The sequence below is a fragment of the Methylobacterium indicum genome (genome assembly GCF_017347565.1).
GTDB lineage: Bacteria > Pseudomonadota > Alphaproteobacteria > Rhizobiales > Beijerinckiaceae > Methylobacterium > Methylobacterium indicum.
The window spans coordinates 6282537-6339095 of the sequence record NZ_AP024145.1 but is presented as its reverse complement, the minus strand read 5'-3'; the positions used below and the strand labels follow the sequence as shown (position 1 = coordinate 6339095).

Sequence of the window (56559 nt, the reverse complement as noted above, 5' to 3'; positions counted from 1 at the left end):
GACCCTGCGCGGCCTTCTGCCGGAGGGCGGCCTGGGCGATCTCGGCACACTGACCCTCAAGGGCTGAGAGGTCCCGGTCGATCTTCAAGGCCTAACCCGCTCCGCAACATTTCAGGCGAGCGGACGTTCTCCCGCCGATGCGCGGCCGGTCCCGGCGGCGCCGGCGGTGCGGCGGCGGATCAGGGCCGCCGACGGTGGGTCGGCCGAGGTGCCGGCTCCCGAGGAGCGAGGTCACCCGGATGGCGGACGAAGCAGGCGACGTCAGGGCGCAGGTCGCGAATGCGCGGGCCGAGGATGTCGGCCGGGGCGTCGCCCGGGTCGGTGCATCGGTGCTCCAGAGTCTCGGCCTCCAGGAAGGCCAGCCGATCGAGATCATCGGCAAGCGCCACACCACGGCGCTCGCCATCACGCTCGGACAGGAGGACGAGGGCCTCAGCATCATCCGCCTCGACGGACTCCAGCGCGTCAATGCCGGCGTCGGCTCCGGCGATCACGTCGAGATCCGCAAGGCCGAGGTGCGACCCGCGACCCGGGTGGTGCTGGCCCCGGCCCAGAAGAACCTGCGCCTGCAGGGCTCGGGCGAGGCCCTGCGCCGGACCTTCTACCGCCGGCCCCTCGTCGCCGGCGACGTGATCTCGACCTCCGTGCCCTCGCGCTTCAAGAGCGAGGAGGTGCCGGAGGAACTGCGGCAGATGTTCAACATGCCGGCCTACGGCCTGCAGGAGATCCGCCTCGTCGTCGTCTCGACCCAGCCCGCCCGCGGCATCGTGCAGATCACCGCCGAGACAGAGGTCGAGCTGCGGCCGCTCTACGAGGAGCCGAAGGAGGTCCGCCGGGCCGACGTCACCTACGACGACATCGGGGGCTTAGGGACCACCGTCGACCAGGTGCGGGAGATGGTCGAGCTGCCGCTCCGCCACCCCGAGCTCTTCCAGCGCCTCGGCATCGATCCGCCGAAGGGCGTCCTGCTCTACGGGCCCCCCGGTACCGGCAAGACCCTGCTCGCCCGGGCGGTGGCGAACGAGACCGAGGCGCAGTTCTTCCACATCGCCGGCCCCGAGATCATGGGCAGCCAGTACGGCGAATCCGAGCAGCGCCTGCGCCAGATTTTTTCCGAGGCGCAGCGCAATGCGCCGGCGATCATCTTCATCGACGAGATCGATTCGATCGCCCCGAAGCGCGAGGAGGTCCGCGGCGAGGTAGAGCGGCGCATCGTGGCCCAGCTGCTGACCCTGATGGACGGGCTGGAGCCGCGCCAGAACATCGTGGTGATCGGCGCCACCAACCGGCGCGACGCCATCGACGAGGCCCTGCGCCGGCCCGGTCGCTTCGACCGCGAGATCATCATCGGCGTGCCCGACGAGCCGGGCCGGCGCGAGGTCTTGACCATCCACACCCGCGGCATGCCGCTGGGCGACAATGTCGATCTCGACGAGATCGCCCGGACCACCTACGGCTTCGTCGGCGCCGACCTCTCGGCGCTGGCCCGCGAGGCGGCGATGGACGCGCTGCGCCGCGTCCTGCCGCAGATCAACCTCAAGGAGGGCATCCCGCCCGAGATCCTGGAGACGCTCCAGGTCTGCCGCGAGGATTTTTTGAATGCGCTCAAGCGCGTTCAGCCCTCGGCCCTGCGCGAGATCATGATCCAGGTCCCGAACGTCACCTGGGACGATGTCGGGGGCTTGGGCGACGTGCAGACCAGGCTCCGCGAGGGCGTCGAGCTGCCCTTGCGTAACCCGCAGGCCTTCCGCCGCATCGGCATCCGCCCGGCCAAGGGATTTTTGCTGTTCGGCCCGCCCGGTACCGGCAAGACCCTGCTCGCCAAGGCGGTGGCCCGGGAGGCGCAGGCGAACTTCGTCGCCACCAAGTCCTCCGACCTCCTCTCGAAGTGGTACGGTGAATCCGAGCAGCAGGTCTCGCGGCTGTTCGCCCGTGCCCGTCAGGTCGCCCCGACGGTGATCTTCATCGACGAGATCGATTCGCTGGCGCCCGTGCGCGGCGGCGGCCTCGGCGAGCCGGCCGTGACCGAGCGGGTGGTCAACACCCTCCTTGCCGAGATGGACGGCCTGGAAGATCTGCAGGGCGTGGTGGTGATGGCCGCCACCAACCGGCCGAACCTCGTCGATCCCGCGCTCCTGCGCCCGGGCCGCTTCGACGAGCTGATCTACGTGCCGGTGCCGGGCATCGCCGGGCGGCGCCACATCCTGGGCATCCACACCCGCGCGATGCCGCTATCCGACGACGTCGACCTCGACGGGCTCGCCGAGCGCACCGCCCGCTTCACCGGGGCCGATCTCGAGGACCTGACCCGCCGCGCCGGCCTGATGGCTTTGCGCGAGAACCTGACGAGCGAGCGGGTCACGCAGGCCCATTTCGACGCGGCGCTGCGCGAGACCCGCGCTTCGGTGACGCCGGAGATGGAGCAGGATTACGAGACCCTGCAGCGGACCCTCAAGCAGGAGGGGCCGCAGCGCCAGCCGATCGGCTTCATGCCGCTGCGCCAGGCGGCGGAATAGCCAAGTCGGTCTTCGGCCGGCCTGTGGCGCGGATGCACCATGGGCCGGCCGGCGATTGTTTCCGCCCTGTTTTCGCCACAGCCCGGCGGCCAACCCGTTCGACGTTAACCGAACGGGAGGGGACGATGACCCGACTGACCGCGCCGCGGCGCCTGCTGACACCGCTCGTGACGGCGGCCACGCTTCTGACCCTGGCCGCGCCGGCCCAGGCCATCAGCCTGCTCGACCGCGGGCCGATCGCCGACTTCCTGACGGTCTTCCGCCAGCAGGGCGTGCCGCGGCAGACCATCGGCTGGAACAGCCCCTACAAGCCCGGCACGGTGGTGATCTCGACCAGCCAGCGCCGGCTCTACTACATCCTGCCGAACCAGGAGGCGGTCCAGTACGGCGTCGGCGTCGGCCGCGAGGGCTTTTCCTGGTCCGGCACCAAGACCGTGACGATGAAGAAGGAATGGCCGGCCTGGCGCCCGCCCGAGCAGATGATCAAGCGCCGCCCCGACCTGCCGCGCTACATGGCCGGCGGCAACGACAACCCGCTCGGGGCGCGGGCGCTCTATCTCGGCTCCTCGCTCTACCGCATCCACGGCTCGAACGAGCCGGAGACCATCGGCGCGGCGGTGTCCTCGGGCTGCATCCGCATGACCAACCGGGACGTGATCGACCTGTACGACCGCGTGAAGGTGGGGACGAAGGTGGTGGTGCTGCCGTAGGGGTTGTTGGGTTGTCGTGGAGCGAAGCGGCTGGATCGGCGCGAACGCCGACAAAGCCGCTTCGCTCCAGGCGGGAGGCGCGGCGGCCTACACCGCCACCACCTTCCCCGGATTCATGATGTTGTCCGGGTCGATCGCCCGCTTCAGCACCCGCATCAGGTTCAGAGCCTCCGGCCCGTGCTCCTGCTCCATGAAGCGCATCTTCTTCTGGCCGATGCCGTGCTCGCCGGTGCAGGTGCCCTCCATGGCGATGGCACGGGCGACGAGGCGCTCGATGAAGCCGGTGACGCGGGCGATCTCGTCGGGATCGTCCATCATCACGAGCGGCGAAGTGTGGAAGTTGCCGTCTCCCACATGGCCCGCGATCGGCGCCGTGATGCCGGTCGCGACGATGTCGCGCTTGGTCTCGTCGACGCATTCGGCGAGCCGCGAGATCGGCACGCAGACGTCGGTGGCGATGACGCGCGCGCCCGGCCGCATGCCGACCGCCGCCCAGTAGACGTCGTGGCGGGCCTGCCAGAGGCGGGTGCGGTCCTCCGGCTTCGTCGCCCACTCGTAGGGCCCGCCTTCGAACTCCGCGGCGATCTCGCCGAAGCGCTCGGCCTGCTCGCGCACGCTGGCGTCGGAACCGTGGAACTCGACCAGCAGGAGCGGGGTCTCGGGCAGGGTGAGCTTCGAATAGGCGTTGCAGGCCGCGACCTGGACCTCGTCGAGGAGCTCGATGCGCGCCACCGGCAGGCCGGACTGGATCGTCACGATGACGGCGTCGCAGGCCGCCTTGATGCTCGGGAACGGGCAGACGCCGGCGGAGATCGCCTCCGGGATGCCGGCGAGCTTGAGGGTGAGCTCGGTGATGATGCCGAAGGTGCCCTCCGAGCCGACCATCAGCCGGGTCAGATCGTAGCCGGCCGACGTCTTGCGGGCGCGCGGGCTGGTGCGGACGATGTCGCCGTTCGGCATCACGGCGGTGAGGGACAACACGTTGTCCTTCATCGTGCCGTAGCGCACCGCGTTGGTGCCCGATGCCCGGGTCGCCGCCATGCCGCCCAGCGAGGCATCGGCACCGGGATCGATCGGGAAGAACAGGCCCTGGTCGCGCAGGTGCTCGTTCACCGCCTTGCGGGTCACGCCGGGCTGGACCACGCAATCCAGGTCCTCGGCATGGACCGCCAGGACCTTGTTCATCCCGTTCATGTCGATCGAGATGCCGCCATACGGCGCGTTGACGTGCCCCTCGAGCGACGTGCCGGTGCCGAAGGCGACGACCGGCATCTTGTGGGCGGCGCAGACGCGTACGATCGCCTGCACGTCCTCGGTGCTCTCGGCATAGACCACCGCGTCCGGCGGCTGGTTGGCGACCCAGGTCAGGGTGCTGGCATGCTGCTCGCGCACCGCCTGCGAGGTGACGACGCGGTTGCCGAACTGGGCGGTCAGCTCGCGGATCACCGCCTCGACGGTCTCCGGCGACGGGCGCTCGCGCGAGGGGGCGGGGCTCAGGGCGTTCATGGCGATCTCGACTCCCGAAACGATCTGGCGGGCGCCGTGCGCGAAGCGGGTCCCGGCCTCTTGTCGGCCATCCTATCAGGCCGCATCCACCCGGCATATCCGCGGGGGCGGTCACGGAGAAGTGCGCTGCGGGGCTGGCTCCTTGCCCCAAGGTGCAAGGCATGCGGGGGTGCATCCCGGGTCCGAGCATGGTACGTGCCTGGGCGCCCTTGTCATCCCGCGTGCGCCATCGGGAGCCCCACAATGGCAGACGACCGCCCCGCCTCGATCTTCTTCTTCGCGCCGTTCGTGTCGTCTACGATGGTGATCGAGCCGGGATGGATCGATTACAACGGCCACCTCAACATGGCGTATTACCACGTCCTGTTCGACCGGGCGGTGGACGAGGCGTTCGGCGTAGTCGGTCTCGGACCCGACTATCTGGAGAGCGGGCGCGGCACGACCTTCGCGGCCGAGGTCCATGTCCGCTACCGCCGCGAACTGGTGCTCGACGACCCGATCCGGGTGACGCTGCAACTCATCGCCTTCGACGAGAAACGGCTGCACTTCTATTCCGAGATCCGCCACGCGGCCGAGGGCTGGGTCGCCGCCTCGTCGGAAAACCTCTCCCTCCACGTCGATCCGGCGACGCGGCGCGTCGCGCCGTTTCCGGAGGACATCCAGGCCAACCTCGCGGTCATGCTCGGCTCGCATGCCCGGCTGCCGCGACCTGACGATCTCGGCCGGGTGATCGGCATCCCGACCCGCGGCCACCACCGGCCGGACACCATGGCTTTCGCGGCCGGCGGCGCCCGCGTCCGTCACTGACGGCGCGAGGACTCTCCGGCGCGGGACCTGTCCCTCAGCGCCGTACGCCGATCGGGGGCAGGGGGGCCGGCGGCAGGCTCTGCTGGCGCTGGATCTGGCCCTGGATCTGGTTGGTCTCGAAGCGGTTCTGCTGCTGGATGCCGCGGATCTCGCTGTTGCTCTCAATGGAGCGGTTGATCCCCTCGACCCGCTGCTGGGCACGGTTCCCCGGGGCCTGGTTCTGGGCCAGGGCCGGAAGCGGCGCCGCGAGCGCGGCGGCGAGGATCAGGAAACTGTGGGCGCGCATCGGTGTCCTCTTTTGCAGGAGTGTGACCTGTCAGGTGGGGACGACGCGGCGTCTCCTGCAAGGTTCCGCGCCGGACGCTCCGCCCGACGAGCCCCGTCCGCCTAGGCACTCATGCGTCCCCCGCCCTCGACGCCGTTCGCGTTTTGGTCCAGTGATGCCGGCATGACTCGCGATACCGCCGCCGGGACCGGCTCCACCTCGATCTCCGCCCGCGCCCGCGCCGCGGTGGTGCCCCAGGGCGTTTCCTACCTCGACGGGCTGAACCCGGAGCAGCGCCGCGCCGTCGAGGTGACGGACGGGCCGATCCTGGTGCTGGCCGGCGCCGGCACCGGCAAGACCCGGGTGCTGACGACCCGGATCGCCCACCTGATCGCCACCGGCCGCGCCCGCCCCTTCGACATCCTGTCGGTGACCTTCACCAACAAGGCCGCCCGGGAGATGAAGGAGCGCATCGGCGCGCTGATCGGTCCGGCCGGCGAGGGGATGCCGTGGCTCGGCACCTTCCATGCCATCGGCACCAAGATCCTGCGCCGCCACGCCGAATTGGTGGGCCTGCGCTCCGACTTCACGATCCTCGGCACCGACGACCAGCTGCGGCTCTTGAAGCAGGTCATCGCGGCCGCCGACCTCGACGAGAAGCGCTGGCCGGCCCGCAGCCTCGCCGGCACCATCGACGGCTGGAAGAACCGCGGCCTTTCCCCCGAGCAGGTGCCGGCGGGCGAGGCCTCGGCCTTCGGCTTCGGCAAGGGCGGGGGGCTCTACGCCGCTTACCAGGAACGGCTGAAGGCGCTCAACGCCGTCGATTTCGGCGACCTGCTGCTTCTCTGCCTGAAGCTGTGGCGCGAGAATCCGGACATTCTCACCAATTACCAGCAGCGCTTCCGCTACATCCTGGTCGACGAGTACCAGGACACCAACGTCGCGCAGTATCTCTGGCTGCGCCTCCTGGCCCAGGGACACCGCAACGTCGCCTGCGTCGGCGACGACGACCAGTCGATCTACGGCTGGCGCGGCGCCGAGGTCGACAACATCCTGCGCTTCGAGCACGATTTCCCCGGTGCCCTGGTGGTGCGACTGGAGAACAACTACCGCTCGACCGGCCATATCCTGGCCGCCGCCTCGGTGCTGATCGCCCATAACGAGGGCCGGCTCGGCAAGACCCTGCGCACCGACAGCCCGGAGGGCGAGAAGGTCACGGTCACGGGCGCCTGGGATTCGGAGGAGGAGGCGCGCCTCGTCTGCGAGGAGATCGAGAGCCTGCAGGCCAAGGGCCACAAGCTGTCGGAGATCGCCGTCCTGGTGCGGATCTCGGCCCAGATGCGTGAGATCGAGGATCGCTTCGTCCAGCTCGGCCTGCCCTACCGCGTGGTCGGCGGCCCGCGCTTCTACGAGCGGGCCGAGATCCGGGACGCGCTGGCCTACTTGCGCATCGTCGCCAATGGCTCCGACGACCTCGCCTTCGAGCGGATCTTCAACACGCCGAAGCGCGGCTTGGGCGACGCGACGCTCCAGGCCCTGCACGGCCTGGCGCGGCGCGCCAACGTGCCCCTGCTCCAGGCCGCCCGGATGATGAGCGAGACGGAGGAGCTGAAGCCCAAGCCCCGTTCGACCGTGCGCGCCCTGTGCCAGAGCTTTGCCCGCTGGGCCAAGCTCCTGGAGGACCAGCCGCACACGGAGGTGGCGCAGACGATCCTGGAGGAATCCGGCTACACCGAGATGTGGCAGAAGGAGCGCACCGCCGATGCCGCCGGGCGGCTCGAGAACCTGAAGGAACTCGTGCGCTCGATGGAGGAATTCCCGGACCTCGCCGGGTTCCTCGAACACGTCTCCCTGGTGATGGACGTCAACGAGGCCGAGGGCGGCGACCGGGTGAGCCTGATGACGCTCCACGCCGCCAAGGGGCTCGAATTCGACACCGTCTTCCTGCCCGGCTGGGAGAACGGGTTGATGCCCAACCAGCGCGCCCTCGACGAGAGCGGGCGGGCGGGCCTGGAGGAGGAACGGCGGCTGGCCCATGTCGGCCTCACCCGGGCGCGCAAGCGGGCCAAGGTGTCGTTCGCGGTCAACCGCCGCATCCACGGCCTGTGGTCCTCGACCGTGCCGAGCCGTTTCATCGACGAGTTGCCCGAGGCGAGCGTCGACGTGCTCGACGCGCCGGCGAGCTTTTCGCAGGGGCCGTCGCGCTTCGACCGTCAGGCCCCGGCCTTCGGCTCGTCCTATTCCACCCCGGGCTGGCAGCGGGCGCAGGCCCAGACCGCCGGCCAGGACCGCTACGGACAGGGAGGTTTTGGCGGGGGAGGGCGCAACGCCGCCCCCGGTCGGCGCGGGCCGCAGCAGATCGAGGGCACGCTGGTGGCGAAATCCACCGGCACCCCCTCGGCGTTTGAGGTCGGGGCGCGGATCTTCCACACTAAATTCGGGCCCGGCTCGGTGTCCGCGGTCGACGGCAACAAGCTCACCGTTGACTTCGACAAGGCCGGCCGAAAGATGGTCCTCGACAGCTTCGTCCAGCCGGCCTGAGGCCGGGAGGCGAGGCTCTCTCCCTCGCGAGGCAGACGGGAGCGGCAATCAGGTGGCGACCTCGACCGGTCCCCGGATCGACCCGATCCGCCCCCCTTGCGTCAGCCGCGCCGCCGCTGTGTGGTTTTCATCACAATCCGATGCGCCGTGCGGTTCGTTCTCCGTTTCGCAGCGGCATGGTGCGGCGCGACAATTGCCCGTTCATCATCCTCTGCTTACCCTGACGGTCGAAACAGGCGGACTTGTCCACCGCCTGCGTCACCTCCGACCGGAACCGTCGCGGCCTCCCGAGGCTTAGAGTCGTTACAAGAACATAGGAGATCTGGGACACGAGAGGGCACACGATAGTCGGCACCGCAAGTCCAGTGGGAGTGTTGATCCGTGAAGAGACGACGCGCACGACTTGAACTGGTTGATGACCGCCCGATCCGAGTGCACCGCACTCGCTTCGAGGAGGAGCGCAACCCGCCACCGATCCAGCCGATGACGGCCCGCCAGGCCGAATATCTGGACGCCCTCGGGTCCCATCCACAAGTCATCGTCCTCGGCCCCGCCGGCACCGGCAAGACCTACATCGCCGGCACCCGCGCCGCCGACCTGCTGCGCCAGCGCCGGGTCGCCAAGGTGGTCATCACCCGGCCGAACGTGCCCTCCGGCCGTTCCCTCGGCTTCTTCCCCGGCAGCATCGAAGAGAAGATCGCGCCCTGGGTCGCGCCGCTCACCGAGACCATGAAGGAGCGCATGGGCGACGGCGCCTTCGAGATCGCCGTCAAGGCCGGCGACATCGAGGTCGTTCCCTTCGAGGTGATGCGCGGCCGCACCTTCAAGAACTGCCTGGTGATCCTCGACGAGGCCCAGAACACCACCCCGGCCGAGATCAAGATGTTCCTGACCCGGATCGGCGACGATACCCAGGTCATCATCAACGGCGACGTCTCGCAGACCGATCTGCGCGAGACCTCGGGCCTGCGCACCGTGATCCATCTCGTGAAGAGCCGGATGATGCCGATCCCCATCGTGGAGTTCGGTCTCGACGACATTGTGCGCTCCGGCATCTGCGCCGAGTGGGTGCGGGCCTTCGAGGAAGCGCGGGTGTGATCCAAGCAGCCTGCCCGGTCGCCAGGATCGGGCAGGCTTCTTCGTGACGACGGACCGCCGGGCCGGCCGATCCAGCCCGCCCACGCGGCGTTTCCCGCCTCACACCCGCCGCAGCCGCACCCCGAACAGCCGCAAGGCGACCAGCAGCGTCGCCGCGTAGGCGACGAGCCCGGCCACACCGAGCACCGTCAGCACCGCGAGGTCGCGGAAGCGCGGCAGGGCCGGCATCAGGCCGTCGATCAGCGGCAGGCCGCCCAGCGTGCAGCCGGCGAGCACGATGCACGCGGCGAGCACCCCGCAGGCGGTGACGATCAGCGTGCGGCTCGGCGCGGTCCAGCTGCGGCCATAGGCGAGGCAGAACAGGATCAGCACGTTCACCCACACACCGGCGGCGGTGGCGAGCGCGAGACCCATCACCCCGAGCGGTCCGGTGAGCATCACCTTCAAGCCCACATTGACCGCGACCGCGGTCAGGGAGGCGACGACCGGCGTGCGGGTGTCCTGGCGGGCGTAGAAGCTCGCCACGATGCTGCGGATCAGCACTGCCGCCGGGAGCGCCAGGCCGTAGGCGGCCAGCACCGCCCCCGACCGGGCGGCGGCCTCCGCATCGAACGCGCCGCGCTGGAACAAGGCCGTCATGATCAGGTCCGGCACCAGCAGGAACGCGACCGCGAACGGCGCCGAGAGGGCGAGCGAGAAGCCGGTGGCGCGGTTCTGCGCCGCATGTGCCCCGTCCTGGTCGCCCGCGGCGACGCGCCGGCTCATCTCCGGCAGCAGCACGGTGCCGGCGGCGATGCCGATGACCCCGAAGGGCAGCTGGTAGAGCCGGTCGGCGTAGTACAGCGCCGAGACCGCGCCGGTCGGCAGGAAGGAGGCGATGATCGTGTCGGCGAACATCGCGATCTGCACCCCGGCCGAGCCGATCACCGCCGGCCCCAGCATGGCAAAGAACCGGCGCATCCCGGTATCCCGCAGGGTCGGGCGCACCAGCGACGGGGCGAGCCCGGCCCGGCGCGCATCGGCCCAGACCAGCAGGAACTGCAGCACCCCCGACACCGCGACGCCCCAGGCGGCGGCGTAGCCGGCATTCGGGAACAGGAAGGCGAGGGCGAGGGCCGCCAGCAGCGAGACGTTGAGCAGCACCGGCGCGGCGGCGGCGGCGGCGAAGCGCCGGCGGGCATTGAGGATGCCCGACAGCAGCGTCACCAGGGTGATGAACAGCAGGTACGGGAAGGTGATGCGGGTCAGCGTCACCGCGAGCGCGAACTTGTCCGGCTCGTCGACGAAGCCAGGGGCGAGTGCCCGCACGATCACCGGCATCAGCGGCAGGGCGAGCGCCAGCAGCGCCACCTGCACCAGCAGCATCAGGGTGAAGACCCGGTCGGCGAAGGCCCGCGCCGCGCCGGTCTCCCCACTACCGTCGAGGGAGGCGTAGGTCGGCACGAAGGCGACGTTGAACGCCCCCTCGCCGAAGATGGCCCGGAAGTGGTTCGGCAGCCGGAAGGCCACCACGAAGGCGTCGGCGATCGGGCCGGCGCCCATCACGGCGGCCATGACCACGTCGCGCAGGAAGCCGGTGGCGCGGGAGACCAGCGTCCAGCCGCCGACCGAGAGGATGCTGCGAATCATGCGGCGGTCCATAGCACAGGGCTGCCGCGAGAAGCGCGACCGGACGGCCTAGGGCATCACGCAATACTCCCCCCGCGCCGCCGCCGCCACACCGGGCGGCGACGGGGAGTTTCGCCGGAGACGGTCAGGCGGCGCCGGAATAGCGGGCGCGCCGGTTGCCGCGGCGGTCGTCGCGGACCAAGCGGTCGTGGCCGACCGCCGCCGGGCCGATGCGCTCGGCCACGACGTAGAGCGGACGCCGCTTCACCTCCGCGAAGATGCGCCCGATATATTCCCCAATGATGCCGAGCGACATCAGCTGCACGCCGGAGAAGAACATCACCGAGACGATCAGCGAGGCATAGCCCGGCACGTCGGGCCCGCGCAGCAGCGTGTCGGCGACGAAGTAGAGCGCCGCCAGCAGGGCCACGGCCGCGATCGTGCCGCCGAGATAGGTCCAGACCCGCAGCGGCACGGTCGAGAACGAGGTGATGCCGTCGAAGGCGAAGCGGAACAGCTTGCGAAAGCTCCATTTCGAGCTGCCGTGCTGGCGTTCCTCGACCTGGTAGGGCACCCCGACCGAGCGGAAGCCGATCCAGGAATACAGGCCCTTCGAGAACCGGGCCCGCTCGGGTAGCGAGCGCAGCACCTCGACGCCCTTGCGGTCGATGAGCCGGAAGTCGCCGGCGCCCTCCGGCAGCGGCATCTCGCCGAAGCGGGCGAAGAGCCGGTAGAACAGGCGGGCGAAGCCGCGCCGCATCGCGCTCTCGTCGTCCCGGTCGGTGCGCTGCGCGTAGACCATGACGTTGCCCTCCCGCCAGCGCTCCCAGAAGGTCGCGATCAGCTCGGGCGGGTGCTGCAGGTCGGCATCCATGATCACCACGGCGCGGCCCTCGGCGTGGTCGAGCCCGGCCGCGATGGCGATCTCCTTGCCGAAGTTGCGGCTGAACGAGACCGCGCCGATGCGGGGTTCGGCGGCGTGATGGGCCGCCACCACGGCGGCGGTGTCGTCGTGGCTGCCGTCGTCGACGAACACGACCTCCCAGGCCGGCGTCAGCCGCTCCAGCACCGGCGTCAGCCGGGCGAGGAGCGGGGCGACGTTGGCGCTCTCGTTGAAGACCGGTATGACGACGCTCAGGTCGACCGGCGCGGGATGTGCGAACAGCTCCACGGCGCTGTCCCTCGTTTCGGTGTCGTGCCGCGGCGCGAGCCGGCGGCAATCGGTCATCGGGCCGGTGCAGGGCACCGGCGGTTCATGCGCGAGATCTAAGCCATGCTTCCTGAACGGCACCCGGTCGTGCTCTGCGCCGACGATTACGGCCTGAGCCCGGGCGTCAGCCGGGGCATCCTCGACCTGGCGCGGAAGGGGCGCATATCAGCCACCGGGTCGATGACCAACATCCCGGCCTTCCGCGAGGCGGCCGCCCCGCTGCGGGAGCTCGCCGGTACGGTCGGGCTCGGCCTCCACCTGACCCTGACGGCGGGGGCGCCGCTCGGTGCGATGCCGCGTCTGACGCCGGACGGGCGCCTGCCGCCGCTCGGCCGGATTCTCGCCCTGAGCCTGTCGGGACGCCTGCACGCGGCGGAGATCCGGCCCGAGATCGAGCGCCAGATCGACGCCTTCGCCGCCGCGATGGGCCGGCTGCCGGATTTCGTCGACGGGCACCAGCACGTCCACGTCCTGCCCGGCGTGCGCAGCTCGCTGCTCGCGGCACTTGCGGCGCGGGGCTGGCGCGGCTGGCTTCGCGATCCCGGCGATCGTCCGGCGGCGATCCTCGCCCGCCCGCAGGCCCGCAAGGCGGCCGTCGTCGCGGGGCTCGGGCTCCGCCTTGCCGCGGCGACCCGGCGGGCGGGGTTCGCCACCAATCGCGGCTTCTCCGGCTTCTCGGACTTCGCCGAGGGCGACGGGTTCGCGGACGCCTTCGAGCGGAGCTTCCGGGCGCTGGGGCCCGCCCCGGTGGTGATGTGCCACCCGGGCGAGATCGACGAGGGGCTGCGGGCCCTCGACCCGGTGGTGGCGAGCCGGCCGCGCGAACTCGCCTATCTCGGCTCCGACCGCTTCGCGGCGTTCCTGGAGCGGGAGGGCCTGCGGCTCGTGCCGGGGCCCGCGACATAGAAAAGCCCCCTCGCCCGGGCGGGGAGGGGGCTCTCGACTTTCGACGATCAGGCGCAGATCAGGCGATCGCCTCGCCGTACATCTTCTCGATGTGCTCCCAGTTCACCAGGTTCTCGATGAACGCCTTGAGGTAGTCGGGACGGCGGTTGCGGTAATCGATGTAGTAGGAGTGCTCCCACACGTCGACGCCGAGGATCGGCTTGGCGCCGTGCACCAGCGGGTTCTCGCCGTTGGGGGTCTTCATGATCTCGAGCTTGCCGTTCTTCACGGCGAGCCAGGCCCAGCCGGAGCCGAACTGCGATACGCCGGCCTGGATGAAATCGGCCTTGAACTTGTCGGTGCCGCCGAGGTCCTCGGCGATCTTCTTCTCAAGCGCGCCCGGGATCGCGCCGCCGCCATTCGGCTTCATCCACTGCCAGAAGTGGATGTGGTTGTAGTGCTGGCCGGCATTGTTGAACAGCGGCTGGTTCTGGCCGTAGGAGGCCTTCACCACCTCCTCGACGCTCTTGCCGGCGAGCTCCGAGCCCTCGAGCAGCTTGTTGCCGGTGTCGACGTAGGCCTTGTGATGCTTGTCGTGGTGGAACTCCAGGGTCTCCTTCGACATGTAGGGCTGCAGCGCGTCGTAGGCGTAGGGGAGTTCGGGCAGCGTGAAGGCCATGGCGTGTCTCCGGATCGCTCGGGTCCTCGCGGCGCTCCCCGGGGGAGCCGCCGCGTCACCCGCGTCTACCTAAGTCGGCCGCGCGCCGGCGGCAACGCCGGCCGTCCATCCGGGCGCCGCCGTCCCGGGCTTTGGACGCCTCGGGCCGGTCCCGGGTGCCGCTCAAGCGTGGCGATTTTGCAAATGCGGCCCGCACCTTTAAGTCTGTCGCTTGGGCGGACGGGGCCACGGCTCCGGACCGCCCGTTCGGCCGTCTCCGACAGGCCCGCCGAGATCACCCGCTACCTCCGAGAGTCCGATGATCGTTGCGTTGACCGTGCTCGCCCTCCTGATGCTGCTCGGCGGCCTCGCCGCGATGGTCCAGGGCATCCCGTTCATTCGGCTCGAGGTCGGCTGGACCATGGTGATCGCCGGCACCGTCGGGGCGAGCGGCGGCGCGGTGCTGCTCGGCATCGCCGCCATGGTCGCCCGGCTCGGACGCATCGAGCGCGCGCTCCTCACGGCCCGTCCGGCCGCCCCGCTCGCCGGGGCGCCGGCTTTCCCCGATCCCGGCACCGCGCCCGTCCGCCCGCCCCGCAGCGAGCCGGTGATGCCCCCGATCCCGACCGTGACGCTGCCGGCGCAGGACGCGCGGACCTCCCACGACGAGGCGCTCGTCGCCCCCGAGCGGGTCGCCGGCCCCGCGGCGCGTTCGTCCGAGCCGACGGGCCTCGGCAACGCCGCCGCGCTCGCGGCCGGCGCGGCCGCGGTCGGGTTCGCCGCCGGCGAACTCCGCCTGCATCGGGCCGAGGATGCCGATCCGGTTCCGCCGCACGAGCCCCGACAGGCCGAGCATCACCAGCCCGCTCCGACATATGCCGTGCCGCAGGAGCCTGCCGCGGCCGCGCCGGAGCCGTACTCGTCCGAGGTTCACTTGCCGGAGCCGATCGTCGAGGCCGCGCCGCCGCCCGCGGAAGCCGAACGGCAAGACCCCGAACCTCACTTGCCCGAATCTCACCTGCCCGAACCTCACCTGCCCGCTCGTTCCGAGCCGGAGCCGGTCGTGGAGGAGACGCCCGCCGAGCCGGCTCCGGCCCCCGAGCCCGTCGCCGAGGAGCCCCCGCGGGAAGAGCCCGTCCCCGAGCCGCCTGCCCCCGAGGAGCCGGCCGGCAAGGCCGTGATCGGGACCTACGATGCCGGCGACAACACCTACACGATGTATGCCGACGGTACGATCGATGCCGAGACGCCGGCCGGACGCTTCCACTTCGCGTCGATCGAGGAGCTGAAGGCGTTCCGCAGTGCCGGCGGCGAGGGGGCAGCCCGCAGCGCGTGACGGGTCAGCCCCGCCCGCTCACAGCCCCGCCCGCTCAGAGGGCTGCCAGCGGGTTGAGCGCGGCGTTGCGGGCGGGCAGCGGCGCCAGCATGGTCAGCGCGAAGCCGCCCGGCGCGTAGTCGGTCGCGACCTCGGCCTGGACCTGGGTCGTCAGGACCCGCTGCAGCAGCCGCGAGCCGAAACCCTGGCGCGTCGGCGGCGCCACTGCGGGGCCGCCGGATTCCTGCCACCGGAAACGCAGCCGCGGCCGGTCCGTCCCGGGCTCCACGCTCCAGCGGATCCGCACCCGCCCGGCCCGGTTCGACAGGGCGCCGTACTTGGCGGCGTTGGTGGTCAGTTCGTGAATCGCCATGCCGATCGGCACCGCGATCTCGGAGGGCAGGTCGACCGCCGGCCCGTCGAGCTCCACCCGCCCGCCGGTGCCCGGCTGCATCGCGCCGTCGGCATAGGGGCGCAGCTCGTTCTCCAGCAGGTTGCGCAGGGAGGCGGTCTGCCAGACGTCCTCGGTCAGCACCGAGTGGGTGTGGGCGAGCGACATGATGCGGCCGACGAAGGCTTCGTAGAAGCTGTCGATGCTCGACGCGGTGCGGGCGGTCGACCCGACGATCGCCTGGACGGTGGCGAGCGTGTTCTTCACCCGGTGGTGCAGCTCGCGGATCAGCAGCGACTGGCGCTCCTCGGCGAGCCGCCGGTCGGTGATGTCGGCGACGACGCCGATCAGGCGGCTCGGCAGGCCCGCCGGCCCGTCGCGCTCGAAGCGGCCGGCCATCTCGATGGTGCGCCAGACCGTGTCGGCCTCGGCGCTGCCGCGGCGGCGGATGCGGGTCGTCGCGTGCAGGACTCCGTCGCTGTGGAGCGCCGCCGTCACGGCCTGGCGGAAGGCCGCCTTGTCCTCCGGGTGGACCACCGTACGAAAGAATTCGCGCATGCTGATGGTGCCGTCCTGCGGCCGGCGACCGAAGATCTCCCACATGCGCTCGTTTTCCCAGAGCGACTGGTCGGCCAGCACGTGCCACTCGAAGATGCCGAGCGCCGCGACCGTGGTCGCGACCCGCAGCCGCTGCTCGCGGTCGTGGAGGGCGCGCCGCGCCTCCTCGCGGGCGGTCACGTCCTGGACGATGCCGACCATGCCGGCGAGCGCCCCGTCCGGCCCCGGGATCGCGCGGCCGCGGGCCGAGATCCAGGCCTCCTGGCCGTCCGACGCCCGGCGGTACCGCAGCTCGACCGCGTAGGGGCTCGCCTTGGCGACGGCGTCCTCGACGGTCGCGCGGAGCCGGTCGAGATCGTCGCGGGCGATCGCCTCCCGCAGGACGGCCCAGGTCGGCGTCGCTCCGGCCGGGAGGCCGAGGATTGCGGCGGCCCGGTCCGACAGGACGACGCGGCCGTCCGCCGGGCTCCAGCTCCACTCGCCGAGGCCCGCCGAGGCGAGCGCCAGATGCGCCTGCTCCCGGAGAGGATCCAGCCGGAATGCGGGGGCTTCCGCAAGGGCGTCGACCGAGACGATCCGGAATGCCTGCCGCTCGGGTCCGCTGCGCAGCCTGAGGCGGACCGTCGACCCGTCCGCCCGGTGCCAGACCGTCTCTCGGGTCTCCCCATCCGCCGGATCGCCGCCCCCCTCGCCGAGCACTCGGCCGATCAGGTTCTCCGGCGCAACGCCGAGCAGGGCGGCCAGCGCCGGGTTGGCGGCCGCGATGCGCCCGTCCGAGCCGTTCACGCAGGCAAGGCCGACCGGTGCGCCCTCGAAGGCGAAACGGGAGAGTTCGTCCGGCAGGCCGGGGGCGGCGTCGGGCCTCTGGTCCAAGGCGGCGCATTCCTGATGGTCGTGGAGACGGACGGGTCTCCCCGCACCCCGCCTCCTGCGCGAGGTCCCGGGTCGTGAGGCTCCGCCCGGCCCGGCTTGGCGGTTTCGTGGAAAAACATGCCCCTCCGCGCGTCCGGCGGCAAGGTCGAACGTCGGCGTCGCCCCGGCGGTGCGGTAAAGCACGTACCGGTCGAGATCCGCGTCCGAAACGCCGCGCGCCTCAGCGTGCCGGCATGTACCGGATCGCGGCGAGCAGAATGCCGACCAGCGCCACCAGCATGGCGCCGAGCTTGATCGTCATCCGTTGTTCGAGAAGCTTCATATCCGCACGGACGGCTGCGAACTCGGTCTTCATCTCCGACCGGACGGCCGCAAACTCGGTCTTCATTTCAGAGCGAACGGCCGCGAACTCGTTCCGGGTCTCGAGCTTGAATGCCGCGATCTCCGTCCGGACGGCTGCGAACTCGTTCCGGGTTTCGGCTTTGAACGCCGCGACTTCCGACCGGATGGCCGCGAACTCCGCCTTCAGTTCGGAGCGGACGGCCGCGAACTCGTTCCGGGTCTCGACCCGGAACGCCGCCATCTCGGAGCGGATCGCGGCGAACTCGGCATGCGCCGAGCCTTCGAGACTCTGCAGGTCTGCCCGGGTCGGCAGACCGCCCTGGACCGCCTCGGCGAAGACCTCCGACAGCCCCTCCGCCTGTTCGGCGGAGAGGTGCGCCCGCTCGCGCAGGGCGCGGGCGAATTTGAGGGTGTCGAAGGCGACCGCGGTCATGCCGCGATCGTAGCATGGGCCGATGCGCCGCGACAGCGATCGGCCCGGCCGCTCACACCCGCACGAAGGTCAGGTAGGTCGGGCGGCGCCCCTCGGCGGTGGTCTTGGCCTCGTAGCGGGTGCCCGGCCATTCCGGCCACGGGGTGGTCCAGTCGCTGCTGCGGGTCGCGGTCCAGCGCAGGGCGGTGCACGCGGCGGCCCGCACCAGGGTCCAGCCGACGTAATCGTCGATGTCGGAGGCGAAGCGGAACTCGCCGCCGGGCTTGAGCACCCGGGCGATCTCGGTCAGCGATTCCTCCGAGACGAAGCGGCGCTTGCGCTGCCGGCGCTTCGGCCAGGGATCGGGATAGAGCAGGAACACCCGCCCGATGCTGGCATCCGGCAGCCGGGGCAGCAGCTCCATCGCGTCCCGGTCCCAGAACCGGACGGTGTCGAGCTCCTCCTCGTCGACGGTGCGCAGAAGCTTCACCACGCCGTTGACGAAGGGTTCGCAGCCGATGATGCCGGTGCCGGGATTGAGACGGGCCTGCGCGGCGAGGTGCTCGCCGCCGCCGAAGCCGATCTCGAGCCAGGTCTCGGCGACCGGACGCGGGAAGAGGGCGGCGGGGTCGAGGGGGCCGGCCTCGGGCAGGCGCAGGCGCGGCAGGAGGTCGGCGAGGCGCTCCTCCTGGCCCGGGCGCAGGCGCTTGCCCTTGCGCCGGCCGTAGAAGGCGCGGGCCCGCTCGGGGCTCGCGTCGGTATCGTGGTCGTCCATGGTGTCCCGGTGCCGAGGATGGGGCGTGTGGACGTCCCGCTAGAGCATTGTCCGACGAGGTGGCAACCGGTTCGTCGACGACAAGGCCGCAAACATCGAACGAAAGCGGCGCACGACCGCGATGCGATCGTGCGCCGCTTTCGTGCTGGGGGATTGGTTCAGGCGAGGGCGCTCTTGAGCTGGCCGACGAGGTCGGTCCGCTCCCAGGAGAAGCCGCCATCGGCCTCGGGCTCGCGGCCGAAATGACCGTAGGCCGAGGTGCGGGCGTAGATCGGCTTGTTGAGGCCGAGATGGGTGCGGATGCCGCGGGGCGACAGGTCGACGAGCTGCCCCAGGACCGATTCGAGCTTGGCCTCGTCGACTTCGCCGGTGCCGTGCAGGTCGACGTAGATCGACAGCGGCTTGGCGACGCCGATGGCGTAGGCGAGCTGGATCGTGGCCTTGCGGGCGAGGCCGGCGGCGACGACGTTCTTGGCGAGATAGCGGGCCGCGTAGGCCGCCGAGCGGTCGACCTTCGTCGGATCCTTGCCCGAGAAGGCGCCGCCGCCGTGCGGCGCCGCACCGCCATAGGTGTCCACGATGATCTTGCGGCCGGTCAGGCCGGCATCGCCGTCGGGGCCGCCGATCACGAACTTGCCGGTCGGGTTGACGTGCCACACCGTGCCGTCGGTGACCCAGCTCTCGGGCAGGGCCGCGCGGATGTAGGGCTCGACGATGGCACGCACGCCGGCCGAATCGAGCGACTCGTCGAGGTGCTGGGTCGAGAGGACGATCTGCGTCGCCTCGACCGGGCGGCCGTCGACGTAGCGCACGGTGACCTGGCTCTTGGCGTCCGGCCCGAGCTTGGCCGCGTCGCCGGACTTCGCCTTGCGGGCGTCGGCGAGGTCCTTGAGGATCTTGTGGGCGTAGTAGATCGGCGCCGGCATCAGGGCGGGCGTCTCGTCGGACGCGTAGCCGAACATGATGCCCTGGTCGCCCGCGCCCTCGTCCTTGTTGCCCGCGGCATCGACGCCCTGGGCGATGTCGGCGGACTGGGCGTGCAGGTAGATGGCGACGTCGTTGTTCTTCCAGTGGAAGCCGTCCTGCTCGTAGCCGATGTCCTTCACGGCCGCGCGGGTCAGCTCCTCCAGGTCCTTGAAGGTCACGGTGTCGGGGCCGCGCACCTCGCCGGCGATCACGATCCGGTTGGTCGTCGCCAGGGTCTCGACGCCGAGGCGGGCCTCCGGCATCTCGGCCAGATAGGCGTCGACGACGGTGTCGGAGATGCGGTCGCAGACCTTGTCCGGGTGACCCTCGGAGACCGACTCGCTGGTGAACAGGTAGTTGGAACGCGGCATAGGATGCGAAGCCCTCAAGGTCCCGTCGAGCGCGGCGCACCGACCGACCCTGCTCGACATATCGATCAGCGGGGTTCTGGCAGCCGGAATCCCGAACGTCAATCCGATGGACCGGAGTCGTTCGCTTTATCGAACGGTTGTTGCCCGGACAGAGCCTGATCGACGGCGCGCACGAGGCTGCCGAGGGTCTGGCGGCGCTCCTCGTCCAGGTGGGCATCGGCCGCCCGGGCGACGGCCTGCGCGAAATCGGTCCACCCGGCCTGGATCTCCAGGCGCGCCTGCGGACGGTCGCCGAACCCGGGGGAGGGCAGATCGCGCCCCGGCATGTCCTCGAAGAAGAACCCGACCGGCACACCGATGATCCGCGCCACCACGTCGAGGTCGGTCGCACTCAGGCGGTTGGCGCCCTTGAGGTATTTGCCGAGCTGGGACAGGGACACGCCCAGAGGCGCGGCCAGGGCCTCGCGGCTGAGGCCGGCGCGCAGGCGGCGTTCCTCGATGAGGCTGCCGATATGGACGTCGCGGTGATCCGCGGGTTTCCCGGCCATCTCGCGGCTCGCAGGTCTGCCCGCGTGTCGCGGCGCGGCATGGAAGGCGACGGGCGATTGTTGATTCCCGACCGTTGCGATCGGGTAAATGCCCGCATTTTGATCGAACGTTTCATCCGTCATAGCGGATGACGGTGGGTGAACCGGACCCTCGCCGCCCGCACCCATACGCGACCTTAACCGTTCCGGACGAAACCCCGGGAGGACGCCGCCGCGTCCTTCGAACCGGTCCTCGTTCCCGATGGTCTCATCACCCGACCTCGCGCCCCTGCTTCCCTGCGATCACGCGGGCGATCGTCCTGTCGCGCGGTCGGGCGCGGGGGGACCGCCGGCCGGCGACGGGGATCGGGCGGGCGGCATCCGGAGGCAGGAGGGCGGGGCCCGCCGGGCGTCGCACCGTCGCGCGGTCCGCGAGCGATGATGTCGGTCCTCGACATCGCCTTGCGCCTGGGCGCCGCGGTCCTCGCGGGCGGCCTCGTCGGGGTCAACCGCGAGATGCACTCCAAGCCCGTGGGCGTGCGGACGCTGGGTCTCGTCGCCCTCGGCGCGGCCCTCGTGACCATGGCCGGGTCGGGCTTTGCCGGGGACGGGACCGACGCCAATGCCAGCCGGGCGATTCAGGGCACCATCACGGGCATCGGCTTTCTCGGCGCCGGCGTGATCCTGAAGGGGGAGGGAAACCAGGTCCACGGCCTCACCACCGCTGCATCGATCTGGGTGACGGCGGCCCTGGGCATCCTGTGCGGCCTCGGTGCCTACCTGCCGCTCGCTCTCGGCACCGTCTTCCTTCTCCTGACCCTTCTGGTCGGCGGTGTCGTCGATCGGGCCATCGATGCCCGCCGCCGCGCCGCGACGCGGCACCGCCCCGACGGCGATGCGACCGCCGGAGACCGATGACCGGAATCGCCCGGAGGGGGAGGCGTCGGGGGACGGGGAGCGGGCTCGAGGTCAGCACGAGGGACGCGACCAGAATCCGACGGCCCGAGGCGTCGCGTACGCTGGCAGGCCAACGTCAACCTTTGTCGCCGTAGTTCTCGCTCTCGATCATCTCAGCAACAGTATCCCGAACATAATCTCGGATCGCGTCCATTTTAAGCGCCCTCCGTCCCAGTCGTCGAAGACGGCATTGCACCCGAATATTTCGACATGGAAGAGCGACGTTGCGTCATCTTACGCAGGAGTTCGATGTCATAGGCTGCCGACCGTAGCGCAAAAAGTTCCCTGCGAGAGGGGTCGATGTCGTCGTCGAAGTCTCGATCGAGTGCCGTGCCGGGGGCGGTCCGGTCGGCTCGGCGGCGATCGTGCCGACGGCGGCCCCGACCCGGATCCGCGAGGGCCCGAACCTCACTCCGGATGGCGTTACGGGCCTGCCGCCATGCCGCAGGACGCGTCGGCCGGCGAACTTCGCAACGCGCCGAACGTAGTCCCCCGGACCATCGCGAGACGTCGAACCGACCGGTTTCGCTCAGACGACGAGAGACAGGATCATGGCCTACGACACCGATATCCCGCCCCACCTCTCGGCGCAGCGCGCCGACCCACCGGCGCCCGTCGACGCGGACAAGCCGAATACCGCCATGCTGAAGGGCGACATCGATTCGGGTCGCAGCGGCGACAAGGTCGAGGTGTTCGATCCCGGCATGGCGATGCTCGGGACCTGCGAGGAGGCGGGCGGCAACGCCCTGTCGCCGAAGGACATCGCCCGTGCGCGCTTCGCCGAGATCAAGGAGCGCTGGCGCCTGTCGCCGCGCAAGCCGGGCTACGCCCATGACCGCGCCGACCCGACGCTCGCCCTGTATATCGGCTTCATCGGCGTCGCGGGGGTCGGGCTTTCGGCTGCGATCTGGCTCGTCAGGGCCGGGGCCTGAGGAGAGCGACGGTATCATGGGCCGCGACGCGCCGGCGCGTCGCGGCAAGGTGTGAGATCCCGACGGAGTGCCGCCGGGATCGGTCCTGCGTCAGGCGCGCCGGAACGCCAGGGCGGCACGGAACGGCGCCGCGACGAGAGTGCACAGCGCGCCGACCGTGAGCACGAGGGCGACGGAGAGGAGCGCTCCGAAGATACCGATGAACCGCACGCTGCTGCCTCGCTGAGCTGGCTTGAGGCCGGGTCGGATCCGCGGCCGGGTCGACGGGCAGGAGGCGCCGCAATCAAGGCAGGAGTGAGGACTCGACGCCACGCTCAAGCTGAATTCGCCTGCGACGTGAAAGCCCGGTTCCCGTCTGTACGAGTGTGGACGGAGAGCAGGGCGGACGCGACGCCTCCCGCGAGGCGAAGTCATGCCGGGCGGCGCATCGCCGATCGATGTCGCCGGAAAAAGCACGCCCGCCGGAGGGTTAGGACCTCGGCGGGCGAACCGTCGTCGGCGAGTGGGGAACCAGCCTTCGGGAGAGAAACGTGGTTCGAGCGGGGCAGTTCCCCGCCGGCCGCGCTACTCCCCGGCGGCGCTCTTGGCCGCCTTCGCCGCGGGTTTCTTGGCCGCGGCCGTCTTAGCCGCGGCCGTCTTGGTCGCCGCTGCCTTGGTGGCCGTACTCTTGGTCACCGTCTTGCGGGCGGCGGGCTTGGCCTTCGCGTCGCCGTCCTCCGCAGCCGCGACCTCCGCCGAGTCGTTCCCGGCCGCCTTGGCGGACTTTCCGCTCGCCTTGGTTGCCGTTTTGCCGGCCGCCTTAGCCGGCGCCTTGGCCGGCGCCTTGCGGGCGCTCGCCTTCTTCTTCGTCCCGCCGCCGGCCTCGCGGCGGGCCGCGATCAGGCGCAACGCCTCCTCGAGGGTCACCGCCTCGGCCGAGGCGCCCTTGGGCAGCGTGGCGTTGATTTCGCCGTCGGTGACGTAAGCGCCGTAGCGGCCGGCCTTGACGGTGACCGGCTTGCCGCTGTCCGGCGCGGTGCCGATCAGGCGGCCGGGATCCTGCGCCGGGCGCCCGCCGCCCTGCTCCTTCTGGACGATCAGGTCGATGGCGCGGTTGGCGCCGACCTCCAGCACGTCGTCGTCCTTGCCGAGATTGGCGTAGGTCTTGCCGTGCTGAACGTAGGGTCCGTAGCGGCCGATATTGGCGAGGATCGGCTCGCCGGTCTCCGGGTGACGCGCCACCTCGCGCGGCAGCGAGAGGAGCTTCAACGCCTTCTCGAGATCCACTGCCGACGGCGCGAGACCGCGGGGCAGGGAGGAGCGTTTGGGCTTCTCGGCTCCCTTCTCGGTCGAGGCCTCGCCGAGCTGCACGAAGGGGCCGAAGCGGCCGTCGCGGAGCGTCACCGGCAGTCCGGTCTCGGGATCGTCGCCGAGCACCCGCACGCCGGGCTGGCCGCCCTCGCCGGAGCCCTCGCCGTCGCCGTCGAGGCCGGTCGCGTTGAGCTGGCGGGTGTACTTGCACTCCGGGTAGTTCGAGCAGCCGACGAAGGCGCCGAACTTGCCGAGCTTGAGCGAGAGCTGGCCGCTGGCGCAGTTCGGGCAGGCACGGGGATTGCCCCCATCGGCCTTGGCCGGAAAAATGTGCTCGGCGAGAAGCCCGTTCAGCGCTTCCAGCACCTCCGTGGTGCGCAGCTCCTTGGTGCCGGCGATCGCCGCGGAAAAGTCGCGCCAGAAGTCGCGGAGCACCGACCGCCAGTCGATCTCGGCGTTCGAGACCCGGTCGAGCTGCGTCTCCAGGTCGGCGGTGAAATCGTACTCGACGTAGCGGCGGAAGAAGCTCTCCAGGAAGCCGGTGACGATCCGGCCCTTGTCCTCCGGCACCAAGCGCTTCTTGTCGATCTTGACGTATTCGCGGTCACGCAGGACCTGAAGCACCGCAGCGTAGGTCGAGGGCCGGCCGATGCCGAGCTCCTCCATCCGCTTGACCAGGCTCGCCTCGGAATAGCGCGGCGGCGGCTCGGTGAAGTGCTGGGTCGCGGCGATGCGCTCGCGGGCGAGGCCGTCCCCGGCCTTCATCGGCGGCAGGCGGCGGGATTCCTCGTCCTCCTCGTCGTCCTTGCCCTCCTGGTAGAGGGTGAGGAAGCCGTCGAACTTCACCACCTGGCCGGTGGCGCGCAACTCGATGCGGCGCGGGCCGACCTGGCCGGCGATCTCAACCGGGGTGCGCTCCAGCTCCGCCGATTCCATCTGGCTCGCCACGGTGCGGATCCAGATCAGCTCGTAGAGCTTGGCCTGCTCGGGCTCGAGGAAGCGCGCGACCTCCTTCGGCAGCCGGGCGAGGTCGGTGGGGCGCACCGCCTCGTGGGCTTCCTGGGCGTTCTTGGCCTTGACGCTGTACTTGCGGGGCGCGCCGGGCACGTAGGCGTCGCCGTACTCGGCACCGATCACTTGGCGCGCCTGGGCCACCGCTTCGGGAGCCATGTCGACGCCGTCGGTCCGCATGTAGGTGATGAGGCCGACGGTCTCGCCGCCGATCTCGATGCCCTCGTAGAGCCGCTGCGCGACCCGCATGGTCTGGGCCGGGGCGAGGCCGAGCTTGCGCGAGGCCTCCTGCTGCAGGGTGGAGGTGGTGAAGGGCGGCTGCGGGTGGCGCTTGGCGGGCTTGGCCTCGACCGAGGCGACCGTGAAGGTGGCAAGCTCCAGGTCGCGCCGGAACGCCTCGGCCTCCTCCGCCGTGCCGACGTCGAGGCGCTGGATCCGCTTGCCGTCGGCGCCCACCAGCCGGGCCTCGAACACCGCACCGCTCTCGGTCTTCAGCGTCGCGACGATCGACCAGTATTCGCGCGGCTTGAAGGTCTCGATCTCGCGCTCGCGGTCGCAGACGAGGCGGAGCGCCACCGACTGAACCCGGCCAGCCGAACGGGCGCCCGGGAGCTTGCGCCACAGCACCGGCGAGAGGTTGAAGCCGACGAGGTAATCGAGCGCGCGGCGCGCCAGGTAGGCGTCGACGAGAGCCTGATCGATCGCCCGCGGCTGGGCCATCGCGGTCGCCACCGCGTCCTTGGTGATGGCGTTGAACGTCACGCGCTCGACCGCGACGTCCTTGAGCACCTTCTTGGCCTGGAGCGCTTCGAGGACGTGCCAGGAGATCGCCTCACCCTCCCGATCCGGGTCGGTCGCGAGGATCAGCGTGTCGGCGCCCTTCACCGCCTTGGCGATCTCGGCGACGCGTTTCGCCCCGCGATCCTCCAGCTCCCACAGCATATGGAAGTCCTGCTCGGGATCGACCGAGCCGTCTTTCGCCGGAAGATCCCGGATATGCCCGAACGAGGCCAGCACCTCGTAGTCGCTGCCGAGATACTTATTGATCGTTTTGGCTTTGGCCGGCGACTCGACGACGACGACTTTCATGGACGGGCTGCCTCTTCGAAGAGCACACCGCGGCAGATCGGGCTTCAACTTGTGCGGGGCGGCCGGCACGGGTTTTAGCGCGGCGAAGCGGACAAGTGGGTGATGACGCGGCGGTTGTCAAATACCGCCAATGGTCCGACGACGCTCCTTGCGGCGGGCTGCCGCCGCTCCTATAGCCCTTCGCTCAGGATGAGCACCCAGGCACCCCCCGGCTTCCCGCACCGCCACCTCCTCGGCATCGAGGGCCTGTCGCCCCTCGACATCGTGGCGCTCCTCGACCGTGCCGACGAGGCCGTCGAGATCAGCCGCCAGGTCGAGAAGAAGCGCACCACGTTGCGCGGGCGTACCCAGATCAACCTGTTCTTCGAGCCCTCGACTCGGACCCAGTCCTCGTTCGAGCTCGCCGGCAAGCGCCTCGGCGCCGACGTGATGAACATGTCGGTCGCCTCCTCGTCGGTGAAGAAGGGCGAGACCCTGATCGACACCGCCGCGACCCTGAACGCGATGCGCCCCGACATCATCGTGGTGCGCCACCACCAGGCCGGGGCGGTGCATCTCCTCGCCCGCAAGGTCGATTGCGCGGTGGTGAATGCCGGCGACGGCGCTCACGAGCACCCGACCCAGGCGCTGCTCGATGCCCTCACCATCCGGCGCAACAAGGGCCGGATCGAGGGGCTCACCGTCGCGATCTGCGGCGACGTCCTGCATTCGCGGGTGGCGCGCTCGAACATCATCCTGCTCATGGCGCTCGGCGCCTGGGTGCGGGTGATCGGCCCCTCGACCCTGCTGCCGCCGGGGCTCGCCCGCTTCGGTGTCGAGGTCTTCACCGACATGCGCAAGGGGCTGAAAGACGTCGACATCGTCATGATGCTGCGCCTCCAGCGCGAGCGGATGAACGGCTCCTTCGTGCCCTCGGTGAAGGAGTATTTTCGCTATTTCGGTCTCGACGGCGACAAGCTGAGCCACGCCAAGGCCGACGCGCTGGTGATGCATCCGGGCCCGATGAATCGCGGCGTCGAGATCTCGTCCGAGGTCGCCGACGGGGCGCAGTCGCTGATCAAGGAACAGGTCGAGATGGGCGTCGCGGTGCGGATGGCGGTGCTGGAAGCGCTGGCGACGCATCTGCCGAACGCGTGACTTTGAATGGCGCCACGGCATAACCCTCCCCCCTCTGCGGGGGAGGGTGGCGAACGGAGTGAGCCGGGAGAGGGGCAGCGCGACGCTGCAAAACTTGGCGCCATTCAGAACGGTTCAGTCTGATCCGGAAGCGGCGTCCCCTCTCCCGCCCCACTCCGTGGGGCACCCTCCCCCGCAGAGGGGGGAGGGGTCAGGGGCGGCGAGCTTGAGGAGGCGTGGATGGAGCGGGAGAAGCGAAATCCAGTGTCCGAGCGCCTCCGGGATTTCGCCAAGGATCAGCGCTCCCTCTCAACTTGCGCCGAAGCTCTGTTCTGGAGCCAGCTCCGAGCGGGCCGCCTCTCCGGTCACAAGTTCAAGCGGCAGGTCCCGATCACTCCGTACATCGTCGACTTCCTCTGCCCCTCCGCACGGTTGATCGTCGAACTCGACGGCGAGCCGCACGAGACGGCCGAGGGCCGCAAGCGAGACGCCGCCCGGGATGCCTGGCTCCGCAGCCAATCCTTCGAGATCATGCGCCTCACGAACGAAGCCTTCCTCGGCAACCCGCAGCTTGCTCTCGATGCCGTGCTGGCTGCGATCGAGCGCCGCACCATCTCGCCTCAGCCGACCACAGACCGCATCGCATGACCACACTCCTCCTCACCAACGCCCACCTGATCGACCCCGCCACCGGCCGCGAAGGCCCGGGCGCGGTGCTCGTTCGCGACGATCGCATCGCCGACATCCATTGGGGCAAACCCGCCTCCGTGCCCGAGGGCGCCGAGGTGATCGAGTGCGGGGGGCAGGTGCTCACCGCCGGCCTCGTGGATCTGCGCGCCTTCGTGGGCGAGCCGGGCGCCGAGCACCGCGAGACCCTGGCGAGCGCGAGCGCGGCGGCTGCGGCCGGCGGCGTGACCACGCTGGTGTGCATGCCCGACACCAATCCGCCGATCGACGAGCCGGCGATCGTCGACTTCGTGCTGCGGCGCGCCCGCGACACCGCCAGCATCCACGTCCTGCCGGCCGCCGCCATCACCAAGGGCCTCGCCGGCCAGGTGATGACCGAGTTCGGCCTGCTCACCGAGGCCGGCGCCGTCGCCTTCACGGACGGGCTCAAGGCCGTCACCAACGCCCAGGTGATGCGCCGCGCCCTGACCTATGCCCGCGACTTCGGCGTGCTGCTGATGCAGCACGTCGAGGAGCCGACGCTGGTCGGCGACGGGGTGATGAACGAGGGCGAGATGGCCTCGCGGCTGGGGCTGCACGGCATCCCGCGGGAGGCCGAGACGATCCTGCTCGAGCGCGACATCCGCCTCGTGCGCCTGACCGGCGGGCGCTATCACGCCGCGATGATCTCCTGCGCCGATTCGGTCGAGATCGTGCGCCGCGCCAAGGAGGCCGGGCTGCCGGTGACCTGCGGCGTCTCGATCAACAACCTGGTGCTGAACGAGAACGACATCGGTCACTACCGGACCTTCTGCAAGCTCTCGCCGCCCCTGCGCACCGAGGCCGACCGCCAGGCGGTGGTGGCGGCGCTCAACGAGGGCGTGATCGACGTGATCGTGTCCGATCACAACCCGCAGGACGTCGAGACCAAGCGCCTGCCCTTCGCCGAGGCCGCCGACGGGGCGCTCGGCATCGAGACCCTGCTCGCCGCCGCCCTCCGCCTGGTCCATGCCGGCGACGTCTCGCTGCCGCGGCTGCTCGCCGCCCTCTCGGCCGCGCCCTCGCGGGTGCTCGGCCGCGAGACGGGGCGCCTCAGCCCCGGCGCCCCCGCCGACCTCGTGCTGATCGACCCGGACGCGCCCTACGTGCTCGACAAGCGCCAGCTGAAGTCGCGCTCGAAGAACTCTCCCTTCGACGAGGCGCGGCTGCAGGGAATGGCCTCGCTCACCATGGTCGCCGGCCGCATTGTCCACCGTCACGGGGAGACGCGTTGATGACGCCGGACTGGACACCGATCGCCCTCTGGCTCGTCGTCGGCTACCTGTTCGGCGCGATCCCCTTCGGGCTCATCCTCACCCGCTTTGCCGGCCTCGGCGACGTGCGGGCGATCGGCTCGGGCAATATCGGCGCCACCAACGTGCTGCGCACCGGCCGGAAAGGCCTTGCTGCCGCGACGCTTCTCGGCGACGCGCTGAAGGGCACCGTCGCGGTGCTGCTCGCGTCGCGGTTCGGCGGACCGGACGCGGCGCTCGCCGCCGGGCTCGGCGCCTTCCTCGGCCACCTCTTCCCGGTCTGGCTCGGCTTCAAGGGCGGCAAGGGTGTGGCCACCTTCATCGGCGTGCTCCTCGGCCTCTTCCCCCTCGGGGTCCTGATCTTCGCCGTGATCTGGCTCGGCCTCGCCTTCCTGCTGCGCTACTCCTCGGCCTCGGCGCTCGCGGCCTCGGCCGCCACGCCCGTCGCCCTGTGGGCGCTCGGGCAGGGGCGCCTCGCGGTGCTGTTCTGCGTGCTCGCCCTGCTGCTATGGTGGAAGCACGCGCCCAATATCCGCCGCCTTCTGGCGGGGACGGAGGGGCGTATCGGCCAGAAGGGCTGAAGGTCCGACACCGACCCTCACCCAAGGTTCGACGGACCTTCGAGGGGGGGATGGGTCTTGCAGTTAAGCGACGCGCAGCGCCTCGACTGGCTCCGGCTGATCCGCTCCGAGGGCATCGGGCCGCGCACCTTCCGGGGCCTGGTCAACCGCTTCGGCGGGGCGGGTGCCGCGCTCAAGGCCCTGCCGGACCTCGCCAAGGCGCGGGGCAAGCCGATCCGGATCGCCACCAAGGCCGAGGCCGAGCGCGAGATCGCGGCGGCCGCGCGCCTCGGCGCCCGGTTCGTGGCGATGGGCGAGCCGGACTACCCCCTGCCGCTCCAGGCCACGGCGGACGCGCCACCGCTCGTCTGCCTGCGCGGCGACGCCGCCTGCCTCAAGCGGCCCGCCGTCGCCATCGTCGGCTCGCGCAACGCGTCCGCCGCCGGCCTCACCTTCACCGAGCGGCTGTCGCACGCGCTCGGCGCCGAGGGGCTGGTGATCGTCTCAGGGCTAGCCCGCGGCGTCGATGCCCGCGCCCACAAGGCGGCGCTCCAGAGCGGCACCGTCGCGGTGCTCGCCGGCGGGCACGACCGGATCTACCCGTCCGAGCACGAGGAGTTGGTCGCCCGCATCCTCGACAATGGCGGCGCCCTCGTCGCCGAGATGCCGATGGGCTGGGAGCCGCGGGGCCGCGACTTCCCGCGCCGCAACCGCATCATCTCGGGGCTGTCCCTCGGCACGGTCGTGGTCGAGGCGGCGCGCCGCTCCGGCTCGCTCATCACCGCCCGCTTCGCCCTGGAACAGGGCCGCGAAGTCTTCGCCGTGCCGGGCTCGCCCCTCGATCCCCGGGCCGAGGGTACCAACGACCTGATCCGCGACGGCGCCACGCTGTGCGCCGCCCCCGAGCACGTCATGGCGGTGCTGACGCCGCTGATCGGCGGGCCGACGCCGGAGGCGGGCGCCGAAGACGCGGCGGACCGGCTGGAGCCCGCGCTCTACTGGGACGAGATCGACTTCTCCGCCGAGCCGGTCACCGCCATGGCGGCCGAGCCGGCGCAACGCCCCCTGGACGAAGCCCCGCGGCCGCTGGCGCGCCAGGACGACCGGGCGATCCTGCTCGAACTCCTCGGCCCGTCCCCGGTGCCGGTCGATGCCCTGGCGCGGCAGGCCGGAATGCCGGCCCGGGTGGTGCAGGGCTTGTTGATGGAACTGGAACTCGACGGGAAGATCTGGCGGCATCCGGGCGGGACGGTGTCGCTGCGGTAAGAGGCGCGGGTGCGATCACGCCAGGAATTGCATTGGCGCTTCAGACTAGAGCATTTTCCGACGACGTGGATGCCGGTTCGTCGAAGAAAATGCGGGAAACAAAGACTTAGAGAGCTTCGCGATTGCAACGCGATCGTGAAGCTCTCTAATGCGCTTCCCCTCTCCCACACGGGAGAGGGGGATCCCGCGATTTCCCGGCTTCGCGGGAACACTACGATATTGTTTCACCCCGGTGCATCGCCTCCACCGGCTTAGTAAACCGCCCGTCCGGCCCGTGCAGCACCAGGGCCGGCGCCAGGGCGAACGGCGCCCGGCTGCCGCGCACGCCCGCCACCAGCACCCGAATCGCCGCCGTCTCCACCCGCGGCTGGACCGGCGTGACGGTGAGCCCGCCGAACCGCCCCGCCATCGCGTCGAGGCAGGCGGGCAGCGCGTCGGCGCGGTGGATCAGCACCAGCCGGCCGCCGGGACGGAGCAGGTCGGCACAGGTGCGCAGCCATGCCTCCAGCCCATCGGGCTCCGAGAAGCCGTGGGCCGAGGCCTTGGCGGCGACGGGCGAGGTGCGGTGCCGGCCGGGCTCGAAAAAGGGCGGATTGGTGAGGAGCAGGTCGACCGTGTCGGGCAGGAGACCGGCCGCCCGCCGCGAGCGGCCCGGTGCCGTCACGTCGGCCTCGATCACCTCGACCCGGTCGGCGAGCCCGTTCGCCTCGGCGTTGATCCGGGCAAGGCTCGCGGCTTGCCCGTCGCGCTCGACCAGCATCACCCGCGTCTCGGGGCAGGCGCGGGCGACCGCGAGCCCGACCGCGCCGGTGCCGGCGCCGAGGTCGCACACGGTCTCGCCCGGCCGCGCGCCGGCCATCGCGGCGAGCAACACCGCGTCGGTTCCAGCCCGGTGGCCCCCGCGCGCCGGCTGGCGCAGGGAGAGCCGGCCGCCGAGCCAAGAGTCCGGGCAGGAATCCGGGCTGGAATCCTGGCGAGAATCCTGGCGAGACTCCTGTTCAGGGACGGGGGGCATCGCGCAACTCGTGCGACAGGCCGGCATCGACCAGGAGGCGGCGGGCCTGGCGGGCATGGTCCTCCGGCACCAGCAGCCGGCGCGGGAAGGCGCCGATCATCCCCTCCATCACGCTGATATGGTTGTCGGCGACGAGAACCGGAATATCGGCGCCCGTCAGGAGCGATTCCGCGAAGCCGATCAGGACGAGGTCGTTGGTGCGGAGAAGCTCGATCATGGTGAGGGGCGGGGTCCTTCTCGGATCGCGGCGGCCATACCACACCTCGTGTCCGGTTGCGTCGCATCCCCAGCCCGCCACGCCGGTTCCGGGCCTTGCGGCAGCTTGCGTGTTGCCGCCGGGGGCGCTCGCGTGCCAAAGGGGGCGGGAATTGATCGAGGTGCCCCGTCTTGGGGGGCGGCTCTCAGGAGATCGCGCGGGCGTGGGCGTCGTACTTCCCCTTCACGAGAGACCCTCCGATCCGGAGGCCAGCCTCGACGCCCTGGTCGGGCAGGTGGCGGGCGGGATGGAGCGCGTCAACGCGATGATCCTGTCGCGCACCGGCTCCGACGTGACGATGATCCCGGAGGTCGCCAATCACCTGATCTCCTCGGGTGGCAAGCGCCTGCGTCCGATCCTGACCCTGGCGACCGCCGCGCTCAGCAACTACGACCCGGCACGCGACGGCGACGTCAAGCTCGCCGCCAGCGTCGAGTTCATGCACACCGCGACGCTGCTCCACGACGACGTGGTCGACGAGAGCGACATGCGCCGCGGCAAGGTGGCGGCCCGGATCAAGTGGGGCAACGAGGCGAGCGTCCTCGTCGGCGACTTCCTGCTCGGCCAGGCCTTCAAGATGATGGTCGAGGTGGGCTCGCTGCGCGCCCTCGACATCCTGTCCTCCGCCGCCTCGGTGATCGCCGAGGGCGAGGTGATGCAGCTCACCGCCGCGCGCTCGACCGAGACCTCCGAGGACGAGTACCTGGCGGTGATCCGGGCGAAGACCGCCGAGCTGTTCGCCGCCGCCTGCGAGGTCGGGCCGGTCATCGCCGAGCGTCCGGCGGCCGAGATCGCCGCCTGCCGCAGCTACGGCATGAATCTCGGCATCGCCTTCCAGCTCGTCGACGACGCCCTCGATTACGGCGGCACCAGCGCCGATCTCGGCAAGAACGTCGGCGACGACTTCCGCGAGGGCAAGATCACCCTGCCGGTGGTGCTGTCGTTCCGCCGCGGCAACGACGAGGAGCGGGTGTTCTGGCGTCGCACCCTGGAGCGCCAGGAGATCGACGAATCGCGCGACCTCGACGAGGCGATCGCGATCATGCGCCGCCACCGCGCCCTCGAGGACACGATCGAGCGCGCGCGCCATTACGGCGCCATGGCCAAGGATGCGCTGGCGCTCTTCCCGGACGGGCCGATGAAGCGGGCGCTGCTCGAAGCCGTGGATTTCTGCATCGCGCGGGCGCGCTGAAGGCGCCCGCCCCAAAGGCCTGTTCGATAAGGCCTGGGCGATCGGTGCACAGGAACGACCCGGCCCCCCCCGGCACCCGAGGCCATCGTCTCCTGCCTCATCCCGGACGCCGCGTCCCGCGGCTTCGGCGACGCGCGAGAGAGGCAGGTGCGGCCGGTCGATGCTCGTTCCACGCGCGCCGACCGGCCTGGGGGAAGCCTGCGCCTCCCTGGTTCAGCGTAACAAGGTCGCCCGCACCCACCAGCCCGGCTGCGCCGCCGCGATGGTGCGCGCCGCCCGGACCGCCGCCGAGCGGTGGCCGAACAGCCCGAACACCGTCGCGCCCGAACCCGACATCCGGGCGAGCCGGCAATCCGCCTGATCGCGCAGGGCCGCGAGCGTGTCGCCGATCACCGGCGCCACCGTCAGGGCCGGGGCTTCGAGGTCGTTGCGGGCCGGCGCGATCCGGGCGAACAGGGCGTCGAGGCTGTCGAGACCGTCGAGTCCCGGATGAATTTCCGCCGCCCGGGGATGCGCCTCGCCGACCTTGAGCCCGAGGGCGCGGAAGACCGGCGCCGTCTCGACCGGCACACCCGGATTGATCAGCACCGCCGGCACCGGCGGCAGGGGGAGGGCGGGGCCCACCGCCTCGCCGGCGCCCCGCATCATCCGGGCCCGCGGATCGAGGCAGACCGGCACGTCGGCACCGGTGCGGCGGGCCGCCGCCATCAGGGCGGGATGGTCGGGGGACAGGCCGTTGAGGCGGCCCAGCAGCCGCAGGGCGCCTGCCGCGTCCGACGAACCACCGCCGATCCCCGCCGCGACCGGCAGCCGCTTGACGAGGCGGAAGCGCCCGACCGCCAACCCGGGCACCTCGGCGGCGAGGTGGCGGGCGGCCCGCATCACCAGGTTGTCGTCGGTCGGCCCGGCGGGGCCCGCGGTCGGGCCGGTTACCGCGAGATCGAGCGCCGGTCCCGGCTCCAGGGTCAGCAGGTCGCCGGCGGACGAGCCGGCGAAGACCACCAGGCTCTCCAGGGCGTGGTAGCCGTCGCCGGGGCGCCGGCCGAGGACGTGCAGCGTCAGGTTGATCTTTGCGGGCGCGCGGGTGGCGAGGGCTGGCACGGACGACGTCTCTTCAACGGCAGGTCTTCAACGGCGAAGGGGCGCGGTGCCTGTCCGGCACCGCGCCCGCGATCGCATCTCGATGGGGGCGGAGGAGGGAGCCTCAGCCCCCGCTCTTCGTCTCCGTGCCCATGGCCGGCGGCTCGGTCGGGGCCGGGGCGCCCTTCGGCATCTCGGGCTGCGGCGCCGGCTGACTGTCGGCGGTGGCGGCCGGCTTCTCAAGCTCCGGCAGGCCGTCCTTCAGCTTGGCCTCGATCTTCGCCAGATCCTCCGGCTCGGGGTTCAGGTCCTTGGCGTGCTGCCACTGGAACTTGCCCTCGAGCCGCCGGCCGGCGCGCCAGTAGGCATCGCCGAGGTGGTCGTTGATCGTCGGGTCGCCGGGCTTCAGCTCGATCGCCTTCTCCAGCTCTCGCACCGCGTCGTCCCAGCGGCCGAGGCGGTAATAGGCCCAGCCCAGGCTGTCGATGATCATGCCGTCGCGCGGCTGCAGGTCGACCGCCTGCTTGAGCATGCGGAAGGCTTCGTCGATGTTCTGGTTCTGGTCGACCCAGGAATAGGCGAGGTAGTTCAGCACCTGGGCGCGGCCGTTGGGCTGCGTCGTCGGCACCAGTTCGAGCGCCTTCTTCAGGTCGGACTCGGCCTTCGGCCACTCCTTGGCGCGCTCGTAGGACGTGCCGCGGAAGTAGTACAGGGTCCAGTAGTTGCGCGCCGGCTGGTCGCCGATCAGGTCGATCGCCTTGGTGTAGGTCTGGGCCGACTCGGCGTATTTCTTGCGCGAGCGCTGGACGTTGCCGAGCGCCGAGATCACGTCGATGTCGTTGGGATAGGTCTTGGCGACCTGGTCGAGGTGGGTGATCGCCTCCTCGCCCTTACCCATCTGCTCGAGGTTGAGGCCGATCTGGATGTCGGCGTTGAGCTTGAGCGGCGAGCTCGCCGGCATGCGGGCGAAAACCTCGTTCGCCCGGTCCGGCGCCTTCATCCGCTCCAGGGTGTCGGCGAGGGTGAGCAGCGCCAGCGAATGCTCCGGGGCGAGGTAGAGGGCGAGGCGCAGGTAGACCACCGCCGGCAGCTCGTCGCCCTGCGAGGTCCCGGCCGAGCCGAGGCCGTAGAGCACCTCCGCGGCGCCTTCCTGGGCCGAGTTGATCAGCGGCGTCAGCGGCTTGCCGGCCTTCAGCTTGTCCAGGGCGTCGCGCACGATCGGGTGGCGCGGCAGGACGTTGTCGAATTCCTGGTAGGCCGCCACCGCGAGGTCGGGCCGGCCCGACTCGGCCTCGAAGCGGCCGTAGGCATCGACGATGCGCAGCGTGTTGCGGTCGGAATCGTAGGCCGATTTCAGCCGGCGCTCCGCCTCGACCTTGTCGCCGACGAGGGCGGCGATGAGGCCGGCATGATAATCGCGGAAGACGTTGTAGTAGCGCTCGCCCTTGAGCTTGTTGATCGTCTCGAGGGCCTTCTTGCCGTCGCCGGCCCCGGCATAGGACCAGGCGGTGAGCAGCGTCGAGGTCAGGTCGGCCGCCGCGCCCTTGCCGCCGCGCTGCAGGTTCTGACGCGCCGCGCCGTATTGCTTGGCCTTGATCTTTTGCACGCCCAGCGCGAGCTGGGCGAGGCCGTTGGCCCCGTCCCGCTGCGTCAGCTTCTCGGCGGCGCGGAACGCCTCCGGCAGCGAGCCGTCCGCGAGGAGGGCCACGAAGGAGCGCTCGAGGAGTTCCGCGTTGCGCGGGTCGCCCTTCACGGCCTCCCGATAGTAGGTCGCGGCGGCGGCGGTGTCGCGCGAGGCCCCGGCGATGTAGGCCGCGAGGAAGTTGCCCTCCAGCGAATCGGCCGGCTCGTAGGATTGCGGCGGCGCCACCTCCCGCACCGGCAGCCGCGCGGCGAGGGCCGGCGCTGTCGAGGCGGTGAGAAGGAGGGCCAGCGCGGCGAGCGCACGTCCGCGGCGGGGGGCGGGGATTCGGGTCTTGAGCACCAAACTCGTGGCTCCGTGGTCGCGCCGGCCGCGGCGCCGGCACGCGAAATCGGCGCGACATTGGACCTTGCGCGGGGCAGCGGCAAGACCAAACGGCGGCGGCGATGTGTCGGGGGGGCTGCACCGTGCCAGCTCGCGCGTCGCCTCGCGGCATAACCGTGATGCCGGTTGCAATACAACCTGTAACGTAAATTTTAAGCATTCGCCGCGATACAGAGGTCGGATACTGGTCGATACTACCTGAACCGAGCCGCCGAATATGTCATTACGCTCACAAATTTTTGCCATCTTGGGCGCGGTCGGCTGCCTGCTGGTTTGGCTTGCTGAATATCAGGTCTCCGAAGCCTGGCATCAGGCGGAGGTGATGCGGCGCGCGGCGGACGCGAACCGGGTCACCGATGGTCTCGCCGCCGCCGCGGCGTCGCTCGCAGCCGAGCGCGGACTCGCCACCGGCTGGCTCGCCAAGCCGCCGCCATCCTCGGAGCACCCCGCCCTCACCCGCTTGCGGGAAGACGGGGACCGCCGGCTCGCCGGCGCCCTGGAGGGTCTGCGCCGGGGCGACACCGCGTCCCAGGCTGCCGCCGCTGCCCTCGGCGAGGCCCGCCGCGACCTCGCCGCCCTCCGCCAGCGGGTCGACCGCGTGCTCGCCGGCACACCCGATGCCGATCTCGCCGCCGCCTGGTTCCCTGCCGCCACCGGAGTGATCTCCCGCGAGCTGGCGCTGTTTGACGCGGTGCGGGCCGGGGTCACGGGATCGATGCCCGGGACGATCCATCACGGTCTCGACGTGAAGCGCGCGCTCTGGGAGGCGGGCGAGTATGCCGGCCGCGAGCGCGGTCGCCTCAACGGCGTGATCGCCGGGCGCCAACCGTTGGGGGTCGACCAGATCCGCGGCCTCGCCGCCTCCGCCGGCCGGATCGAGGGCGCGCTCGCCGCGGCCCGCGCCTCCGAGGAGGCCCTCGGGCCGGCGTTCAAGGCCGCGCTCGCCGGCACCACGCGCCGCATCGAGGCGTTCGAGGCGACGCGCGCGGCGGTGTTCCGTGCCGGCGCCGCCCGCGAGCCCTATCCGGTCGCCGCCGAGGACTGGTTCCGCCAGGCGACCGAGGTGATCGCCGGCATCGGCGAGGCCCGGACCGCCGCCACCACGGCCCTCGACACCTTCGTGACCGGGGAGATCCACGCGAGCGAACGCTGGTTCGTGACCGCGCTGGCGATCCTCGTCGTCGCGGTCGCGACGGTCGGCGGCGGGGCCCTGCTGCTGGTGCGCGGCGTGACCGGCCCGCTTGCCCGGATGATCGAGGCAATGCGCCGCCTCACCGCGGGCGATCTCACGGTCGTGCTGCCGACCGCCTCGCCCCGCAGCGAGATCGGCGCGATGGCCACGGCGATGGTGCAGTTGCGCGACGGCCTCGCCCGGGCCGCATCCCTGGAGCAGGAGGCGGCCCTGGCCCGCGCCGGGGCGGAAGCGCAGCGCCGCGCGGCCCTGCGCGACCTCGCCGACCGGTTCGAGACGGCCGTCGGCGGCGTCCTCGTCGCCGTCACGGCCGCCGCCTCGGAGATGGAGGCGACCGCCCGCGGCATGACCGAGATCGCCGGCCGCACGGCCGACCAGAGCACCGGCGTCGCGGCCGCCGCCGAGGAGGCCTCGTCCAACGTCGCCACCGTGGCGGCGGCGGCCGGCCAGCTCGGCGCCTCGGTGGACGAGATCGGGCGCCGGATCGGCGCCTCGGCCGAGATGGCCCGCACCGCCTCCGACGCGGCCGGGGAGACGGCGCGCCTCGTCCACGACCTGCAGCAGGGCGCGGCGAGGATCGGCGACGTGCTCGGGCTGATCTCGTCGATCGCCGATCAGACCAACCTGCTTGCCCTCAACGCCACCATCGAGGCGGCCCGCGCCGGCGCGGCCGGTCGCGGCTTCGCGGTGGTGGCCGCCGAGGTCAAGGCGCTCGCCGGCCAGACCGGCCGCGCCACCGCGGAGATCGCCGAGCAGATCACCCGCATCCAGGGCTCGACCGAGAAGGCGGTGACGGCGATCGGCGGGATCGCCGGCCGGATCGGCGAGATCAGCGACGCCTCGACCGCCGTCGCGGCGGCGGTGGAGGAGCAGGGCGCGGCAACCCGGGAGATCGTGCGCAACATCGGCGAGGCCGCCAAGGGCACCGGGGAGGTCACGGGCGGCGTCGTCCAGGTGGCGGGTGCCGCCGACGAGACCGGCGCGGCGGCCACGCAGGTCCTGTCCGCCGTCAGAGAGCTGGCGCGCCAGTCCGAACACCTGCGCGGGGAGGTGGGGCGGTTCCTCACCACCGTCCGGGCGGCGTGAAACCCGCTTCTCCGCCGGTCACGAGACGTCGCGGGATCCCCTCTCCCGTGTGGGAGAGGGGTAGGGGCGATCGAAGATCGCGCGAGGGTGCTACGGTTCCGTAAGATGCTGAACCGTCCCGCTACCAGCACGACGCTCAGTGCTTGAAACGGAAACGTGTCACCCTCACGCGGGATCTTCGATCCCCAGGCCCCTCTCCCACACGGAAGAGGGGAGAAGCGCTTCACCCTGAAGCGCCCGCATCATCCGAGCGTATTTACATATTGATGTAGTTCGGACCGCCAGGACCTTCCGGGGTGACCCAGTTGATGTTCTGGTTCGGATCCTTGATGTCGCAGGTCTTGCAGTGGACGCAGTTCTGCGCGTTGATCTGGTAGCGCGGCGCACCGCCCTCCTCGATCCACTCGTAGACGCCGGCCGGGCAGTAGCGGCCCGACGGCCCGCCGAACACGTCGTGCTCGGAGGATTTTTGCAGGCCCATATCCTTGACCTGGAGGTGGACCGGCTGGTCCTCCTCGTGGTTGGTGTTCGACAGGTAGACCGACGAGAGGCGATCGAAGGTCAGCACCCCGTCCGGCCGGGGATACTTGATCGGCTTCACGTCCTTGATCGGCTTGGTGCAGGCATAGTCCGGCTTGCCGTGGCTGAGCGTGCCGAACAGCGACAGGCCGGCGAGCTCGTTGAGCCACATGTCGAGGCCGCCGAGGCCCACGCCGACGACCGTGCCGTACTTGGACCAGAGCGGCTTGACGTTGCGCACGCGCTTCAGGTCGTAGCCGATCGGGCTCGCGCGCCAGCCCTCCTCGTAGGAGGTCAGCTCGTCCTGGGCCCGGCCGGCGGCCAGCGCCTCGTGGATCGCACCTGCGGCCTGCATGCCCGACAAAACCGCGTTGTGCGAGCCCTTGATCCGCGGCACGTTGACGAAGCCGGCCGAGTCGCCGACGAGGCAGCCGCCCGGGAAGACGAGCTTCGGCACCGATTGCCAGCCGCCCTCCATGATGGCCCGGGCACCGTAGCCGATGCGCTTGGCGCCCTCGAACACGTCCCGGATCATCGGGTGGGTCTTGAAGCGCTGGAACTCCTCGAACGGCGACAGGGTCGGGTTCTCGTAGTTCAGGTGCGTGACGAACCCGACCGAGACCAGATGGTCGTCGAAGTGGTAGAGCCAGGAGCCGCCGCCGGCCTTGTTCGGCAACGGCCAGCCCATCGAGTGCTGCACCAGCCCCGGCCGGAATTTCTCCGGCTTGACCTGCCACAGCTCCTTCACGCCGAGCCCGTATTTCTGGTGGTCGGAATGCTGGTTGAGGCGGTAGCGGTCGATCAGCTTCTTGGTCAGCGAGCCGCGGGCGCCCTCGCCGAACACCGTGTACTTGGCGCGCAGCTCCATGCCGCGGGTGAAATCGTCCCGCGCCTCGCCCGAGCGGGCGATGCCGAGGTCGCCGGTGGCGATGCCGACCACCGCGCCGGATTCGTCGTAGAGGATCTCGGAGGCCGGGAAGCCCGGATAGATCTCGACGCCGAGCTCCTCCGCCTTGCGGCCGAGATACTTCGCGACGTTCGAGAGCGAGCCGACGAAGTTGCCGTGGTTGCTCATCAGCTTCGGGAAGGCGATGTTCGGCAACGAGAGGCCGCCCGCCGGCCCGAGGAACATGAACTCGTCCTTGACCACCTCGGTCTTGAGGGGGCGGTCCGGGTCCTCGCGCCAGCCCGGCACCAGGGAATCGAGGCCGCTCGGATCGACCACCGCGCCCGACAGGATGTGGGCGCCGACCTCGCTGCCCTTCTCGACCACCACCACCGACACCTCGGTGCCGGCCTCAACGGCGAGCTGCTTCAGCTGGATGGCGGCAGCCAGCCCGGCCGGGCCCGCTCCGACGATCACCACGTCGAAGTCCATCGCCTCGCGTTCCGGCAGCTCCATCCCGTCTCTCCCTTCTGTCCTGATAGTTCACATATAAACGATCTGGGGCCGCCTCAAGCGGTTCCGTCGGCGGGACCGTGCGACGGCATGTCCCCGGGTGCAAGCGTCCGACCCCGACGGCACCTGCGAGAATGCCTGTGCGCGTCCTGTCGCGCCGGTTGTCCACAGCCGCGCGGCACGCCACATCTCATCCCATGACGCCCGACGCTCCCGACAGCCGCGACCTGCTCTCCTTCCTCGACTTCCACGTCGAGGCCGGCGTCGACGTCGCGCTGGACGAGACGCCGCACGACCGCTTCGCCGAGCCGGAAGCGCCGCGCCGCGCCGCCCGGGCGGAGGCCGAGGCCCCGGTCCAGCGGGACATGGAGCGGCACGAGGCGCCGCGCCATGAGTCTTTCCGCCATGAGTCCTTCCGCCAGGACGCTCCTCGTCAGGAGCCGGTCCGGCAGGAGCCGCCCCGACAGGACGCCCCGCGCGCCGAGCCGCCGAACACCTACGGCCGCTCCGCCGCCGCGGCTCCGGGCGAGGCGGCGGGCGATGCCCGGGAACTCGCCGCCACCGCGGCGAGCCTGGAGGAGCTGGAAGCCCTGCTCGCCCGCTTCGAGAGCTGCGCGCTGCGCTTCACCGCCAAGAACCTCGTCTTCGCCGACGGCAACCCGCAGGCGAAGGTGATGTTCGTCGGCGAGGCGCCGGGCGCCGACGAGGACCGGATCGGCAAGCCGTTCATGGGCCGCTCGGGCCAGCTCCTCGACCGGATGATGGCGGCGGTCGGGCTCGACCGCACCAACGCCTATGTCGGCAACGTCGTGCCCTGGCGCCCGCCGGGCAACCGCAACCCGACCCCGCAGGAACTCGCGACCTGCAAGCCGTTCATCGAGCGGCAGATCGCGCTCGCCGATCCCGACATCCTGGTCTGCCTCGGCGGCGTCGCCACCCAGGCGCTGGCCGGCACCAAGGACGGCATCCTGAAGTCCCGCGGCCGCTGGTTCCCCTACCGCACCGACAAGCGCGAGATCCGGCTGCTCGCGACCCTGCACCCGGCCTACCTGCTGCGCCAGCCGTTGCAGAAGCGCCTCGCTTGGCGCGACTTCCGGGCCCTGCGAGCGGCCCTCGACGAGGGCGGGCGCTGAGAGCCGGCGCATGCGGCGAAGCGGAACCGTGCCGGCTCCCGTCGATTACCCTTGAGCCTTTCGCCTGCGCCGCGTAGCCGTCGCGGCCAAGGTTCACGGGCCGACGGGACGCTACCATGCGCTGGGAAGATTTTCGCTCATCCGACAACGTCGAAGACCGCCGCGGCGAGGGTGGCGGCGGCGGCGGATTCGGTTTTCCGGGCGGTGGCGCCGGGGGCCTGGGCATCGGCACCGTCGTCATCCTGTGCATCATCGGCTGGGTCACCGGCATCAACCCGGCGATCCTGATCGGCGGCGCCGAGCAGATGACGCGCCCGCGTGCGCCGCAGGAACAGCAGGGCCAGCCGCAGCCCGACCGGCGCACCGGCGCGCCCACCGACCAGTCCGGCAAGTTCGCCGCCGCGATCCTCGGCAACACCGAGGACGTGTGGAAGACGGTGCTGCCGAACCAGACCGGGAAGCAGTATACCCCTACCACGATGGTGCTCTACACCGGCGGCACCCGCAGCGGCTGCGGCCAGGCCCGGGCCGCCATGGGTCCGTTCTACTGCCCGCTCGACAAGAAGGTCTATCTCGACACCACCTTCTTCAAGGAGATGGAGCAGAAGTTCCACGTCAAGGGCGACTTCGCCTATGCCTACGTGATCGCCCACGAGGTCGGCCACCACGTCCAGGACGTGCTCGGCATCCTGCCCAAGGTGCAGCAGAAGCAGCAGCAGGTCGGCGAGCGCGAATCGAACGCCCTCTCGGTCCGCGTCGAGCTGATGGCCGATTGCCTCGCCGGCGTCTGGGCCAAGAACTCGAACGACCGCTTCAATTCGCTGGAGCCCGGCGACATCGAGGAGGCGATGCAGGCGGCGAGCGCCATCGGCGACGACAAGCTCCAGAAGCAGAGCCAGGGCTACGTGGTGCCGGATTCCTTCACCCACGGCTCCTCGGCCCAGCGCATGCGCTGGTTCCAGACCGGCTATCGCAGCGGCCAGACCCAGTCCTGCGACACGTTCCGGGCCTCGCAGCTGTGACGGCCCGCCTCGACGCGTCCCGGGCCTTCGTGCCGCTCGGCATCGCCGTGCTCACCGTCTCGGACACCCGTACGCTGGCCGACGACCGCTCGGGCGACACCCTCGCCGAGCGGCTGGGGCAAGCGGGCCATCGGCTCGCCGACCGGGCGATCGTGCCGGACGAGGTCGAGGCGATCCGCTCTCAGGTGAAGGCCTGGGCGGCGGATCCGGCGGTGGATGCGGTGATCACCACTGGCGGCACGGGCTTCACCGGCCGCGACGTGACCCCGGAAGCCCTCGAGCCCCTGTTCGAGAAGCGGATGGACGGGTTCTCGGCCATCTTCCACCGCATCTCCTACGACAAGATCGGCACCTCGACGCTGCAGTCGCGGGCGACCGCCGGAGTGGTGAACGCCACCTACGTGTTCGTGCTGCCCGGCTCGCCCGGGGCCTGCCGGGACGCCTGGGACGGCATCCTGGCCGCCCAGCTCGATTACCGGCACCGGCCCTGCAACTTCGTCGAGATCATGCCCCGACTCGACGAGCACCTGAAGCGCGGGGCGCCGCCGAGCCCGTGACGCGATCGCGGCGCGCAATCGTCATGACGGGTGCGTCCCATGTCGGCGAGGGTCGTGACGGCATTCCCCGGGGCCGTCGTGAGGCTGCCCCGGGGAGACCCGCCGCGATCCGCTCAGCCGGTGCAGGCATCGCCGTCGGCACGCTTGGTGTCCGACCGCGGCCACACGCGATGCCGGACGTAGTTTTCGACCGTGAAGGCGCTCCCGCCAAGAACGATGAGGGCCAGGACGGCTTCGCGGAAATCCCCAGGGTTCGTCATCGGATCGGCTCCTAGATAAAATTCTTTCCTTTTGGTCATGCAGCAGGATGACCGTTGCTGCACTGAGTTAATCGCCGAAGATCGCCCGGGTTGCCGGGATCCGGCCGGAAACGACGGTCTTAAGCATTAAGAGTTTTTAACGCGCGATGTCGTCCGCACGGCGTCGCTCAGACTCGCCGGTACCACGGGGAGGCGTGGTCGCCCTCGAACAGCGAAATCGCGGCGGTTATCGATGCGTCCGCGACGTGCGCGGCCTCATCCCCGCAGCAGCGCCGCCCGCAGGGGCCTGACGGGCAAGCGGGCCTTGAGCGGCAGGCCCGCGCGCAGGGCCTCGGCCCGCACGAGGTCGCCGGCCCGGATCTGCCGCGTGCCGGTCAGGGCCTCGCGCCGTCCGGCGATCCGCTCGAAGAGGGGCGCATGCGGGCGCCGCAGCCGGCCGACCGCCTCCGGGTTCGTCGTGGCGGCGAACCGGTCGAGGGCGCGGATCCAGCCTTCCGCCGGCACGTCGCCGGCCTCCAGGCACAGCAGCCAGGGCCGGCGCGCCGGCCCGGCCGCCGCCGCCCAGGGGTCGCGTCCCCGCGCCACCAGGGCCGCCCCGGTGCTCTCCGCCATGGTGGCGACGTCCGGGTCCTCGGGATGCGCCGCCGCGATCACCGCGTCGCCCACCACGCCCGCCGCGACGCCGGCCACCAGGGCCGCCAGGGTATCGGCGAGGGCGTCGATGCACTCGGGCGTGATCGCGCCGGGGAGATGGATGGCTGCCGTGAACATGATCGCGCCATAGCGGATGGGACGCGGCGCGTCCTGCCTCGATCGTCGGCACTTGCGGGGAATCTCGGTCCGGCCCTTGCGCTCGTTCTTGTTATGTTCGATTTTCCGCCGCGGCGACGGTGGAGATGTCGATGGAAGCGGGCTGCGGAGGGGAGGCGCGGCGCCTCCAGGGATCGACCCCGGCGGCGGAGACCCGCCGCGGGCGCGGCGCCACCGCCAACCCGGCCGGCCGGTTCGAGCCGGCCGCCCGGGAGGCCTTCGCGGATGGCTGGGACCGGGAGGAGGATCTGCCGCCCCTGCGCACCGAGGTGACGCTGGAGCGGGCGCGTAGCATCATCACCCGCAACACGTCGCCCGATATCGGCTTCGATCGCTCGATCAACCCGTATCGCGGTTGCGAGCACGGATGCGTCTACTGCTTCGCCCGGCCGAACCACGCCTATGCGGGGCTCTCGCCGGGGCTCGACTTCGAGACCAAGCTCTTCGCCAAGCCGGATGCGGCGGCGCTCCTCGAGGAGGAACTCTCGGCCCGGGGCTACGTGCCCCGCACCATCGCGCTCGGCACCGCCACCGACCCCTACCAGCCGATCGAGCGGCGCTACCGCCTGACGCGGCAGGTCCTGGAGGTGCTGGCGCGCTTCCGGCACCCGGTCGGCCTCGTCACCAAGTCGGACCTCGTGCTGCGCGACCTCGACATCCTCGGCGAGATGGCGCGCGACGGGCTGGTGAAGGTCGCTCTCTCCGTCACCACCCTCGACCCGGTCCTTGCCCGCCGGATGGAGCCCCGCGCCCCGCATCCCGAGAAGCGCCTCGCGGCGATCCGGAGACTGGCGGAGGCGGGCGTGCCCACGATGGCGCTGGTGGCGCCGCTGATCCCGGGCCTCAACGACCACGAGATCGAGGCGGTGCTGGCCCGCGCCCGCGAGGCGGGGGCGCGCGAGGCGCGCGGCGTGCTGCTGCGCCTGCCGCACGAACTCGCCGACCTGATGCGCGACTGGTTTGCCGAGCATTATCCCGACCGGGCCGGGCGGACCTTCTCGCTCCTCGCGCAGAGCCGCGGCGGCAAGGTCTACGATGCGACTTACGGGCGGCGCTTCACCGGCACGGGGCCGTATGCCGACCTTCTCGACCAGCGGATGCGCGTGGCGATGACCCGCCTCGGCTATCCGGCGGAGCGGCTGCGGTTGCGGACCGATCTGTTTCGGGTACCGGTGAGGGAGGGCGGGCAGTACAGCCTGTTTTGAGGGGGAAGCCGCCGTCGACCGTGATGCGAGGCCTCTCGTCTCGCCGAGAGCGGCAGGGCTGTCCGGGGGACAGAATAGCACGGGTTCTCCTCTCCCCGCCCGCGGGCAGGGGAGATTGCCTGCGCCTCATCTTCCCTCGAACGACCCCGCGGCCCGACCCGGTCGGCTCTTCCCCAACGGCAATTCCTGCTATCCTGCCACCATGACCCACTTCGCCCCGCCCATCCTCGACACGGCCCGCCTCCACCTGCGCCTCGTCGCGCTCGAGGACGCGGAGGCGACCAGCGCCATGATGACCCCGGCGGTGAGCCGGTGGCTCGCCTCCTGGCCGTTGCCCTATACCGTCGCGATGGCGCGGGAGCGGATCGCGACGGCGCGGGAGCAGGCCGCGTCCGGCCAGGGCCTGTCGCTCGCGATCACGGCGCGGGGCGTGCTGCTCGGGTGGATCATGCTGCACCGGACCCGCGAGGCGCCGCGGACCGCCACCCTCGGCTACTGGCTCGGCGAGGCGCATCACCGCCGGGGCTACCTGCGGGAGGCGGCGGGGGTGGTGCTGCCCGCCGCGTTCGACTGGCTCGATCTCGACCGGATCCAGGCCAGTGCGCACCCGGAGAACGCCGCCTCCTTCGCGGTCATGCAGGCCTGCGGCATGACCTTCCGGCGCGAGGAGGTCATCCACGCGCCGGCCCGGAACCGGGACGAGCCGGTCCACGTCTATGCCGTCGACCGCGACGGCCTCACTCCGCCGTCAGGCACAGTTCGAACGTGATGCAGGCGGCGTTGGCGCCGCGGCGCAGGATGCCCTCGTGGATGCCGCCCGCGACATCCACCACCGCGATGTCGAGCCGCGCCACCCCGTCGCGCACGGTCCCGTCGCGGATCAGCACCTCGCTGGCATCGGTCGGGATCACCCGGCCGTCGGCGAAGGTGGGCCGCACGATGCTGCCGATGCCGCGCACCCGCGCGGCCGAGAGCCCGTGCGTCCGGCACGCCGCGTCGATGGCCGCGTGGATCTCCTCGTTCGGCTGGATCTTCAGGAGGACGCAGCCGGCCCGCCCGTCACCGGCGGGGACGGGGGTGAACAGCGAGAAATTGGTCTCGGCATCCGGCAGGACCTGCCAGGCCGCGTCCGCCGTCCCCCAGGCCTCGGCCCGGACGGCTTGCGCGATCACGACCTCCGCCGGCAGCAGGTGGCCGGCGCGGCGGCGGCCGTCCGGCTCGATCCAGGTGCCGTGGACGTGCAGGAACGGCGCGCCGTCGCGCGCGCCGAAGGTGGCGCTCGCGCGCTCCAGCACGGTCGTGCCGCCGGGCCGGTACGTCTCGCTGTAATAGGCGGCGAAACGCGGATCGGCCGAGAGCGCCGGCATCACGTAGGCGAAGGGCGAGAATCCCCCGCCCGCGAGATGCACCACGCCGCCCCGCATGCCGGCCGCGACGAGCGGTCCGGCAACGGCGTCGAGAAGCGTCCGACCCGGCGCCAGATCGACGACGTGGCGGAGGAGAGGACCGCCGGCGGCGAGCCAGCGCTCGGGCCGGGCCGGGCCCGGCTGCGCCAGGGTGGCGAAGCCGGGATGCATCGGGCTCGCGTCGCTCACCCCTGCGCCCTCTCGCCGAGGAGGCCGGCGGCTTCCAGTTCCTCCCGCACCATCTTCTTGGTGATCTTGCCGTAGCCGGATTTCGGCAGCGACTCGCGCAGGATGATCCGGCGGGGCAGCTTGTAGCGGGCGACCTTGTCGAACAGGAACGCCATCACGTCCTCCTCGGAGAGCGCCATGCCCTCGCGAGGGACGCAGACCGCAACGCCGATCTCGCCCCAGGTCGGGTCCGGCACGCCGAGCACGGCCGTCTCCGCCACCGCCGGATGGGCGAGAATCTTCTCCTCGATCTCCCGCGGATAGATGTTCGAGCCGCCCGAGATGTACATGTCGGAGGCCCGTCCCGTGATGTACAGGAAGCGCTCGGCATCGAGGTAGCCGAGGTCGCCGGTGCGGAACCAGCCGTCGCGAAAGGCCTCCGCATTGGCCTTCGGGTTCTCCCAGTAGCCGGCGAAGACCGCCGGTCCGCAGACGCAGATCTCGCCGGTCTCGCCCGGGCCGACCTCGCGGCCCTCGCCGTCCTGGATCTGCACCTGCATCCCGGTGCGCTCGAAGCCGCAGGTGCCGATCTTCACCGCCGGCCCGTCCTCCGCCTCGTGCAGGGCGGGGGGCAGCACCGTGATGTTGCCGGTAACCTCGCCGAGACCGAAATACTGCACGATCACCTTGCCGAGACTGCGCAGGGCCCGCTTCTGGTCCTCGCGGTACATCGGGGCGCCGGCATAGATGATGTAGCGCAGGGACGAATGGTCGTTGGCGTCGACCGCCGGGTGCTCGACCATCATCTTCAGGATCGTCGGCACGGTGAACATGTTGGTGACGCGGTGGCGCGCCACCAGCCCCCAGACCTCCGCCGCGTCGAAACGCTCGGAGCCCGGCAGGACCGAGGTCACCGCGCGGGCGACCTGCGCCACCGCGTGCACCCCGGCCCCGTGCGAGAGCGGCACCACCACCAGCGAGGCGTCGGTCTCCGCGGCCGTGCCCGGCATCAGGTCGCAGAGGTGGTTGGTGACGACGAAGGCCATCTGGCCGTGGGTCAGCACCGCGGCTTTCGGCTTGCCGGTGGTGCCGGAGGTGTAGAAGAACCAGCACGGGTCGTCGTGCTCGACGCCCTCGTCGGCGATTCTCTGCCCCTCGCCGGAGGCTATCACGGCCTCGTAGGCCTCCCCCTCGGCCGGTCCCTCGCCGATGACGACGACGTGGCGCAGCGACGGGCAGGCCTCCCGCACCGCCGCGACATGCTCGGGATAGTCGGCGTGGCACAGGAAGGCGGTCGCGCCCGACTGGCTCGCGAGGTACGACACGTCGCCCGGCATCAGCCGGAAGTTCGTCGGCACGAACACGGCGCCGAGCCGGAACGCCGCGTACATGATCTCCAGGATGGCGTTGCCGTTGCGGGCATGCACCAGCAGGCGGTCGCCCTTGGCGATCCCGCGCGCCCGAAGCGCCGCCGCCAGGGCCGAGACCCGGGCGTCGAAGGCGCGCCACGTCCAGCTCCGCTCGCCCCAGACGATGGCGGGGCGGTCCGGGTGACGCGCGGCGGCCTGGGTGAGCGAATGGGCGAGGTTCATCACCCGGCGCGACATCGGCCTCATCGGGCAGCCCTCCGGCTCTTGGTGGTCACGCGGCCTGTCCTCCCTGGTGGCGCCGGGCTTCGGCCCGTGCGCGCCGCACCAGCTTACGACGCACCCGACGGGAAGCGGAAGCGCGGAGGGCGCATGCGCCCCGCTACGAGGCGCGCGACTTGAAGCTGAGGCGGTGGTGGCGGGTCACGCCGAGGCTCGCCATCGCGGCCCGGTGCGCGGCGGTGCCGTAGCCGACGTTGCGCTCCCAGGCATAGGCCGGGTGGCGCCGGGCGAGCGCCCGCATCAGCCGGTCGCGCACCACCTTGGCGACGATGGAACTGGCGGCGATCTGGGGCACCAGCCGGTCGCCCCCGACGAAGGCCCGGCAGGGCAGGGACAGGCCGGGCGGCACGTCGCGCCCATCCACCGCCACCGTCGCGTCGATGCCGAGCCGCATCACCGCCCGGCGCATCGCGTCGAGGGTGGCGGCGCGCACGTTGATCCGGTCGATCAGGTCGCGGGAGCCGCCGGCGAGCGCGACGCGCCCGGCCTCCATGATCCGCGGCGCCAGACGCTCGCGGGTGGCGGCGTCGAGGCGCTTGCTGTCGTCGAGGGCCTCGAGCAGGTCGGGGGGCAGGGCCGCGGGGTCGAAATGCACCGCCGCCACGATCACCGGGCCGCAGAGCGCGCCGCGGCCGACCTCGTCGCAGCCGATGAGGACGGGATAGCGGGCGGCGTGGCGGGCTTCGAACGGGCGCATGCGCGAGGTCTGCGGCAATCGTGGTTACGAAATCCCTCCCGGGACCGGGAGGCCCGTATCCGGCACCCTACGCCATGGGACACACGCCGAGCGGCGTTTTCGTGGTAGCTCCGGCGCGCCGAGAGGCGGGCTCGATCGTACTCCTACCGGACACCGCTTCGAGGTCTTTGATTGTGCCGCATTGTCTGCCGACGAACCGGTCCCCGCGTCGTCGGCAGACAATGCCCGAGACGAGGAGGATTCATGACCACGCCGCCGCGGCAGAACCGTTTCCTGGCGCTCGCGCTGCCGATCGGGCTCCTGGCCGGAACCCTGGCGATCGGGTTCTGGACCCTCGACCACATCCGCGTCACCCGCGCCCGCGCGCTCGCCGCGCAGATGTGGATGCAGCCTTAGGGCCGGTGCCGGCGAGGTCCGGCGCAAAAAAGGGACCGCGCTCCGAGGAGGCGGCCCTGAAGTCGTTTGGGTCTCGAAACCTCAGGAGGTTGCCCCGCCCGCCGCCGCCATGGCGGCCGACGGACCGGGCCGAGAGGTCGGCACCGTCTTGCGCGCGCTTCGAGGCCGGCGCAGGGCGTGATTCGGGCATTTCCGTGACCGAACGGGCCGCCCGGAGCGGGTTTTTCACCCCGCTCCGGCGCGATACCGGCCCTGTGTCGCCCCGGCGCAACCCTTGCGGCAGGGTATTGGGACTCCCATCATGGCGTGAGGCCGGCCGTTCGCCGGCTCACCACCCGTCGCCCGATCTGATCCTCGTGGCCCGGCCGCGCGGATCGCCCCGGCGGGCGAATCACCCTGACAGGCAGGAGAAGCGATGAGCGAGGGAGAGACTGCCGATAGCCGCAGCGCCGGTTCTCAGTCCGGTGCGCATGTCGTGCCCTTCCCCCGGGCCGTGCCGCCGCAGGTGTCGTTCCATCGCGACGAGTTGCGGATCATCCTGAACCTCTACGGCCGCATGGTCGCCGAGGGGGAATGGCGGGACTACACGATGGACTTCAACCGCGAGAAGGCGGTGTTCGCCATCCACCGCCGCACCTCGGAGCGGCCGCTCTACCGCATCGAGAAGGACCCACGCCTCGCCCGCCGCCAGGGCGCCTACGCGGTGATCGCCGATACCGGGCGCATCCTGAAGCGCGGGCACGACCTCGCCCAGGTGCTGCGGGTGCTGGAGAAGCCGCTGCGGGTGGTGTGAGCCGAACCCCGCGAATCGTCGAAAACCGCCGATGACGGCATCGCGGCGATCTCGAGCGATCCCGCGAACCGCCCCTTAACGCTCCCGCGTGCCGGACGGTCCTTCACCCTCCGGCAATCATCTTTGCCAACCGGAACGACAGGTTTCCCGGCGGATTGTCGCTTGGCTGAATAAGGTCACGCTCGAGGACCGCAGGGATGCACAAGCAGAGTGGATGGGCCGCGGCGGCGTTCGTCGCGGCGATGCTGGCGGCCGGACCGGCCGCGGCGCGGGAACTGGTCGCCTTCGACGCGGCGGCGGTGGAAGCCGGCACGGTGGTGGTGCGCACCGCCGAGCGGCGGCTGTACTTCGTCAACGGCGACGGGACGGCGATCCGCTATCCCGTCGCGGTCGGCAAGGCCGGCAAGCAATGGACCGGCTACGCCCGCATCGACGGAAAGTACCTGCGGCCGGCCTGGTCGCCGCCCGACGAGGTGAAGCGGGACAATCCCCGCTTGCCGGAGGTGATCGCCGGCGGCTCGCCGAGCAACCCGATGGGCGTGGCGGCGCTGACCCTCGACCGGGGCGAGTACGCGATCCACGGCACCAACCGGCCCGGCTCGATCGGCACCTTCGCATCCTACGGCTGCATCCGGATGTACAACCAGGATGTCGCCGACCTGTACGGCCGCGTCCAGGTCGGGACCACCGTGGTGGTGACGCGCTGACCCCGTCTTACCCCTCGCGCCCGTGCACCTGCGCGGGCGGCGAGGTCGCCTCGACGGCGGTGAAGCTCTCGAGGATGCGGTAGGTGTGCTCGGCGCCGGCCGGCACCAGCCAGGAATCGCCGGGCTCCAGCCGCACGGTCTGGCCCTCGACCACCAGCTCGGCCCTTCCGGACACGACGTAGCCGACGGTCTCGTAGTCCCGCGCCGCGCTCGGCTTGTCGTCGGTCGGCGGCTCGTCGACCCACAGCCGCATCGCGACGTGCTTGCCGGCGGCGAGGTAGCGCTGGCCGTCCGGCCCCTGCGGCGATTGCCCGCCGGATACCTTCCTGATCGTCGTGTCGCCCATGGTCCTGCTCCTGTCGGGGACGCTTCGCGACCCCAACGGAACGGGAGGGGCGGCGTTCCCGCCCCGCGCGCTCAGCGCAGGGTCGCGGCGATCGCCCGCTGGATGCCGCGGATGTCGGCGCCCCGCTTGAGGGTACGGGTGATCGGGTCGGGCCGGCCCGAGACCCAGATCGTCAGCTCCGAATCCATGTCGAAGCTGCCGGCATTCTCGACCGAGAACGAGGTGATCGCCCGGTACGGCACCGTGAGGTAGGAGACCTTGCGGCCGGTCACGCCCTGCTTGTCGACCAGGATCATCCGCCGGTCGGTGAAGACCATCAGGTCGCGGATCACCCGGAAGGCGACCTGCACGGTCTCGCCCGGGACGAGCATCCCGTCGAGTTCCTGCGCCACCGCCTCCGGCGCCGCGTCGCTGCCATGGCCGAGCAGGCCGTCGAGCAAGCCCATCGTCGCGTCTCCTCGAAACGATCCGGTCAGAAGTCCGACGCCAGGCCCTTCACCTCCCAGTCGTCGTAGCGCACCGGCTCCAGGCCGCCGCGCCCGTTGATCTCGCGCTCGCTGCGGATCTCGGCGGCGTGGGCGTCGATCGCCGCGCGGCGCGCCTCGGCCTCCGCCAGGGCGCGCTGCGCGGCCGGCGACAGGACCTTGGCCTCGCGCGCGACCGGCTCGGGGGAAGGGGCCTCGCTGTCGCTCATCGGTCGGTTCTCGCAGGTTCGAAAGGGACGGCCGCCGGGTCCGGGGCCGTCGCGGCGCTTGCATCTCGGGCGGCCGGATGCCAACCCCGGCCCAAAGGCCGCGTCGTTCCCCGGAGGTGGAGGGCACGGGCGGCAGCGTCAAGGCCGGGAGAGGGGCGACAGCCCGCCCCGGCACGGTGGAGTGAGGATGGACGGAGTGAACAACGCGGTCGCCGGATTGCCGGCGCGGCATCTCGCCTGGGAGATCGTGGCGGACCTCATCGGCAAGAACCGCGGTACCGCGCTCGACGACGCGATCGAGCCGGCGGCCCAGCGCGCCGCCCTGCCGCCCCAGGATGCGGGGCTCGCCCGCGCCATCGCCGCCGCGACCTTCCGGCATTTCGGGGTGATCCGCCACGCGCTGCACGCGCGCCTCGCCAAGGGCCTGCCGGAGGACCAGCCGGGCCTCGTGGCCCTGCTCGCCACCGGCGCGGCGCAGATCCTCTACCTCAACGTCCAGGACCACGCCGCCGTCGACCTCTCGGTGCGCCTCGCCAAGTCCGAGCCCGGCCTGCAGCACCTCGCCGGTCTGGCCAACGCGGTCCTGCGCCGGATCGCCCGCGAGCGCGACGCGATCCGCCAGGAGGGCGACGCCGAGCCGCTCGCCCTCAACACCCCGGCCTGGCTGGCCAGGCGCTGGGTCGCCGCCTACGGCGAGGAGACGGCCCGAGCGATCGCCGCCGCCAATGCCCGCGGAGCCGGGCTCGACCTGACGCTGCGCCCCGGCATGCCGGTTCCCGAGGGGCTCGTCGGCCGGCGCCTGCCCGGCGCCGGCAGCCTGCGCCTCGACGATGCCCGCACGCCCGTGCCGGAGCTGCCGGGCTTCGCCGAGGGCGCCTTCTGGGTCCAGGACGCCGCCGCGGCCTTGCCGGCCCACCTCCTCGGCGCGCGGCCGGGCGAGCAGGTCGCCGACCTCTGCGCCGCCCCGGGCGGCAAGACCGCCCAGCTCGCCGCCGCCGGTGCCGAGGTGCTGGCGGTCGACCGCTCGGCGGCGCGCCTGCGCCGCCTGACGGAGAACCTCGCCCGCCTCGGCCTGAGCGCGGAGGTCCTGGCGGCCGACGCCCTGACGCTGTCGGAAGCCCGGCTCTTCGACGCGGTGCTGCTCGACGCGCCGTGCAGCGCCACCGGCACCCTGCGCCGCCACCCCGACGTCGCCTGGGGCAAGCGCGAGGACGACCTCCTGCGCCTCGTCGCGCTCCAGCGCCGGCTCCTCGACAAGGCGGCCCGGCTCGTCCGTCCGGGCGGGCGTCTCGTCTACTGCACCTGCTCGCTGGAGCCGGAGGAGGGCGAGGCCCAGGCCGAGGCGTTCCTCAAGCGCAATCCGGCCTTCGCGCGTCGCCCGGTCACCGCCGAGGAGGCGGGCGATCCCGCTCTCGTCACGGCGAGCGGCGACCTGCGCACCCTGCCGTCGCACTGGCCCGGCGAGGACGGCGACGGCCCGCGCAGCCGCGGCGGCCTCGACGGGTTCTACGCCGTCCGCCTGGAGCGCCGGGACGCGTGAGGGCCCGGACGCGGCGGCCCGACCGGAATCCCTGTTCACGGCGCGACTCGGCGGTTTGACCCCACGATGATCCTTGACCATTCCTTGACGGGGGCCGGCGCCGCGGGGCGGCGGCCGGGCAGGAGGTGGCGTGGGTTGGGGGCCTGACCGCTGGCGGTTCTACCGGCTCGTCGGGCGCGCCGCCGGGCGTTCCCTGCGCCGCGCCGCGGTGCGCGCGACCTCGCGTCCATCCGGGCTGACGCGGCTGCGCCCGACCGGCCTCGTGATCGCGCCGCAGGATCTGCGCACCAGCGACGCCACCATCGCGGCCGACATCTATGCCGGCCTGTTCGTGTTCGCCGGCCGGGCGCTCGCCACCGGCGGGCGCTCGCCGTTCGATTTCGCGCCGCCCTCGCCCGAATGGGGCGAGCAGCTCTACGGCTTCGGCTGGCTGCGCCACCTGCGCGCCGCCGAGAGCGCGCTCTCGCGTTCCAACGCCCGCGCCTTCGTGCAGGATTTCATGGCCGGCCGCGGCGACCGCGATCTGGCCGAGCGCCCGGCCGTGGTGGCGCGTCGGCTGATCTCCCTGCTCAGCCAGTCGCCCCTGGTGCTGGAGGGCGCCGACCACGCCTTCTACCAGGCCTTCCTGCGCCAGATCGGCCGCTGCACCCACGCCCTCGACCGGGCGCTGCGCCGCGGCATCCTGCCGGGCGACCGGCTGCTGGCCGCCGTGGCGCTCGCCTATGCGGGCCTGTGCTGCGAGGGGTTCGATCCCGTCCTGCGCCGGGGCACGCGGCTGCTCCACCGCGAGCTGACCCGCCAGATCCTGCCCGATGGCGGCCATCGCAGCCGCGATCCGGGCTTCGCCAAGGACCTGCTCCTCGACCTGCTGCCCCTGCGCCAGAGCTTCCTGAGCCGCGACATCGCCCCGCCGGAGGCGCTGCTCAACGCCGTCGACCGGATGCTGCCGCTCCTGCGGCTGCTGCGCCACGGCGACGCCTCGCTCGGGCACCACAACGGCATGGGGGCGACCGCCGCCGACCAGCTCGCGACCCTGCTGGTCTATGACGGGGCGCTGGCCCGGCCGCTGATGCACGCGCCCCATTCGGGCTATTCCCGGCTGGAGGGCGGGGGCGGGACCCTCGTGGTCGCCGATGTCGGGCCCGCTCCGCCGCCGGCCTTCTCGGCCCGGGCGGGTGCCGGGTGCCTGTCGTTCGAGCTGTCCTGCGGGCCGCAGCGGCTGGTGGTCAATTGCGGCATGCCGGCCACCGGCGAGGAGCTGCGCGAGCTCGCCCGCACCACGGCCGCCCATTCGACCGCCTGTCTCGCCGATAGCTCCTCCTGCCGTTTCCTCGGCATGAAGCAGGCGGGGCTGATCCACCCCCTGGCCGCCTGGCTCAAGGCCCGGATGGGCTCGATCGTCGTGCGCGGGCCCGGCGAGGTCACGGTCGAGCGCGGTACCGACGCGGCGGGCGTCGACGTGCTGGCCGCCCGGCACGACGGCTACGCCCCGGTGCTGGGCCTGCTGCACGAGCGGCGCTGGCGCCTCCATCCCGACGGCGCCCTGCTGGAGGGCCATGACGGGTTCGTGCGCGCCACCGGTGTCCATGAGGCCAAGGGACGCCGCGAGCCCGTCGAGGCGGCGATCCGCTTCCATCTCCACCCGAGCGTGCGGGCGAGCCGGGAGGGGCGCGGCGTGCGTCTCGCCGGGGCCGGGGCGCCGTGGCTGTTCGAGGCCGACGAGATCGATCCGGTGATCGAGGAGAGCGTGTTCTTCGCCGCCCTCAACGGTGCCCGCCGCACCGAGCAAATCGTGCTCCACCTCACGGTCGGCGACGGTACCCGCGTGGCCTGGCGCTTCCGCAGGTTGGCCGGATAGGCCCGCAGGCCGAGAAAAAATTCCGCACGACCCCCGTTTGGGGGTTGCAGGGCCCCGAATCAGCAACACTCGGATACAGGAGCGTGCTAGGGTCGAACACCGAATCGAGGTCGGGCAGGGCGCGGTGGGATGAAGCTGGACGCGCCGACCCTCGTGACCGTGACCATCTTCGTGATGGTGGTGATGGGCGGGCTCTATCTCCTCTCGTGGTCGCAGGCCCGCCGGACCCTGGCCCTCGGCTTCCTGGGCGCCGCCCAGATCGTCGGCGCGGCCGCTGTCGTGCTGTTCGGCCTGCGCGGCCACATCCCGGACTGGATCTCGATCGGCTTCGCCAACGCCGCGATGCTGCTGGCCTTCGGGCTGATCTGGGCCGGCGCCCGCTCGTTCGAGGGACGCCGGGTCACCGGCTGGCAAACCGGTGCGGGCGCGGCACTCTGGCTCGTCGCCTGCCTGGTGCCGCCGTTCTACGCCTCGCTGGGGGCGCGGGTGATCCTGGCCTCGGCGGTGGCCGGGCTGTACTGCGCGCTCGCCGCCCGCACCCTGTGGCACCATCGCGGCGAGCGGCTGCCCTCGCGGACCCCGGCGGCGATCCTTCTCGCCAGCGAGGGGCTGATGGCCTGGGCACGGATCCCCGCCACCCTCGTCCTGCCGGCGCCGCCGGTCGGCACGCCGACCGATCCGTTCTGGGTCGCCGTCCTGTGCTTCATCGCCCTGCTCTACACGGTGGCGGTCGCGGTCCTGTTCATGGCGATGGCCAAGGAGCGGCTCGAGGCGGAGCAGCGCCATGCCGCCGAGACCGACCCGCTCACCGGCATCGCCAACCGCCGGGCGCTCGCGGGCGAGGCCCGCCGCATCCTGGCCGCCGGGCCCGCCGCCCTGCTGCTGTTCGACCTCGACCACTTCAAGCGGGTCAACGACACCTTCGGGCACGCGGTCGGCGACGCGGTGCTGGTCGGCTTCTGCGCCGCCGCCCGCCAGGTCCTGCCCGCCGGTGCGGCGTTCGGGCGCCTCGGCGGCGAGGAATTCGCCTGCCTCCTGCC

Annotated in this window: 51 protein-coding genes and 1 pseudogene (2 of these 52 running past the window's edge); 28 read left to right on the top strand and 24 right to left on the bottom strand. The window is 71.4% G+C overall.

Annotated elements, in window-relative coordinates:
• The 3 genes from miv_RS29355 to miv_RS29345 form a co-directional block, all read left to right on the top strand.
• Nucleotides 1-67, top strand: partial view of a metallophosphoesterase family protein gene (locus tag miv_RS29355; RefSeq protein ID WP_048428994.1) — the 3' end only. The gene continues 833 nt to the left of window position 1, outside the view; the window shows 67 of its 900 coding nt (coding positions 834-900); its start codon lies beyond the left edge, outside the window; its stop codon occupies nt 65-67.
• Nucleotides 68-239: 172 nt separating this feature from the next.
• Nucleotides 240-2516, top strand: coding sequence for a CDC48 family AAA ATPase (locus tag miv_RS29350; RefSeq protein WP_207180525.1), 2277 nt, complete (start codon nt 240-242; stop codon nt 2514-2516).
• Between the two features lie 125 nt (nt 2517-2641).
• The gene (locus tag miv_RS29345) at nt 2642-3226 is read left to right on the top strand and encodes a L,D-transpeptidase (RefSeq protein ID WP_048428993.1); all 585 of its coding nucleotides are present in this window, start codon (nt 2642-2644) and stop codon (nt 3224-3226) included.
• A gap of 87 nt (nt 3227-3313) precedes the next feature.
• Here miv_RS29345 and miv_RS29340 read toward each other — a convergent pair whose 3' ends face one another.
• Nucleotides 3314-4732 carry an FAD-binding oxidoreductase gene (locus miv_RS29340; RefSeq protein WP_048429547.1) on the bottom strand — a complete coding sequence of 473 codons (1419 nt, stop codon included), beginning with the start codon at nt 4730-4732 and terminating at the stop codon, nt 3314-3316.
• A gap of 243 nt (nt 4733-4975) precedes the next feature.
• On the opposite strand from miv_RS29340, the gene miv_RS29335 reads away from it, so the two are divergent.
• Nucleotides 4976-5539: a thioesterase family protein gene (locus miv_RS29335; protein ID WP_207180523.1), complete on the top strand. Its 564-nt coding sequence runs from the start codon at nt 4976-4978 to the stop codon at nt 5537-5539.
• A gap of 34 nt (nt 5540-5573) precedes the next feature.
• On the opposite strand, the gene miv_RS29330 is transcribed toward miv_RS29335, so the two are convergent.
• The gene (locus miv_RS29330) at nt 5574-5825 is read right to left on the bottom strand and encodes a hypothetical protein (RefSeq protein ID WP_207180521.1); all 252 of its coding nucleotides are present in this window, start codon (nt 5823-5825) and stop codon (nt 5574-5576) included.
• 162 nt (nt 5826-5987) lie between these two features.
• Here miv_RS29330 and miv_RS29325 point away from each other — a divergent pair, with 162 nt between their 5' ends.
• Both miv_RS29325 and miv_RS29320 read left to right on the top strand, forming a co-directional pair.
• On the top strand, nt 5988-8345 hold the full coding sequence (locus miv_RS29325) for an ATP-dependent helicase (RefSeq protein ID WP_207180520.1): 2358 nt from the start codon (nt 5988-5990) through the stop codon (nt 8343-8345).
• Nucleotides 8346-8726: 381 nt separating this feature from the next.
• Nucleotides 8727-9443: a PhoH family protein gene (locus miv_RS29320; protein WP_048429543.1), complete on the top strand. Its 717-nt coding sequence runs from the start codon at nt 8727-8729 to the stop codon at nt 9441-9443.
• A gap of 99 nt (nt 9444-9542) precedes the next feature.
• Here miv_RS29320 and murJ read toward each other — a convergent pair whose 3' ends face one another.
• Complete coding sequence (gene murJ, locus miv_RS29315; protein ID WP_207180518.1) at nt 9543-11072, bottom strand: murein biosynthesis integral membrane protein MurJ; 1530 nt, start codon at nt 11070-11072, stop codon at nt 9543-9545.
• 124 nt (nt 11073-11196) lie between these two features.
• The gene (locus miv_RS29310; RefSeq protein WP_207180516.1) at nt 11197-12222 is read right to left on the bottom strand and encodes a glycosyltransferase family 2 protein; all 1026 of its coding nucleotides are present in this window, start codon (nt 12220-12222) and stop codon (nt 11197-11199) included.
• A gap of 102 nt (nt 12223-12324) precedes the next feature.
• On the opposite strand from miv_RS29310, the gene miv_RS29305 reads away from it, so the two are divergent.
• Nucleotides 12325-13167: a ChbG/HpnK family deacetylase gene (locus tag miv_RS29305; RefSeq protein ID WP_207180515.1), complete on the top strand. Its 843-nt coding sequence runs from the start codon at nt 12325-12327 to the stop codon at nt 13165-13167.
• Between the two features lie 58 nt (nt 13168-13225).
• Here the strand turns inward: miv_RS29305 and miv_RS29300 are convergent, their stop codons facing one another.
• A complete protein-coding gene (locus miv_RS29300) occupies nt 13226-13825 on the bottom strand; it encodes a superoxide dismutase (protein ID WP_207180513.1) in 600 nt (199 codons plus the stop codon).
• A 298-nt stretch (nt 13826-14123) separates the two neighbouring features.
• Here miv_RS29300 and miv_RS29295 point away from each other — a divergent pair, with 298 nt between their 5' ends.
• Nucleotides 14124-15140, top strand: coding sequence for a hypothetical protein (locus tag miv_RS29295; protein WP_207180512.1), 1017 nt, complete (start codon nt 14124-14126; stop codon nt 15138-15140).
• 34 nt (nt 15141-15174) lie between these two features.
• On the opposite strand, the gene miv_RS29290 is transcribed toward miv_RS29295, so the two are convergent.
• The 5 genes from miv_RS29290 to miv_RS29270 all read right to left on the bottom strand — a co-directional run bounded on the left by miv_RS29290 (nt 15175) and on the right by miv_RS29270 (nt 20478).
• Nucleotides 15175-16941 carry a sensor histidine kinase gene (locus miv_RS29290; RefSeq protein ID WP_244748784.1) on the bottom strand — a complete coding sequence of 589 codons (1767 nt, stop codon included), beginning with the start codon at nt 16939-16941 and terminating at the stop codon, nt 15175-15177.
• Nucleotides 16942-17161: 220 nt separating this feature from the next.
• The gene (locus tag miv_RS29285) at nt 17162-17716 is read right to left on the bottom strand and encodes a coiled-coil domain-containing protein (protein ID WP_207180508.1); all 555 of its coding nucleotides are present in this window, start codon (nt 17714-17716) and stop codon (nt 17162-17164) included.
• Between the two features lie 52 nt (nt 17717-17768).
• Complete coding sequence (gene trmB, locus miv_RS29280; protein WP_207180507.1) at nt 17769-18470, bottom strand: tRNA (guanine(46)-N(7))-methyltransferase TrmB; 702 nt, start codon at nt 18468-18470, stop codon at nt 17769-17771.
• Between the two features lie 158 nt (nt 18471-18628).
• Nucleotides 18629-19807 carry a methionine adenosyltransferase gene (gene metK / locus miv_RS29275; RefSeq protein WP_058618119.1) on the bottom strand — a complete coding sequence of 393 codons (1179 nt, stop codon included), beginning with the start codon at nt 19805-19807 and terminating at the stop codon, nt 18629-18631.
• A gap of 98 nt (nt 19808-19905) precedes the next feature.
• A complete protein-coding gene (locus miv_RS29270) occupies nt 19906-20478 on the bottom strand; it encodes a helix-turn-helix domain-containing protein (protein WP_244748783.1) in 573 nt (190 codons plus the stop codon).
• 297 nt (nt 20479-20775) lie between these two features.
• On the opposite strand from miv_RS29270, the gene miv_RS29265 reads away from it, so the two are divergent.
• The gene (locus miv_RS29265; RefSeq protein WP_244748782.1) at nt 20776-21252 is read left to right on the top strand and encodes an MgtC/SapB family protein; all 477 of its coding nucleotides are present in this window, start codon (nt 20776-20778) and stop codon (nt 21250-21252) included.
• Between the two features lie 590 nt (nt 21253-21842).
• The gene (locus tag miv_RS29260; RefSeq protein WP_207180506.1) at nt 21843-22223 is read left to right on the top strand and encodes a hypothetical protein; all 381 of its coding nucleotides are present in this window, start codon (nt 21843-21845) and stop codon (nt 22221-22223) included.
• Nucleotides 22224-22787: 564 nt separating this feature from the next.
• Here the strand turns inward: miv_RS29260 and topA are convergent.
• Nucleotides 22788-25613: a type I DNA topoisomerase gene (gene topA, locus miv_RS29255; RefSeq protein ID WP_207180505.1), complete on the bottom strand. Its 2826-nt coding sequence runs from the start codon at nt 25611-25613 to the stop codon at nt 22788-22790.
• Nucleotides 25614-25802: 189 nt separating this feature from the next.
• Between topA and miv_RS29250 the strand changes: the two genes are divergently transcribed.
• The 5 genes from miv_RS29250 to dprA all read left to right on the top strand — a co-directional run bounded on the left by miv_RS29250 (nt 25803) and on the right by dprA (nt 30513).
• Nucleotides 25803-26750 (top strand): aspartate carbamoyltransferase catalytic subunit, encoded by a 948-nt coding sequence (locus miv_RS29250; RefSeq protein ID WP_207180504.1) that lies wholly within the window; start codon nt 25803-25805, stop codon nt 26748-26750.
• 219 nt (nt 26751-26969) lie between these two features.
• On the top strand, nt 26970-27377 hold the full coding sequence (locus miv_RS29245; RefSeq protein WP_207180503.1) for an endonuclease domain-containing protein: 408 nt from the start codon (nt 26970-26972) through the stop codon (nt 27375-27377).
• Nucleotides 27374-28669, top strand: a complete 1296-nt coding sequence (locus miv_RS29240; RefSeq protein WP_207180502.1) for a dihydroorotase — start codon at nt 27374-27376, stop codon at nt 28667-28669. Before miv_RS29245 ends, miv_RS29240 begins: the two co-directional genes overlap by 4 nt.
• Nucleotides 28669-29268, top strand: coding sequence for a glycerol-3-phosphate 1-O-acyltransferase PlsY (plsY, locus tag miv_RS29235; RefSeq protein ID WP_207180501.1), 600 nt, complete (start codon nt 28669-28671; stop codon nt 29266-29268). Before miv_RS29240 ends, plsY begins: the two co-directional genes overlap by 1 nt.
• Before the next feature lie 57 nt (nt 29269-29325).
• Entirely contained in the window at nt 29326-30513 is a 1188-nt protein-coding gene (dprA, locus tag miv_RS29230) for a DNA-processing protein DprA (RefSeq protein WP_207180498.1), read from the top strand.
• Between the two features lie 211 nt (nt 30514-30724).
• Here the strand turns inward: dprA and miv_RS29225 are convergent, their stop codons facing one another.
• Together miv_RS29225 and miv_RS29220 are read right to left on the bottom strand one after the other, a co-directional pair.
• On the bottom strand, nt 30725-31528 hold the full coding sequence (locus miv_RS29225) for a tRNA1(Val) (adenine(37)-N6)-methyltransferase (RefSeq protein WP_207180491.1): 804 nt from the start codon (nt 31526-31528) through the stop codon (nt 30725-30727).
• Nucleotides 31512-31745 (bottom strand): putative signal transducing protein, encoded by a 234-nt coding sequence (locus miv_RS29220; protein WP_048426348.1) that lies wholly within the window; start codon nt 31743-31745, stop codon nt 31512-31514. Before miv_RS29220 ends, miv_RS29225 begins: the two co-directional genes overlap by 17 nt.
• A 202-nt stretch (nt 31746-31947) precedes the next feature.
• Between miv_RS29220 and miv_RS29215 the strand changes: the two genes are divergently transcribed.
• A complete protein-coding gene (locus miv_RS29215; protein WP_207180489.1) occupies nt 31948-32976 on the top strand; it encodes a polyprenyl synthetase family protein in 1029 nt (342 codons plus the stop codon).
• Between the two features lie 213 nt (nt 32977-33189).
• On the opposite strand, the gene miv_RS29210 is transcribed toward miv_RS29215, so the two are convergent.
• On the bottom strand, nt 33190-34077 hold the full coding sequence (locus tag miv_RS29210; protein ID WP_207180487.1) for a 4-(cytidine 5'-diphospho)-2-C-methyl-D-erythritol kinase: 888 nt from the start codon (nt 34075-34077) through the stop codon (nt 33190-33192).
• 103 nt (nt 34078-34180) lie between these two features.
• Nucleotides 34181-36040: a tetratricopeptide repeat protein gene (locus tag miv_RS29205; RefSeq protein ID WP_207180485.1), complete on the bottom strand. Its 1860-nt coding sequence runs from the start codon at nt 36038-36040 to the stop codon at nt 34181-34183.
• 475 nt (nt 36041-36515) lie between these two features.
• On the opposite strand from miv_RS29205, the pseudogene miv_RS29200 reads away from it, so the two are divergent.
• Nucleotides 36516-38360, top strand: a pseudogene (locus miv_RS29200) (methyl-accepting chemotaxis protein); the annotation flags it as partial.
• Nucleotides 38361-38616: 256 nt separating this feature from the next.
• Here miv_RS29200 and miv_RS29195 read toward each other — a convergent pair.
• Nucleotides 38617-40281, bottom strand: coding sequence for an electron transfer flavoprotein-ubiquinone oxidoreductase (locus miv_RS29195; protein ID WP_207180483.1), 1665 nt, complete (start codon nt 40279-40281; stop codon nt 38617-38619).
• 194 nt (nt 40282-40475) lie between these two features.
• On the opposite strand from miv_RS29195, the gene miv_RS29190 reads away from it, so the two are divergent.
• From miv_RS29190 to moaB, 3 genes are all read left to right on the top strand, one after another.
• The gene (locus miv_RS29190) at nt 40476-41411 is read left to right on the top strand and encodes a uracil-DNA glycosylase (protein WP_207180481.1); all 936 of its coding nucleotides are present in this window, start codon (nt 40476-40478) and stop codon (nt 41409-41411) included.
• Nucleotides 41412-41527: 116 nt separating this feature from the next.
• Nucleotides 41528-42433 (top strand): KPN_02809 family neutral zinc metallopeptidase, encoded by a 906-nt coding sequence (gene ypfJ / locus miv_RS29185; protein ID WP_207180479.1) that lies wholly within the window; start codon nt 41528-41530, stop codon nt 42431-42433.
• Nucleotides 42430-42990, top strand: a complete 561-nt coding sequence (gene moaB / locus miv_RS29180; RefSeq protein ID WP_048426342.1) for a molybdenum cofactor biosynthesis protein B — start codon at nt 42430-42432, stop codon at nt 42988-42990. Before ypfJ ends, moaB begins: the two co-directional genes overlap by 4 nt.
• Before the next feature lie 113 nt (nt 42991-43103).
• On the opposite strand, the gene miv_RS29175 is transcribed toward moaB, so the two are convergent.
• Both miv_RS29175 and miv_RS29170 read right to left on the bottom strand, forming a co-directional pair.
• On the bottom strand, nt 43104-43250 hold the full coding sequence (locus miv_RS29175) for a hypothetical protein (protein ID WP_165602074.1): 147 nt from the start codon (nt 43248-43250) through the stop codon (nt 43104-43106).
• 255 nt (nt 43251-43505) lie between these two features.
• Nucleotides 43506-44021, bottom strand: a complete 516-nt coding sequence (locus tag miv_RS29170) for a hypothetical protein (RefSeq protein ID WP_207180477.1) — start codon at nt 44019-44021, stop codon at nt 43506-43508.
• 131 nt (nt 44022-44152) lie between these two features.
• Here miv_RS29170 and miv_RS29165 point away from each other — a divergent pair, with 131 nt between their 5' ends.
• Nucleotides 44153-45265: a PA0069 family radical SAM protein gene (locus miv_RS29165; RefSeq protein ID WP_244748778.1), complete on the top strand. Its 1113-nt coding sequence runs from the start codon at nt 44153-44155 to the stop codon at nt 45263-45265.
• Between the two features lie 202 nt (nt 45266-45467).
• Nucleotides 45468-46034 (top strand): GNAT family N-acetyltransferase, encoded by a 567-nt coding sequence (locus miv_RS29160; protein WP_207180473.1) that lies wholly within the window; start codon nt 45468-45470, stop codon nt 46032-46034.
• On the opposite strand, the gene miv_RS29155 is transcribed toward miv_RS29160, so the two are convergent.
• The 3 genes from miv_RS29155 to miv_RS29145 all read right to left on the bottom strand — a co-directional run bounded on the left by miv_RS29155 (nt 46003) and on the right by miv_RS29145 (nt 49185).
• The gene (locus miv_RS29155; RefSeq protein ID WP_244748775.1) at nt 46003-46860 is read right to left on the bottom strand and encodes a PCC domain-containing protein; all 858 of its coding nucleotides are present in this window, start codon (nt 46858-46860) and stop codon (nt 46003-46005) included. The two genes, miv_RS29160 and miv_RS29155, sit on opposite strands and share 32 nt — an antisense overlap.
• Nucleotides 46857-48455: an acyl-CoA synthetase gene (locus miv_RS29150; protein WP_207180471.1), complete on the bottom strand. Its 1599-nt coding sequence runs from the start codon at nt 48453-48455 to the stop codon at nt 46857-46859. Before miv_RS29150 ends, miv_RS29155 begins: the two co-directional genes overlap by 4 nt.
• 133 nt (nt 48456-48588) lie before the next feature.
• Nucleotides 48589-49185 carry a ribonuclease HII gene (locus miv_RS29145; protein WP_207180468.1) on the bottom strand — a complete coding sequence of 199 codons (597 nt, stop codon included), beginning with the start codon at nt 49183-49185 and terminating at the stop codon, nt 48589-48591.
• Nucleotides 49186-49428: 243 nt separating this feature from the next.
• Here miv_RS29145 and miv_RS29140 point away from each other — a divergent pair, with 243 nt between their 5' ends.
• The 3 genes from miv_RS29140 (at nt 49429) to miv_RS29130 (ending at nt 51081) form a co-directional block, all read left to right on the top strand.
• Entirely contained in the window at nt 49429-49581 is a 153-nt protein-coding gene (locus tag miv_RS29140) for a hypothetical protein (RefSeq protein ID WP_158004049.1), read from the top strand.
• A 415-nt stretch (nt 49582-49996) separates the two neighbouring features.
• A complete protein-coding gene (locus tag miv_RS29135) occupies nt 49997-50374 on the top strand; it encodes a DUF2794 domain-containing protein (RefSeq protein ID WP_048428585.1) in 378 nt (125 codons plus the stop codon).
• Nucleotides 50375-50571: 197 nt separating this feature from the next.
• On the top strand, nt 50572-51081 hold the full coding sequence (locus miv_RS29130; protein ID WP_048428586.1) for a L,D-transpeptidase: 510 nt from the start codon (nt 50572-50574) through the stop codon (nt 51079-51081).
• Nucleotides 51082-51088: 7 nt separating this feature from the next.
• On the opposite strand, the gene miv_RS29125 is transcribed toward miv_RS29130, so the two are convergent.
• From miv_RS29125 to miv_RS29115, 3 genes are all read right to left on the bottom strand, one after another.
• Nucleotides 51089-51427, bottom strand: coding sequence for a cupin domain-containing protein (locus miv_RS29125; RefSeq protein ID WP_207180466.1), 339 nt, complete (start codon nt 51425-51427; stop codon nt 51089-51091).
• 71 nt (nt 51428-51498) lie between these two features.
• Nucleotides 51499-51873, bottom strand: a complete 375-nt coding sequence (locus miv_RS29120; RefSeq protein WP_207180464.1) for a PH domain-containing protein — start codon at nt 51871-51873, stop codon at nt 51499-51501.
• A 26-nt stretch (nt 51874-51899) separates the two neighbouring features.
• A complete protein-coding gene (locus miv_RS29115) occupies nt 51900-52121 on the bottom strand; it encodes a DUF1674 domain-containing protein (RefSeq protein ID WP_207180462.1) in 222 nt (73 codons plus the stop codon).
• A gap of 187 nt (nt 52122-52308) precedes the next feature.
• On the opposite strand from miv_RS29115, the gene miv_RS29110 reads away from it, so the two are divergent.
• The 3 genes from miv_RS29110 to miv_RS29100 all read left to right on the top strand — a co-directional run.
• Nucleotides 52309-53661, top strand: coding sequence for an RsmB/NOP family class I SAM-dependent RNA methyltransferase (locus miv_RS29110; protein ID WP_207180461.1), 1353 nt, complete (start codon nt 52309-52311; stop codon nt 53659-53661).
• A gap of 130 nt (nt 53662-53791) precedes the next feature.
• Complete coding sequence (locus miv_RS29105) at nt 53792-55519, top strand: heparinase II/III family protein (RefSeq protein WP_207180460.1); 1728 nt, start codon at nt 53792-53794, stop codon at nt 55517-55519.
• 129 nt (nt 55520-55648) lie between these two features.
• Nucleotides 55649-56559: the 5' portion of a GGDEF domain-containing protein gene (locus tag miv_RS29100; RefSeq protein ID WP_207180459.1), read on the top strand. Its footprint extends 304 nt past the window's final position; only the first 911 of its 1215 coding nucleotides appear in the window; the start codon lies at nt 55649-55651; its stop codon lies off the right edge, out of view.

Coding starts and splice junctions, on each gene's coding strand:
- miv_RS29350 (WP_207180525.1), top strand. CDS start 240: ATGGCGGACGAAGCAGGCGACGTCAGGGCGCAGGTCGCGAATGCGCGG.
- miv_RS29345 (WP_048428993.1), top strand. CDS start 2,642: ATGACCCGACTGACCGCGCCGCGGCGCCTGCTGACACCGCTCGTGACG.
- miv_RS29340 (WP_048429547.1), bottom strand. CDS start 4,732: ATGAACGCCCTGAGCCCCGCCCCCTCGCGCGAGCGCCCGTCGCCGGAG.
- miv_RS29335 (WP_207180523.1), top strand. CDS start 4,976: ATGGCAGACGACCGCCCCGCCTCGATCTTCTTCTTCGCGCCGTTCGTG.
- miv_RS29330 (WP_207180521.1), bottom strand. CDS start 5,825: ATGCGCGCCCACAGTTTCCTGATCCTCGCCGCCGCGCTCGCGGCGCCG.
- miv_RS29325 (WP_207180520.1), top strand. CDS start 5,988: ATGACTCGCGATACCGCCGCCGGGACCGGCTCCACCTCGATCTCCGCC.
- murJ (WP_207180518.1), bottom strand. CDS start 11,072: ATGATTCGCAGCATCCTCTCGGTCGGCGGCTGGACGCTGGTCTCCCGC.
- miv_RS29305 (WP_207180515.1), top strand. CDS start 12,325: ATGCTTCCTGAACGGCACCCGGTCGTGCTCTGCGCCGACGATTACGGC.
- miv_RS29300 (WP_207180513.1), bottom strand. CDS start 13,825: ATGGCCTTCACGCTGCCCGAACTCCCCTACGCCTACGACGCGCTGCAG.
- miv_RS29295 (WP_207180512.1), top strand. CDS start 14,124: ATGATCGTTGCGTTGACCGTGCTCGCCCTCCTGATGCTGCTCGGCGGC.
- miv_RS29285 (WP_207180508.1), bottom strand. CDS start 17,716: ATGACCGCGGTCGCCTTCGACACCCTCAAATTCGCCCGCGCCCTGCGC.
- trmB (WP_207180507.1), bottom strand. CDS start 18,470: ATGGACGACCACGATACCGACGCGAGCCCCGAGCGGGCCCGCGCCTTC.
- metK (WP_058618119.1), bottom strand. CDS start 19,807: ATGCCGCGTTCCAACTACCTGTTCACCAGCGAGTCGGTCTCCGAGGGT.
- miv_RS29270 (WP_244748783.1), bottom strand. CDS start 20,478: ATGACGGATGAAACGTTCGATCAAAATGCGGGCATTTACCCGATCGCA.
- miv_RS29265 (WP_244748782.1), top strand. CDS start 20,776: ATGTCGGTCCTCGACATCGCCTTGCGCCTGGGCGCCGCGGTCCTCGCG.
- miv_RS29260 (WP_207180506.1), top strand. CDS start 21,843: ATGGCCTACGACACCGATATCCCGCCCCACCTCTCGGCGCAGCGCGCC.
- topA (WP_207180505.1), bottom strand. CDS start 25,613: ATGAAAGTCGTCGTCGTCGAGTCGCCGGCCAAAGCCAAAACGATCAAT.
- miv_RS29250 (WP_207180504.1), top strand. CDS start 25,803: ATGAGCACCCAGGCACCCCCCGGCTTCCCGCACCGCCACCTCCTCGGC.
- miv_RS29245 (WP_207180503.1), top strand. CDS start 26,970: ATGGAGCGGGAGAAGCGAAATCCAGTGTCCGAGCGCCTCCGGGATTTC.
- miv_RS29240 (WP_207180502.1), top strand. CDS start 27,374: ATGACCACACTCCTCCTCACCAACGCCCACCTGATCGACCCCGCCACC.
- plsY (WP_207180501.1), top strand. CDS start 28,669: ATGACGCCGGACTGGACACCGATCGCCCTCTGGCTCGTCGTCGGCTAC.
- miv_RS29225 (WP_207180491.1), bottom strand. CDS start 31,528: ATGCCCCCCGTCCCTGAACAGGAGTCTCGCCAGGATTCTCGCCAGGAT.
- miv_RS29220 (WP_048426348.1), bottom strand. CDS start 31,745: ATGATCGAGCTTCTCCGCACCAACGACCTCGTCCTGATCGGCTTCGCG.
- miv_RS29195 (WP_207180483.1), bottom strand. CDS start 40,281: ATGGAGCTGCCGGAACGCGAGGCGATGGACTTCGACGTGGTGATCGTC.
- miv_RS29190 (WP_207180481.1), top strand. CDS start 40,476: ATGACGCCCGACGCTCCCGACAGCCGCGACCTGCTCTCCTTCCTCGAC.
- ypfJ (WP_207180479.1), top strand. CDS start 41,528: ATGCGCTGGGAAGATTTTCGCTCATCCGACAACGTCGAAGACCGCCGC.
- miv_RS29175 (WP_165602074.1), bottom strand. CDS start 43,250: ATGACGAACCCTGGGGATTTCCGCGAAGCCGTCCTGGCCCTCATCGTT.
- miv_RS29170 (WP_207180477.1), bottom strand. CDS start 44,021: ATGTTCACGGCAGCCATCCATCTCCCCGGCGCGATCACGCCCGAGTGC.
- miv_RS29165 (WP_244748778.1), top strand. CDS start 44,153: ATGGAAGCGGGCTGCGGAGGGGAGGCGCGGCGCCTCCAGGGATCGACC.
- miv_RS29160 (WP_207180473.1), top strand. CDS start 45,468: ATGACCCACTTCGCCCCGCCCATCCTCGACACGGCCCGCCTCCACCTG.
- miv_RS29150 (WP_207180471.1), bottom strand. CDS start 48,455: ATGAGGCCGATGTCGCGCCGGGTGATGAACCTCGCCCATTCGCTCACC.
- miv_RS29145 (WP_207180468.1), bottom strand. CDS start 49,185: ATGCGCCCGTTCGAAGCCCGCCACGCCGCCCGCTATCCCGTCCTCATC.
- miv_RS29140 (WP_158004049.1), top strand. CDS start 49,429: ATGACCACGCCGCCGCGGCAGAACCGTTTCCTGGCGCTCGCGCTGCCG.
- miv_RS29135 (WP_048428585.1), top strand. CDS start 49,997: ATGAGCGAGGGAGAGACTGCCGATAGCCGCAGCGCCGGTTCTCAGTCC.
- miv_RS29130 (WP_048428586.1), top strand. CDS start 50,572: ATGCACAAGCAGAGTGGATGGGCCGCGGCGGCGTTCGTCGCGGCGATG.
- miv_RS29125 (WP_207180466.1), bottom strand. CDS start 51,427: ATGGGCGACACGACGATCAGGAAGGTATCCGGCGGGCAATCGCCGCAG.
- miv_RS29120 (WP_207180464.1), bottom strand. CDS start 51,873: ATGGGCTTGCTCGACGGCCTGCTCGGCCATGGCAGCGACGCGGCGCCG.
- miv_RS29115 (WP_207180462.1), bottom strand. CDS start 52,121: ATGAGCGACAGCGAGGCCCCTTCCCCCGAGCCGGTCGCGCGCGAGGCC.
- miv_RS29110 (WP_207180461.1), top strand. CDS start 52,309: ATGGACGGAGTGAACAACGCGGTCGCCGGATTGCCGGCGCGGCATCTC.